Origin of the sequence: Streptomyces sp. NPDC056628 (assembly GCF_042792555.1) — a bacterium.
GTDB lineage: Bacteria > Actinomycetota > Actinomycetes > Streptomycetales > Streptomycetaceae > Streptomyces.
Map to the genome: position 1 here is coordinate 1 of NZ_JBHTWG010000026.1, position 56663 is coordinate 56663.

A 56663-nucleotide genomic window follows, 5' to 3' on the forward strand; every position below is an offset into this window, starting at 1 on the left:
CCCGACGTGATCTTCCTGGCGGAGGCGTTCACGCGGCCGGCGATGATGCACACGCTGGCCCAGATCGGCTTCCAGCAGTCGTACACCTACTTCACCTGGCGTACCGGCAAGCAGGAGCTGACGGAGTACCTGACCGAGCTGTCGGGGGAGGCGGCCGCCTACATGCGGCCCAACTTCTTCGTCAACACCCCCGACATCCTGCACGCCTACCTCCAGCACGGGCACCGGCCCGCCTTCGAGGTCCGCGCCGTGCTCGCCGCGACCCTCTCCCCCACCTGGGGCGTCTACAGCGGCTACGAACTGTGCGAGAACACCCCCCTGCGCGAGGGCAGCGAGGAGTACCTCCACAGCGAGAAGTACCAGCTGCGCCGGCGGGACTGGGAGACCGCCGAACGCGAGGGCCGCACCATCACCCCCCTCATCACCCGGCTCAACACCGTCCGGAGGGAGAATCCGGCCCTGCGGCAGCTGCGTGACCTGCACTTCCACGACACGGACAAGGATGCGGTGATCGCCTACTCGAAGCGCAGCGGTTCGAACACTGTTCTGGTGGTCGCCAACCTCGACCCTCACCACACCCAGGAGGCCACGGTCTCGTTGGACATGCCGCAACTCGGCCTGGAGTGGCACGAGTCGGTGCCGGTGCGCGACGAGCTCACCGGCGAGACCTATCACTGGGGCAGAGCGAACTATGTGCGCCTCCTGCCCGGCGGCGCGCATGTGCTCGTCGTCGGCCAGGAGCCCGGGGGGCGTCCCCGGGACGCGCGCGGCCAGGTTTTGCGACCGTCCACCCCGCAGATCGGAGGGTCACCCGCCATATGATCGTCAACGAGCCCGTCCCGGACACCTTCGAGGACACCCCCGCCAACGACCGTGATCCCGACTGGTTCAAACGCGCCGTCTTCTACGAGGTCCTGGTCCGCTCCTTCCAGGACAGCAACGGCGACGGCGTGGGCGACCTCAAGGGCCTGACCGCAAAGCTCGACTACCTGCAATGGCTGGGCGTGGACTGCCTGTGGCTGCCGCCCTTCTTCAAATCCCCCCTGCGCGACGGCGGTTACGACGTCTCCGACTACACCTCCGTCCTCCCCGAGTTCGGCGACCTCGCGGACTTCGTGGAGTTCGTGGACGCCGCCCACCAGCGCGGCATGCGGGTCATCATCGACTTCGTCATGAACCACACCAGCGACCAGCACCCGTGGTTCCAGGAGTCCCGCAAGGACCCCGAAGGCCCCTACGGCGACTACTACATGTGGGCCGACGACGACAAGGCCTACCCCGACGCCCGCATCATCTTCGTCGACACCGAGGCGTCCAACTGGACCTTCGACCCCGTCCGCAAGCAGTACTTCTTCCACCGCTTCTTCTCCCACCAGCCCGACCTCAACTACGAGAACCCGGCCGTGCAGGAGGAGATCCTCTCCGCCCTGAAGTTCTGGCTCGACCTCGGCATCGACGGCTTCCGCCTCGACGCCGTCCCCTACCTCTACGCCGAGGAAGGCACGAACTGCGAGAACCTGCCCGCCACCCACGAGTTCCTCAAGCGGGTCCGCAAGGAGATCGACGCGCAGTACCCCGACACCGTCCTGCTGGCCGAGGCGAACCAGTGGCCCGAGGACGTGGTCGACTACTTCGGGGACTACGCCTCCGGCGGCGACGAGTGCCACATGGCGTTCCACTTCCCCGTCATGCCCCGCATCTTCATGGCCGTACGCCGCGAGTCCCGCTACCCCGTCTCCGAGATCCTGGCGAAGACCCCGGCGATCCCCTCGGGCTGCCAGTGGGGAATCTTCCTGCGCAACCACGACGAGCTCACCCTCGAAATGGTCACCGACGAGGAACGCGACTACATGTGGGCCGAGTACGCCAAGGACCCCCGCATGCGCGCCAACATCGGCATCCGGCGCAGGCTGGCACCCCTGCTGGACAACGACCGGAACCAGATCGAGCTGTTCACCGCGCTGCTGCTGTCCCTGCCGGGCTCGCCGATCCTCTACTACGGCGACGAGATCGGCATGGGCGACAACATCTGGCTCGGCGACCGCGACGCCGTACGCACACCGATGCAGTGGACGCCGGACCGCAATGCCGGTTTCTCGTCGAGCGACCCGGGACGGCTGTTCCTGCCGACGATCATGGACCCGGTCTACGGCTACCAGGTCACCAACGTCGAGGCGTCGATGTCCTCGCCGTCCTCGCTGCTGCACTGGACCCGGCGCATGATCGAGATCCGCAAGCAGAACCCCGCCTTCGGACTCGGCTCCTACACCGAGCTCCAGTCGTCGAACCCGGCGGTGATCGCGTTCCTGCGCGAGTACGAGGACGACCTCGTGCTCTGCGTGAACAACTTCTCGCGGTTCGCGCAGCCCACGGAACTGGACCTCAGCCCGTTCACCGGGCGCCATCCGGTCGAGCTGTTCGGCGGGGTGCGATTCCCGGCCATCGGTGATCTGCCGTACTTGCTGACGCTCGGGGGCCACGGCTTCTACTGGTTCCGGCTGCGCAAGGACGCCGCCTGAGACCCGGGCGGGGCGGTTTCCACCGCCCCGCCCGGGGCACGCAGAAGTATCACCCCGACCGTCCGGGGAAAGGACGCGACGTCATGTCGGAAGCCGTCACCCGTAGCACCCTCGTCACCCCGCCCGGCCTCCTCGCGTCACTGGACCCCCTGCTCAGAGACTGGCTGCCACGGCAGCGCTGGTTCGCCGGCAAGGGACGTCCGGTCACGGGCTTCTCGCTGGTCGCGGCGACGGAACTGCTGCCGCCCGGAGGCAAGCGCGGCCTGTACCACCTGCTGGTGCGCGCCCATCAGCCGCTCACACCGGCGCGGGGCGCGCCGGAGCAGCCGGCCGACTGCTACCAGTTGCTCGTCGGGGACCGTGAGGCGCTGCCGCCCCGGCTGGCGCCCGCGCTGATCGGGCATGTCACCGAGGGCCCCCTCGCGGGGCGCACCGTGTACGACGCGCTGTACGACCCCCGGCCCTGCGAACTCCTGCTGGAGGCTCTGCGCAGCGGGGCACGCATCGGCGCCCTCCGCTTCGAACGGGACCCGGGCGCCGAGATCCGGTCGGCGCTGGTGCCCCGCCTGGTCACCTCGGAGCAGTCCAACTCGTCCGTCGTATACGGCGATACGTTCATCCTGAAGCTGCTGCGCCGGGTGGTGCCCGGCGTCAACCCCGACCTGGAGCTGCCGCTGGCGCTGGCCCGCGAGGGCTGCGACCGGGTGCCCGCGCCGACGGCGTGGATGCGGGCGGAGCTGTCGGGTGAGCCGTATGTGCTGGGTGTGCTCCAGCCGTTCGTGCAGGGCGCGGGGGACGGCTGGGACCTGGCGCTGCGCGGGCTCGCCAAGGGCGAGGACTTCACCTCCGCGGCCCGGGCCCTCGGGCGCGCGACCGCCGAGGTGCACATGGCGCTGGCCCGTGCCCTGCCGACCGTCACGCTCGGGCACATCCAGGTGCGGCAGCAGGTCGAGGGCATGGCCGGACGGCTCGACGCGGCCGCCCAGGCGGTGCCCGCGCTGCGGCCGTACGCCCCCGCCCTGCGCTCGGCCTTCGACGCGCTGGCCGATCTCGCCGCCGAGGGATGCACCTGGACGGCCCAGCGCGTCCACGGCGATCTGCACCTCGGGCAGTGCCTGCGCTCGCCCGCCGGGCGGTGGTGGCTGATCGACTTCGAGGGCGAGCCGTCGAAGCCGCTCGCCGAGCGGCGGATGCCGCAGCCTCCGGTGCGGGACGTGGCCGGTATGCTGCGCTCCTTCGACTACGCCGCCCACTCCGCCGAGCACCCCGCACCGGGCTGGGCGGACGCCTGCCGGGCCGCCTACTGCTCCGGGTACGCCGAGGCCGGTGGCGCCGACCCGCGGACCGATCCGGTGCTGCTGCGGGCGTACGAGACCGACAAGGCGATCTACGAGGTCGTCTACGAGGCGCGGCACCGGCCCGACTGGCTGCCGGTGCCGCTGGCGGCGATACGCCGCCTCGCCGCCGACGCCCCGCCCGCACCTCCCTCCACCCCCGTGTCCCCCCCTTCGCCGAGGAGGCCCCGCCCGTGACCCCCCGCACCACTCCCTCCAGCGATCCGGACCCGCAGACACCGGCCGGGACGACGGCCGAGCCCACGCCGGCCGTGAAGAAGGCGACGGCGAAGAAGGCCGAACCGGCCGGGAAGACCAAGCCCGCGAAGGCCCTCGAGAAGGCCGTGGCGTCGATGCGGAGGGGGGTGGCGAAGAAGGTCACACCTACGGCGGCGGCGAAGAAGACGGCCGCGAAGAAGGCCCCGGTGACGGCTGCCGCCAAGAAGGCGGCTCCCGAGGAGGCCGCCGTGGAGAAAGATCCGGCGAAGAAGGCTCCGCCGAAGAAGCCCGCGGCCAAGAGGACCGCCGCCAAGAAGGCTCCGGCCGAGAAGGCCGTGACGAAGAAGGCCGTGGCGAAGCAGGCGGTTGGCAAGAGGGCCGCGGCCGACGCTTCGGTCCCGGGGAAGGCCCCGGTCGAGGAGGCCGTGGCGAAGAAGGCCGTCTCCAAGAAGGCCGCGGCCAAGAAGACGGCCGCGACCGCCAAGACCGTCGCCAAGAAGACCACCGCGAAGAAGACCGTGGCCCGGCAGGCCACCGCCAGGACGCCTGCCAAGGCCGCCGCGGGCAAGGGGGCCGCCGCGGTCGCGCCGGCCGGGGGCGCGGACGCGAAGAAGGCCGGGGGCCGGAAGATCCCCGCCCAGCAGGCCCCCCGGAAGAAGATCCCGGCCCAGCAGGCGTCCGGGGGCACCGCCGGACCCGGTACCCCCGCCGAGCAGCCGGCTCCCGTCACAGCCGCCGGCTCCGCCGCCCTCGACGCCGCCGACCGCGACCGGCTGCTCTCCGGCACGCACCACGACCCGCACTCCGTGCTCGGGGCGCATCCCGTCCCCGGCGGTGTCGCCTTCCGCGCCTTCCGGCCGTTCGCCCTGTCGGTGACGGTCGTCGCCGGTGCCGTGCGGGCCGAACTCCACGACGACGGGGACGGGTTCTTCACGGGGCTGCTGCCGCTGCGGGACGCACCGCAGGACTACCGGCTCCTCGTGGCGTACGAGGGGACGGTGCAGGAGACCGAGGACGCCTACCGCTTCCTGCCCGCGCTCGGCGAGCTCGACCTGCATCTGATCGGTGAGGGCCGGCACGAGGAGCTGTGGCGGGCGCTCGGCGCCCAGCCGATGACCCACCAGGGTGTGACCGGCACCCGCTTCACCGTGTGGGCGCCGAACGCGCGCGGCGTCTCCCTCGCCGGCACCTTCAACTACTGGGACGGCACCGGCTTCCCCCTGCGCTCGCTCGGCGGCACCGGCGTGTGGGAGCTGTTCGTGCCCGGCATCGGCGAGGGCGAGCTGTACAAGTTCGAGATCACCCGGCCGGACGGTTCGAAGACGCTGCGCGCGGACCCGATGGCCCGCCGGACGGAGGCTCCGCCGAACACCTCCTCCATCGTGCACGCCTCGGGGTACGAGTGGGGTGACGCGGACTGGCTGGAGCGGCGCGGCACCCCGGCCCCGCACGAGGCGCCGTTCTCCGTGTACGAGGTCCACCTGGCGTCCTGGCGGCCGGGGCTGACGTACCGGCAGCTCGCCGAGCAGCTGCCCGCCTACGTCAAGGACCTCGGGTTCACGCACGTGGAGCTGATGCCGGTGGCCGAGCACCCGTTCGGGGGCTCGTGGGGCTATCAGGTCACCGGGTTCTACGCGCCGACGGCCCGGCTCGGCACCCCCGACGACTTCAAATACCTCGTGGACCGGTTGCACCAGGCCGGCATCGGGGTGCTGATGGACTGGGTGCCGGCGCACTTCCCGCGCGACGACTGGGCGCTGGCCGAGTTCGACGGGCGCCCCCTGTACGAGCACGAGGACCCGCTGCGCTCCGCGCACCCCGACTGGGGGACGCTGGAGTTCGACTTCGGGCGGCGCGAGGTGCGCAACTTCCTGGTCGCCAACGCGGTGTACTGGTGCGAGGAGTTCCACATCGACGGGCTGCGGGTGGACGCCGTCGCCTCGATGCTCTACCTGGACTACTCGCGCGAGCCGGGCCAGTGGGTGCCGAACGAGCACGGCGGCCGGGAGAACCTGGACGCGGTGGCGTTCCTGCAGGAGATGAACGCGACCGTGTACCGGCGCAACCCGGGGGTCGTCACCATCGCGGAGGAGTCGACCGCCTGGGACGGGGTGACCCGTCCGACGCACGTGACCGGGCCGGGCGGCTTCGGCGGGCTGGGCTTCGGGCTGAAGTGGAACATGGGCTGGATGCACGACTCGCTGGAGTACATGGCGAAGGAGCCGGTCCACCGCAGGCACCACCACGACGAGATGACCTTCTCGATGGTGTACGCCTACAGCGAGAACTACGTCCTGCCCATCTCGCACGACGAGGTGGTCCACGGCAAGCGGTCCCTGGTGTCGAAGATGCCCGGCGACTGGTGGCGGCAGCGGGCCAACCTGCGGGCCTACCTGGGCTTCATGTGGGCGCACCCCGGCAAGCAACTGCTCTTCATGGGCCAGGAGTTCGCGCAGGGCGCGGAGTGGTCGGAGGCGCACGGCCCGGACTGGTGGCTGCTGGACCCGGCGTACGGGGCGGAGGCGGACCACCGGGGCGTGCGCGACCTGGTGCGCGACCTGAACACGGTCTACCGCCACACGCCGGCGCTCTGGCAGCGGGACACCGACCCGTCCGGCTTCCGGTGGGTGGTGGGGGACGCGGCCGACGACAACGTCTTCGCGTTCCTGCGGTACGACGCCGAGGGCGTGCCACTGCTGGCGGTGTCGAACATGGCGCCGGTCGTCCGCGACGACTACCGGCTGGGCGTCCCGGACGACGTTCCGGCCTGGCACGAGGCGGTGAACACGGACGCGGCCCGCTACGGCGGCGGCGACGTCACCAACCCCGACCCCGTCAAGCCGGAGCCGCAGAGCTGGCACGGATGCCCGGCGAGCATCCGGCTGACGCTGCCACCGCTGGCCACGGTGTGGCTGCGCCCGGCTTAGGTCCCGCGGCTCCGCCCCGGATCCCGCTCCTCGGACGCCGGAGGGGCTGACTTCTCAGCCCTTCCGGCGTTGTTCAGTTCGTGGCCAGCGCCTTCGGCAGGCGGCCCGTGTGCAGGACGCCGAGCCGCTGCGTCGCCCGGGTCAGCGCCACGTACAGGTCGCTGGTGCCGTACAGCCCCGGCTCGACCACCAGCACCGAGTCGAACTCCAGCCCCTTGGCCTGGCGCGGGTCGAGCAGGACGACCGTGCGGGTGAGGTCGGGCTGCCCGCCCGCCGTCACGCCGTCCAGCCGGGCCGCGAGCCTGCGGTGCAGATGGCGGGGCGCGATGACCGCGAGGCGTCCCTCGGCCGGCGTGAGCTTCTCGACGGCCTTCGCCACCGCGCCGGGCAGATCGTCGGTGGCCCGGACCCAGGGACGCACACCCGTGGACCGTACGGAACTCGGCGGTTCGAAGTCCGGGTCCTCCGCCCTGACGACGGCCGCCGCCAGCTCCATGATCTCGGCGGGCGTGCGGTAGTTGACGCCCAGCCGGGTGTGCTCCCAGCGGTCCTCGACGTACGGCTGGAGGATCTTCGCCCAGGAACCGACGCCGGCCGGCTCCGCGGTCTGCGCCGGGTCGCCGACCAGGGTCATCGACCGCGTGGGGACACGTCGCATGAGCAGCCGCCAGGCCATCGGGGACAGCTCCTGCGCCTCGTCGACGATGATGTGCCCGAACGCCCAGGTGCGGTCGGCCGCCGCGCGCTCGGCGGCGCTGCGGTGGTCGTCCTCCTCCTGACGCTCGGCGAACCGCTCGGCGTCGATGATGTCGTGCGCGGAGAGGACCTCGCTGTCCTGCTCGTCCTTGTCCTCGAACTCGTAGGTCCGGGACGCGTACGACACGTCCAGCACGCCCTGCGCGTAGGCGATCTGCGTCTCGCGCTCGCGTTCGGCCCGGGCCCGGGCGAGACGGTCGTCCTCGCCGAGCAGTTCGGCGGCCTCGTCGAGCAGCGGTACGTCCGACACGGTCCACGCCCGGGTCACGGGCCGCCGGATCGCGGCCGCGTCCTCGTCGGGGAGGTAGCCGACGGGGTCGGCGAGGAAGTCGGCGACCAGGCGCTGCGGGGTGAGTCGCGGCCAGAGCTGGTCGATGGCCGCCCACACCTCGGGGTTCTCGGCGATCTCGTCGCGGATCTGGGTGATGTCGCTGGGGTCGAGGAGGCTGGTGCCGTCGAAGGGGTCGGTGCCGACCCGCTCGGCGTACAGCTCGGTGAGGGTGTTGAGGATGTGCCCCTCGAAGTGCTCGCGGGCCGCGTTGTGCGGCAGCCGGGCGGCGCGGGTCTTCTCCCGGGCCACGTTCACGAGTCCGTCGTCGAGCATCAGGACCTCGCGGTCGTGCTCGATGGCGATGACCGGATCGGGCAGCGCCTGCCAGTCCCGGACGACCTCGGCGAGGACGTCCGCCATGTCGGCGCGGCCCTTCACGGCCGCCGCCTCGCGGGTGTCGGCCGCGGTCGCCTTCACGCCGGGGAACAGTTCGCCGACGGTGGCCAGCAGCACCCCGGTCTCGCCGAGGGAGGGCAGGACCTCGCCGATGTAGCCGAGGAAGGCGGGGTTGGGGCCGACGATCAGGACGGCGCGCTTGGCGAGCAGCTCGCGGTGCTCGTAGAGCAGGTAGGCGGCGCGGTGCAGGGCGACGGCGGTCTTGCCGGTGCCGGGGCCGCCCTCGACGACGAGGACGCCGCGGTGCGGTGCCCGGATGATCTCGTCCTGCTCGGCCTGGATGGTCTGCACGATGTCGTGCATGCGGCCGGTGCGGGCGGCGTCGAGCGCGGCGAGCAGGACGGCGTCGCCGGTGGGGTCCTCGTGGCCGGTGCGCTCGCGGTCGCCGAGGTCGAGGATCTCGTCGTGCAGGGCGGTGACGGTACGCCCCTCGGTGGTGATGTGCCGCCTGCGCCGCAGCCCCATCGGGGTGTGGCCGGTGGCCAGGTAGAAGGGGCGGGCGACGTCGGCCCGCCAGTCGATGAGGATCGGGGTGTGCTCGGCGTCGTCGGCGCGCAGCCCGATCCGGCCGATGTGGTGGGCCGCGCCCGAGGAGAGGTCGATCCGGCCGAAGCACAGGGAGCCGTCCACCGCGTTCAGCGCGGCGAGCAGCCCGGAGCGTTCGGCGACGAGGATGTCCCGCTCCAGGCGGGCCTGCAGGGGCTTGTCGCCCTGGGCGAGCGCGTCCGAGACTCCGGCCTCGGTGTCGCCGCGCAGGGCGTCGACGCGTGCGTACAGGCCGTCGATGAATTCCTGCTCGCGTCGCAATTCACCGTCTTGGAATTCGGTGTTTGACAATTCCGCTCCCGCCCGGATATACTGTGCTCACTGAACTTCTCCGCGCCTTCGCTATTCGAAGTCGCGAACCATTGAATATACGCAAAGAAATCCCCCGGGCGCAATTGCCCCGGGGGATTTCTGCTGTGCGTGGCGCGGTGGGCGCGGTGCTCAGAGCACGTCGGCCAGCTCCTGCAGGAGCCGCCGCTTGGCCCGTGCCCCGACCATCGCCTTCACCGGCTCGCCGTCGCGGAACACGATGAAGGTCGGCATGGACAGCACCTTGTAGGCGTTGGTCGTCAGCGGATTGGTGTCCACGTCGAGCTGGACCACCTTCAGCCGCTCCCCCTCCTGCGCGGCCAGCGCGCCGAGCACCGGTCCCATCTGCCGGCACGGCGGGCACCAGTCGGCGGTGAACTCCACCAGCACCGGCAGCCGCGCCCCGATCACCTCCGCCTCGAAGTCCGCGTCCGTCACCTCGGTCACGCCCGCTGTTTCGGTCACAGGTCCCGCCCTCCCAGTTCGCACAACGGTGGCTCGCTCTCGGCCAGCGCCAGCCGCAGCCCGATCTTGGCGCGTACGGCCCGCAATTCACCGATCAGCGCGTCCAGCTCGTCCAGCTTGCGCCGGTACACCGCGAGCGAGGCCGGACAGGTGTCGCCCTCCGGATGCCCGGCCCGCAGGCACTCCACGAACGGCCGGGTCTCCTCCAGGTCGAACCCGAAGTCCTGCAGCGTCCTGATCTGCCGGAGCAACCGGAGATCGCCCTCGTCGTACACCCGGTGCCCGTTGACGCCGCGCCGAGCGGGCAGCAGCCCGCGCGACTCGTAGTAGCGCAGGGTGCGCGTCGTGGTCCCGGCCCGTGCGGCCAGCTCGCCGATTCGCATGGGGTCGAACGTAGTCCTTGACGCCGACGTCAGGGCAAGGGCCGCACACGGCCGGACGCCCGGCCCCGGTTCAGGCGGGGCCGGGCGTCCGGTGCGAAGGGGCCGGTCAGGGCGGTCAGGCCTTCGCGAGCTCCTTCTCGCCGTCCTGTCCCGGCGCCGCGGCCGGCACGGGCTCGCCCTCGTGGCCGTGGTCGTCGAGCAGGGTCTTCTCGTCGAAGGGGATCTCGCCGGCGAGGACCTGGTCGACCCGCTCGCGGTCGATCTCCTTCGTCCAGGTGCCGATGAGCACCGTGGCGACGGCGTTGCCCGCGAAGTTCGTCAGGGCGCGGGCCTCGCTCATGAAGCGGTCGATGCCGACGATCAGGCCGATGCCGTCCACCAGGGCCGGCTTGTGCGACTGCAGACCGCCCGCCAGGGTGGCGAGGCCGGCGCCGGTGACACCGGCGGCGCCCTTGGAGGCGACCAGCAGGAAGAGCAGCAGCGGGATCTGCTCGCCGATCGACATCGGGGTGCCCATGGCGTCGGCGATGAACAGGGACGCCATGGTCATGTAGATCATGGTGCCGTCGAGGTTGAAGGAGTAGCCGGTCGGGACGGTGATGCCGACGACGGGCTTGCTGATGCCGAGGTGCTCCATCTTCGCGATGAGGCGAGGCAGGGCCGACTCCGAGGACGACGTCGACAGGATCAGCAGGAACTCGCGGCCCAGGTACTTGCAGAGCGTGAAGATGTTGAGGCCGGCGACGATCCGCAGCAGCGCGCCGAGCACGAGGAAGACGAACAGGAAGCAGGTGACGTAGAAGCCGAGCATCAGCACGGCGAGGCTCTTGAGCGCGTCCACTCCGGCGGAGCCGGTGACGGCGGCGATGGCACCGAAGGCACCGATCGGCGCGGCCCACATCACCATGGCGAGGATGCGGAAGACGAGCCGCTGGATGTGCTGCACCCCGCGCAGGACCGGCTCCCCGGCCGAGCCCATGGCCTGCAGGGCGAAACCGGCGAGCAGCGCGATCAGGAGGGTCTGCAGGACCGACTCGGAGGTGAAGGCGGAGACCATCGTGGTGGGGATGATGCCGAGCAGGAACTCGGTGGTGTCCTTGGCCTCGGCGTCCACCTGCGCATGGCCGACGTCCTTGACCGCGTCGGTGACCGCGAGACCGGAGCCGGGCTCCAGGATGTTGCCGACGACGAGCCCGATGGCGAGGGCGATCAGCGACATCACCAGGAAGTAGCCCAGCGCGATACCGCCGACCGCGCCGACCTTGGCGGCCTTCCGCACGGAGCCGATGCCCAGCACGATCGTGCAGAAGATGATCGGCGAGATCATCATCTTGATCAGCGCGACGAAGCCGGTCCCGATGGGCTTCAGCTCCACGGCGAAGTCGGGCGCGGCCAGGCCCACGGCGATGCCGAGGGCCACCGCGATGATCACCGCGATGTAGAGGTAGTGCGTGCGGTCCCGCTTGGTGACGGGTGCGGCAGGTGCCGTATCGGGGGAACTGGCGGCGGCCACGGCTGCCCTCCTTGACGTCTTCGTCGGTTGTCACCGGCGTGCGGCTCACGTCCGGGGTGGGGGTTCGCTGGTGGACAAGCGCGCCCCTGGGGACGGGGGTCGTGTGCAGCGATGCGGTGACTATCTCCCGGTGTGTGAGGGCGGTCACCCTTCCGTTCATTTAGTTCACCGGGAAACGTGCGGGCAGACTGGCGGCATGCGTATCCCCGTCCCGAGCCCGCGCAGCCTGGCAGGGCAGCTCTTCGCCATGCAGGCCGTGCTGATCGCGGTGCTGTTCTCCGGGTACGCGGTCTTCACCTACCTCAGCGACCGCGGCCAGGCCGAGGACGCCGCGGGCCGGCAGGCCGCGGCGGTGGCGCAGTCCATCGCCGGCGCCCCGTCCACGCGGGACGCCATCCGCACCGACGACCCGACGGCCGCGCTCCAGCCGTACGCGCTGCGCGTGCAGCGGGACGCCGAGGTCGACTTCGTCACGATCATGGATCCGCGCGGGATCCGCTGGACCCACCCCGACGAGCGGCAGATAGGCCAGCACTTCCGCGGGCACACCGAGCGCGCGCTGCGCGGGGAGCCGTTCACGGAGACCTACACCGGCACCCTCGGCCCGTCGGTGCGGGCGGTGGTGCCGATCTACGACGGCGGCACCGGCCGGGAGCACATCGTGGGCCTGGTCAGCGCGGGCATCCGGGTGGAGGAGATCAGCAAGCGGGTGCAGGAGCAGCTGACCGCCCTGATCGGCGGGGCGGCGGGCGCGCTGACGCTGGGCGCGGTCGGCACCTACGTGATCAACGCCCGGCTGCGCCGGCACACCCACGGGATGAACGCGGCCGAGCTCAGCCGGATGCACGACTACCACCAGGCCGCCCTGCACGCCGTGCGGGAGGGGCTGCTGATGCTGGACGGGCAGTTCCGGGTGGCGCTGATCAACGACGGGGGCCGGGAGCTGCTCGGGGTGGGCGACGTGGTGGGCCGGTCCGTGGCGGAGCTGGGGCTGCCGGCGCCGCTGACGGGGACGCTGCTCGCGACCGAGCCCCGGGTGGACGAGGTGCACCTGACCGCGGAGCGAGTGCTGGTGGTGAACACCTCCCCGGTGTCCGGCGGCGAGCGGCGCGGCACGGTGGTGACGCTGCGCGACGTGACCGAGCTGCAGTCGCTGATGGGCGAGCTGGACTCGGAGCGGGGCTTCACGCAGGCGCTGCGCTCGCAGGCGCACGAGGCGGCGAACCGGCTGCACACGGTGGTGTCGCTGATCGAGCTCGGGCGGGCCGAGGATGCGGTGGAGTTCGCCACCGCCGAGCTGGAGCTGGCGCAGGCGCTGACGGACCAGGTGGTCGCGGCGGTGAGCGAGCCGGTGCTGGCGGCGCTGCTGCTGGGCAAGACCGCGCAGGCCAACGAGCGGGGCGTGGAACTCGTCGTGTCGGAGGACAGCCGGCTCGACGACGGGCTGCTGAGCGAGGCGCTGCCCGCCCGGGACCTGGTGACGGTGCTGGGCAATCTGATCGACAACGCCGTGGACGCGGCACAGGGAAGTGTGGGTGCGCGGGTGACGGTGACGGCGTACGCCGAGGACGGCGAGCTGGTGCTGCGGGTGACGGACACCGGCACCGGGGTGGACCCCGCCCACGCCGAGGCGGTGTTCCGGCGCGGGTTCTCCACCAAGCCGGCCGGTCCGGGCGGCCGGGGCCTGGGCCTCGCGCTGGTCCGGCAGGTCGTGACCCGGCACCAGGGAGAGCTGGCGGTGACCCGGGCCGAGGGCGGCGGGGCGGCCTTCGAGGCGCGGCTGCGCCTGGCGGACGGCGACGCCGGGGACCCGGGCGCCCGGGCTGGAGCCGTGCCCGCGCAGGGCTCCCCCGCCGGGGACGCCGTGGCCGTGAGAGGTGACGTATGACCGCGGGCGCCGCGCAGGCGATCCGGGTGCTGGTGGTGGAGGACGACCCGGTCGCGGCGGACGCGCACGTGATGTACGTCGGCCGGGTGCCGGGATTCGTGGCGGTCGGCAAGGCGCACACCGGTGCGGAGGCGCGCTGGGCGCTGGAGCGCACACCGGTGGATCTGCTGCTGCTCGATCTGCACCTGCCGGATGTGCACGGGCTGCAGCTGGCCCGGTCGCTGCGGACCGCCGGGCATCACGCGGACGTGATCGCGGTCACGTCCGCCCGGGATCTGGCGGTGGTGCGCGAAGGCGTGTCGCTGGGCGTCGTGCAGTACGTGCTGAAGCCGTTCACCTTCGCCACGCTGCGGGACCGGCTGGTGCGGTACGCGGAGTTCCACGCGGCCGTGGGCGAGGCGAGCGGCCAGGACGAGGTGGACCGGGCGCTCGCGGCGCTGCGGGCACCGGGCCCCGCCGCACTGCCGAAGGGCCTGAGCGGTCCGACGCTGGAGCGGGTGACCGGTGCGGTGCGGGACGCGGACGGGGGGCTGACGGCGGCCGGGGTCGCCGAGGCCGTCGGGATCTCCCGGATCACGGCCCGCCGCTATCTGGAGCACCTGGTGGACGCGGGGCGGGCCGAACGCAGGCCGGTGTACGGGCAGGTGGGGCGACCGGAGCTGGTGTACCGGTGGGTTCCGGGGCCCGGGGCGGGCCGCTAGGTCGGGTCCGTGAAGCCGCCTCGTCCGCCCGTGGGGCGGGCCCGGCGGCGTCCGGCACGACCTCCTCAACCGCTTTCCCCCGCACATGCATTGACCTGACTAGACCACTCCTCTTAGGTTCACCGGGCAGCCGTCCAGCGCCACAACGTCGTGCGCCCGCAGGAGGTCATGCCCGTGCGCCCCACCGCCGCCCTCCCCCCGCTCCTCGCCACCGCCCTCGCCGCCGCCACGCTCACCGCGTGCGGCGGCGGTTCCGGCAGCGACCCGGACACCGTGAAGGTCTCGTTCAAGCAGTCCACGGACAACTCCGTGAAGGTGATGGACACCTATCTCGCGGACATCAAGAAGCAGTTCGAGAAGGCGAACCCCGGCAAGAAGGTGGAGTTCGTCCCCATCAAGGCCCCGGACTCGGAGTACTACACCAAGCTCCAGCAGATGCTCCGCTCCCCCAAGACCGCTCCCGACCTGGTCTACGAGGACACCTTCCTCATCAACTCGGACATCACCAGCGGGTATTTGAAGCCGCTCGACCCCTATCTCGCCAAGTGGCGGGACTGGGACCAGTTCATCGACACCGCGAAGGCCGCCGCCAAGGGCGAGGACGGCAAGACGTACGGCGTCCCGGACGGCACCGACACCCGGGGCCTGTGGTTCGACAAGGGCGTCTTCGCCAAGGCGGGCCTCCCCTCCGACTGGCAGCCGAGGACCTGGGACGACGTCCTCGACGCGGCCCGCACGATCAAGAAGAAGGTCCCCGGCGTCACCCCCCTCAACGTCTACACCGGCAAGCCCGCCGGCGAGGCCGCCACCATGCAGGGCTTCGAGATGCTGCTGTACGGCACGAACGACGGCGCCTCGGACCCGCTCTACGACAAGGCGTCCAAGAAGTGGATCACCGGCGGCAAGGGTTTCCGTGACGCCCTGGCGTTCGTGGAGACCGTCTACAAGGAGAAGCTGGGACCGGACGTCTCGGACGCCCTGGACCCCAACTTCGGCACCCGGGTGCGCGGTGAGCTGCTTCCCGAGGGCAAGCTCGGCATCGACCTCGACGGCTCCTGGCTGCCGCAGGACTGGCTGGAGGGCAGCGGGCACGAGTGGCCCGAGTGGTCCGAGAAGCTGGGCCTCGCCCCCATGCCCACCCAGAACGGGCAGGCGCCCGGCAAGGTGAGCATGTCCGGCGGCTGGACGTGGGCGATCCCCGCCAAGGCGGGCAACCCCGATCTCGCCTTCGAGTTCGTGAAGACGATGCAGACCAAGGCGAACGCGCAGAAGTGGTACATCGCCAACTCCGGCATCGCGGTCCGCAAGGACGTCGCCGCCGACCCCGCGTACGTCGACGCCCAGCCCGGCATCGAGTTCTTCACCGACCTGGTGGCCTCGACCCACTACCGGCCCGCCTACCCGGCGTACCCGAAGGTCTCCACCGCGATCCAGGAGGCGATGGAGGGCGTGACGACGGGTGACGTGTCGGTGGAGGACGCGGCGAAGGCGTACGACGAGGAGCTGAAGTCGGCGACGGACGGCCAGGTGATCGAGAAGTGAGCCACCGCTCATGAAGACCGCCACCGACCCCGGCCTCGCGAAGGGGCCGGGTCCGGCCGCCGTGCCGCCCCGCCCGGGTACCCGGCCGCGTCGCGTCCCGCTGCTGCGGGTCCTGCCGCTGGCCCCGGCGGTCGTCCTGCTGCTGCTGTTCCTGGCCGGTCCGATCGCGTACTGCGCCTACATCGCGTTCACCGACCTCCAGCTCACCGGACAGGCCGAGGACTCGTTCGTCGGCTTCGAGAACTTCACCACCGCCTTCGGCGACGACGCGTTCCTGAACGCCGTCTGGCTCACCCTGGTCTTCACGGTGATCTCGGCCCTGGTCGGCCAGAACACCCTGGGGCTGGCACTGGCGATGCTGATGCGGCGCGCCTCGAAGCCGGTGCGCACGCTGGTCGGCGGGATCGTCATCACGGCGTGGGTGCTGCCGGAGGTCGTCGCCGGATTCCTGCTGTACGCCTTCTTCCGCCGCGAGGGCACCCTGAACGCCGTACTGGACTGGCTGCGTCTGCCCACCCAGAACTGGCTGTTCACCCTCCCGATCCTCGCGGTGTCCTTCGCGAACGTCTGGCGGGGCACGGCCTTCTCGATGCTGGTGTACTCGGCGGCCCTCAACGAGATCCCGAAGGAGATCACCGAGGCCGCCGAGGTCGACGGGGCCGGCGGCCGGCGCCGGCTGTGGCACATCACGCTGCCGATGATCCGGCGCTCCATCGGCACCAACCTGATGCTCATCACCCTGCAGACGCTGTCCGTGTTCGGGCTGATCTGGGTGATGACCCGGGGCGGTCCGGGCGGCCGCAGCCAGACGCTGCCGCTGTTCATGTACGAGGAGGCGTTCCAGAAGAGCATGATCGGCTACGGCACCGCGGTCGCCCTGCTGCTGCTCGTGGTGGGCTCGCTGTTCTCGGTGGTCTATCTGCGTCTGCTGCGGACGGAGGTCTGAGCCATGCCGCGCACGCTCTCGTCCCGCAGGGCCTCGCACCGGCTGGCCGCCGACGCCGGACTGCTCGTGGTGGCCGCCGCGTTCGTGCTCCCGCTGGCCTGGGTGGTGCTGTCCGCCCTGGACCCGCACGCCGATCTGCGGGTGAAGCTCCCGGACGGACTGACCCTGGACAACTTCGACGCCGTCATGACCCCGGACATCACCTTCACCCCGCTGCTGAACAGCCTGCTGCTGTGCGGCGGCGGGACGCTGCTGACGGTGGCGTGCGCGGCGCTGGCCGCCTATCCGCTGTCGCGGTTCCGGTCCCGTTTCAACCGGCCGTTCCTGCTGACGGTCCTGTTCGCGACGAGCCTGCCGATCACCGCGATCATGGTGCCGGTGTACGCGCTGTTCGTGCAGGTGAACCTGATCGACACCGTGGAAGGCACGATCTTCTTCTTCGCCGCGTCCCAACTGCCGTTCGCCATCTGGCTGATGAAGAACTTCATGGACGGGGTGCCGAAGGAGCTGGAGGAGGCGGCCTGGACGGACGGGGCGTCGTCGCTGCAGTCGCTGGTGCGGATCGTGCTGCCGCTGATGGGGCCGGGCGTGGCGGTGGTGACCGTGTTCTCCTTCGTGATGATGTGGGGGAACTTCTTCGTCCCGTTCATGCTGCTGCTCACCCCCGACCAGATGCCGGCGGCGGTGAGCATCAACGAGTTCTTCGGCAACCGGGGCACGGTGGTCTACGGGCAGCTGGCGGCGTTCTCGATCCTCTACTCGACCCCGGTGATCCTGCTGTACGTGCTGGTGGCGCGCCGGCTGGGCGGCGGGTTCGCGCTGGGCGGGGCAGTCAAGGGGTAGCGGGCGGGGCGGGCGTCGGATTCGAGCCGCCTCCCCGGGTGCCGCGGGCGGTCCACCGTACGGCGGCGGGCCGCACTCCTCTTCGAGTTCCGGGTGTGCGCGCGACCGCGACGGGGGTGTGCCGTCGCCGGGCCCGACCCCGCACACGGGAGCGAATATGCCGCCTGAGCTTGCCGTTCCCTCGGCCCCAGCACCCGGAGGGCGGTGCGGGGCCCGGCCGCACGGCGTCTCACCGCGGGCGGCACCGCCACCCTCCAGAGACCGAACCCGCCGGTAGCCGTATCTTCATACGATCCGTGATCCTGGCCGAACAGACCGTAGTCACCGCATTCCGGCCGTCCTACGGTGTGGGCCGTGCGCCGACCGCCAGCTCAGCCGAACCAGCCGCCCCGCCGTTCCAGCCTCCGCAATCCGCCCACCCCGCCGTTCGACGCCCCGGCCGCCCGCCGTCTGAGAGCCGGCCTCAACATGGGGCCCGAGCACGTCGCCTACGGCATCCGGGTCTCCTACGGCCTCCCCCATGTCACCGGGGACCTCGTCCTCGCCTGGGAACGCGAACTCGTCGCGCCGGACAACGGCGAACTCACCGCCCTCGCGGGCGTGCTGTGGTGCTCGCCGGGCGAACTGCTCGGCAGACCCCGGACGTTGCGCGAGCACCGCGTCGCCCGGGGTCTCGCGCCCGAGGACGTGGCCCGTGCCGTCGGGCACGACCTGCACGCCTATCTGCGGATGGAGGACCACGACGACTGGCACGGCACCGACCGCCAGTCCGCCGCGCTCGCCGAGGTGCTCGGGCTGTCGCTCCCGGACTTCATCACCGTCACGGGCCGCGACGCGCGCCTGGCCGACCTGCTGCGCAGCGCGGTGACGACGCGCTGGCAGGCGTACGTCCGCCCGGTGGCCGCGATGGCACCGCTGGACCGGCGGCTGATCCAGCACGCCCTGCGGGAGCTGCACCAGGAGTACCAGGGGCAGATGACCGCCACCCTCAGCTGGGGCGCGGCCAGCGGTGACCACAGCGCGGCGGGCCGTGCGTTCCTGGACGGGATCGTGGAGCGCTTCTGGACGGCGGTGCGGGGCGGTACGCCCTGACGCCGGGTCGCGCCGCGCCCTAGAAGACCGACTCCGCCTCGTCCATGCGGTCCTTGGGGACCGTCTTCAGCTCGGTGACGGCCTCCGCGAGCGGGACCATCACGATGTCCGTGCCGCGCAGGGCCGTCATCCTGCCGAACTCGCCGCGGTGCGCGGCCTCGACGGCGTGCCAGCCGAAACGGGTGGCGAGGACGCGGTCGTACGCGGTGGGCACGCCGCCGCGCTGGACGTGGCCGAGGATGACCGGCTTGGCCTCCTTGCCGAGGCGGCGCTCCAGCTCGAAGGCGAGGGCGGTGCCGATGCCCTGGAAACGCTCGTGGCCGTACTGGTCGATCTCCCCCTTGCCGTAGTCCATGCTGCCGTCGGCGGGGTGGGCGCCCTCGGCGACGCAGATCACCGCGAACTTCTTGCCGCGGGCGAAGCGCTCCTCGACCATCTTGACGAGGTCGGCGGGGTCGAACGGGCGCTCCGGGAGGCAGATGCCGTGCGCGCCGGCCGCCATGCCGGACTCCAGGGCGATCCAGCCCGCGTGCCGCCCCATGACCTCGACGACCATGACGCGCTGGTGCGACTCGGCGGTGGTCTTCAGGCGGTCCATGGCCTCGGTGGCGACGCCGACGGCGGTGTCGAAGCCGAAGGTGCGGTCCGTCGAGGAGATGTCGTTGTCGATCGTCTTGGGCACACCGACCACCGGCAGGCCCGCGTCCGACAGCATCCGGGCGGCCGTCAGGGTGCCCTCGCCGCCGATCGGGATGAGCGCGTCGATGCCGAAGTCACGGGCGATGTCCGGGGCGTTCTCGCAGGCCTCGCGCAGCCGGGTGCGCTCCAGCCGGGACGAGCCGAGGATGGTGCCGCCGCGGGCCAGGATGCCGCTGACGGCCTCCAGGTCGAGGGTGCGGTAGTGGCCGTCGAGCAGACCCGCGAAGCCGTCCTCGAAGCCGATCACCTCGTCGCCGTAGTGGGTCACGGCCCGGTGCACGACCGACCGGATCACGGCGTTCAGGCCGGGGCAGTCGCCGCCTGCGGTGAGAACTCCGATGCGCATCGTGCTGTGTCTCCTGCTCGCTGTCGTGATGCCGGTGAGCCGATCCGATTGTTTCATGTCCCCGAGAGGCCTGTCGCTTGCGTCCGTTCCGTCACGTTTCCGCCCCGTTCCGGGCCGCGCCGAGGCCTCCCGCGCCCCGCGCGTACCCCCCGCCGCGCCCCTCATCCTGGCGGGCGCCTTAACGAGCGCCAAGGGTAGTGTCAAGAGGGTTTCACTGCCTCACCGGGTGATGTCGCGGCCCGCTGTGGGACCCGGGGACGGGCGACGGACGAGACGGCGACAGAGGAAACGGAGATCACGCGTGACGCGCAGCGTGTACGTGACCGGCATCGACCGCGGCGACGGCCGGCAGGTCGTCGAGCTGGGGGTGATGGAGCTCCTGACCCGCCAGGTCGACCGGGTCGGAGTGTTCCGGCCGCTGGTCCACCACTCCCCCGACCGCATGTTCGAACTGCTGCGCGCCCGGTACCGCCTCTCCCAGGACCCGGCGACGGTCTACGGCATGGACTACCACGAGGCGTCCGCCCTGCAGGCCGAGCGCGGCACCGACGAGCTGGTGTCCACGCTCGTCGACCGCTTCCACGCGGTCACCCGCGACTACGACGTCGTCCTGGTGCTCGGCACCGACTTCGCCGACACCCAGCTCCCGGACGAGCTGTCCCTCAACGCCCGGCTCGCCAACGAGTTCGGCGCCTCCGTCCTCCCGGTCGTCGGCGGGCGCGGGCAGACCGCCGAGTCGGTGCTCGCCGAGACGCGCAACGCCTACCGGGCATACGAGAATCTGGGCTGCGACGTGCTGGCCATGGTGGCCAACCGGGTGGCCCGCGAGGACCGGGACGAGATCGCCGAGCGGCTGGCCTCCCGGCTGCCCGTACCCTGCTACGTCCTGCCCGACGAACCCGCCCTGTCCGCGCCGACTGTGGCGCAGATCGTCCAGGCGCTGGACGCGAAGGTCCTGCTCGGCGACGACTCGGGACTCGCGCGCGACGCCCTGGACTTCGTGTTCGGCGGCGCGATGCTGCCGAACTTCCTGACCGCCCTGACGCCGGGCTGCCTGGTCGTCACGCCGGGAGACCGCGCCGACCTGGTCGTCGGCTCGCTGGCCGCGCACAGCGCGGGCACCCCGCCGATCGCCGGGGTGCTGCTCACCCTCGACGAGCGGCCGGGCGACGAGATCCTCACCCTGGCCGCGCGCCTCGCCCCCGGCACCCCGGTGCTGTCCGTGCCCGGCTACAGCTTCTCGACCGCCGAGCGGTTGTCGTCGCTGGAGGGCAAGTTGAGCGCGGCCACCCCGCGCAAGGCGGAGACCGCGCTCGGCCTGTTCGAGCGGTACGTCGACACCGGGGAGCTGGTGGGGCGGGTCTCGGCCCCGGACTCCGACCGCGTGACGCCGATGATGTTCGAGCACAAGCTGCTGGAGCAGGCCCGCTCGGACATCCGGCGCATCGTGCTGCCGGAGGGCACCGAGCCGCGCGTCCTGCAGGCCGCCGAGGTGCTGCTGCGGCGCCACGTCTGCGACCTCACCCTCCTCGGGCCGGCCGACCGCATCCGCAAGACGGCCGCCGACCTCGGCATCGACCTCGGCGACACCCAGCTGATCGACCCGGAGACCAGCGAGCTGCGCGACTCCTTCGCGGAGAAGTACGCCCGGCTCCGCGCCCACAAGGGGGTCACCGTCGAGCTGGCGTACGACGTGGTGAGCGACGTCAACTACTTCGGGACGCTGATGGTGCAGGAGGGGCTCGCCGACGGCATGGTGTCGGGGTCGGTGCACTCCACGGCCGCGACCATCCGGCCCGCCTTCGAGATCATCAAGACGCAGCCGGACGCCGGCATCGTCTCCTCGGTGTTCTTCATGTGCCTCGCCGACAGGGTGCTCGTCTACGGCGACTGCGCGGTGAACCCTGACCCGGACGCCGAGCAGCTGGCCGACATCGCCGTCCAGTCGGCGGCCACGGCCGCGCGGTTCGGGGTCGAGCCGCGGATCGCGATGCTGTCGTACTCCACGGGCACCTCGGGCTCGGGCGCCGACGTCGACAAGGTGCGCGCGGCGACCGAGCTGGTGCGCTCGCGCCGCCCCGACCTGCGGATCGAGGGCCCCATCCAGTACGACGCCGCGGTGGAGCCGTCGGTCGCCGCGACCAAGCTCCCGGAGTCCGACGTGGCCGGGCAGGCGACGGTGCTGATCTTCCCGGACCTCAACACGGGAAACAACACCTACAAGGCCGTGCAGCGCTCGGCCGGAGCCATCGCCGTCGGCCCGGTCCTGCAGGGCCTGCGCAAGCCGGTCAACGACCTGTCCCGGGGCGCCCTCGTCTCGGACATCGTCAACACCGTCGCCATCACGGCGATCCAGTCCCAGTCCCCCGCCCCGTCCTCCGAGCGGAAGGCCGCCGCCCCGTGACCGCCACCCGCGTCCTCGTCCTCAACTCCGGCTCGTCGTCGCTGAAGTACCAGCTGCTCGACATGCGCGAGCGCGCCCGGCTCGCCACGGGGCTCGTCGAGCGCATCGGCGAGCGGACCTCCCGGCTGAAGCACACCCCGCTCACGGGCGGCGGCGAGAGCCGTGAGCGCGGCGGCCCGATCGCCGACCACGACGCGGCCCTGAAAGCGGTGGCGGCCGAGCTCGCCCAGGACGGCCTAGGGCTCGACTCGCCGGAGCTGGCCGCGATCGGCCACCGGGTGGTGCACGGCGGCAAGCGATTCACCGATCCGACGGTCGTGGACGAGGCCGTGCTCGCCGAGATCGAGCGGCTCATCCCGGTGGCGCCCCTGCACAACCCGGCCAACCTCACCGGTATCCGCACGGCGCGCTCGCTGCGCCCCGACCTGCCGCAGGTCGCCGTCTTCGACACGGCCTTCCACGCCACGATGCCGGAGTCCGCCGCCCGCTACGCCATCGACGTCGAGACCGCGGACCGGCACCGCGTCCGCCGCTACGGCTTCCACGGCACCTCGCACGCGTACGTCTCGCGGGCCACCGCCGAGCTGCTGGGCAAGGCCCCCGAAGAGGTGAACGTCATCGTGCTGCACCTCGGCAACGGCGCCTCGGCGTCCGCGGTGCGGGGCGGCAGGTGCGTGGACACCTCCATGGGGCTGACGCCCTTGGAGGGACTCGTGATGGGTACGCGATCGGGTGACATCGATCCCGCCGTCATCTTCCATTTGGCGCGGGTCGCCGAAATGTCCATTGCGGAAATCGACGACCTGCTCAACAAGAAGAGCGGATTGGTCGGGCTCTGCGGCGACAACGACATGCGGGAGATCCGGCGCCGGATCGACGAGGGGGACGAGCGCGCGCAATTGGCCTTCGACGTCTACATTCACCGGTTGAAGAAGTACATAGGCGCCTATTGCGCGGTCCTCGGCCGGGTCGACGCCGTCGTGTTCACCGCCGGGGTCGGGGAGAACGCGGCACCGGTCCGCGAGGCCGCCATGGCGGGCCTGGAGCAGCTGGGCCTCGCCGTGGACCCGGAGCTGAACGCCGCGCGCGGGGGCGGGGCACGCCTGATCTCACCGGTGGGCGCGCGGGTCGCGGTCGCGGTGGTGCCGACCGACGAGGAACTGGAGATCGCGACGCAGACCTACGCTCTGGTCGTCGGGGGCGGCGACTGAGTGACGGCAACGGAGGTAAACGGCCCGGTAACACGGCTGAGCAAAGCGCAGCTCATTTGTATTTTCCACCAGACGGAATATTCCGCGGCGAAACAAACCGATAGGATCGTCCCATGCGCCGTTCGAAAATCGTTTGCACTCTCGGCCCCGCGGTCGACTCCCATGAACAGCTCGTGTCGCTGATCCAAGTCGGCATGAACGTGGCCCGCTTCAACTTCAGCCACGGCACCCACGAGGACCACCAGGGGCGGTACGAGCGCCTGCGGGCCGCCGCCGAGGAGACCGGCCGCGCCATCGGCGTGCTGGCCGACCTCCAGGGGCCGAAGATCCGTCTGGGGACCTTCGCCGAGGGCCCGGTCGAGCTGGAGCGCGGCGACGAGTTCATCATCACCACCGAGGACGTCCCGGGCAACAAGTCCATCTGCGGGACGACCTACAAGGGCCTGCCCGGTGACGTCGGCAAGGGCGACCAGATCCTCATCAACGACGGCAACGTCGAGCTGAGGGTCGTCGAGGTCGAGGGCCCGCGGGTGCGGACCATCGTCATCGAGGGCGGCGTCGTCTCCGACCACAAGGGCATCAACCTCCCGGGCGCGGCGGTGAACGTGCCGGCGCTGTCCGAGAAGGACGTCGAGGACCTGCGCTTCGCACTGCGCATGGGCTGCGACATGGTCGCCCTGTCCTTCGTGCGGGACGCCGACGACGTGCAGGACGTGCACAAGGTCATGGACGAGGTCGGCCGCCGCGTCCCGGTCATCGCCAAGGTGGAGAAGCCGCAGGCGGTCGCCAACATGGAGGACGTCGTGATGGCGTTCGACGGCGTGATGGTCGCGCGCGGCGACCTGGCCGTCGAGTACCCGCTCGAGAAGGTCCCGATCGTGCAGAAGCGCCTCATCGAGCTCTGCCGGCGCAACGCCAAGCCGGTGATCGTGGCGACCCAGATGATGGAGTCGATGATCACCAACTCCCGTCCGACCCGCGCCGAGGCCTCCGACGTGGCCAACGCGATCCTGGACGGCGCCGACGCGGTCATGCTGTCGGCGGAGTCCTCGGTCGGCGCCTACCCGATCGAGACGGTCCGGACGATGTCGAAGATCGTCACAGCGGCCGAGCAGGAACTGCTCTCGAAGGGCCTCCAGCCGCTGGTGCCGGGCAAGAAGCCCCGCACCCAGGGCGGTTCGGTCGCCCGCGCGGCCTGCGAGATCGCCGACTTCCTCGGCGGCAGGGGCCTGGTCGCCTTCACCCAGTCCGGCGACACCGCCCGCCGCCTGAGCCGCTACCGGGCGGCGCAGCAGATCATCGCGTTCACGACGGACGAGTCCACGCGCAACCAGATGACCCTCAGCTGGGGTGTCGAGCCGCACGTCGTGCCGTTCGTGAACAGCACCGACGAGATGGTCGACCTGGTCGACCAGGAGATCGTCAAGCTGGGCCTGTTCCACGAGGGCGACATCGTGGTCATCACGGCCGGCTCCCCGCCCGGGGTGCCGGGGACGACGAACATGGTGCGGGTGCACCACCTGGGCGGTCCCGTCCGGGACTGACCCCTGGACGTCTTGGAGGGCGCCCCTCGCCTTGCGGCGGGGGGCGCCCTCAGTGTTCCACGCGCTGCCAGAGCGTGTCGGTGACCAGGTGCTCCCGGAGTCCGGGAGGGTCGGCGGACTCGGCCACCGCGTCCGGTGAGGGCGAAGGGCGGGCAGGGGCGACGTCGCCCCGGACACGGCTGTGGCCCGGTCCTCGGGTGAGGACCGGGCCACAGCCGGTGTGCGGCTCCCGAACGGGCTCGTGTCGGCGTCAGGACGACGCCCGGCTCAGTCGGTCGTGAAGTTGTGCAGTCCCGGCACGTGCAGGGTGCCGCCGAACTGGGCGGCCTGCGTGACCTTGACCTTGGTGAAGTAGATCAGCGGGATGTTCAGCGGCGGCGGGTTGTCCGGGTCGAAGGTGACCGGGATCAGGCCGAGCAGGTTGCCGGAGATGCTCTCCGTGTACATCACCGTCTTGCCACCGCGGATGGTCGACGTCGAGCCCTTGGCCGCCTGCACGTGGTAGGTCTTGCCGGACTGCTTGTCGTTCACCGTCTGGTGCAGGTCACCGATGTCGGTGCCGTCGGATATGACGTACTTGAGCACCTTCTTCTTCTTGCCGCCGGCCGTCCTCACCTCGACGACGCCCTGGTAGTCGGCGCCCTTCAGCAGCAGCGAGCTGGCGTTCAGGTACCACGGGTCGTCCGGCACCGGGACGGTGTTGTCGACACCGCCCTCGTCGTCGGTGGCGACCGGGCAGCCGTCCGGGTCGGCGTCGGCGCTCTCGGACGGGCTCGGCGTGGCGGTGGCCTCGTCGGCCGTCTCCCGCACCGCGTCGGAGGGGTCCTTCGCCGCGTCGGACGCCTTGTCGCCGGCGTCCTCGCCGGTCTCCTTGACCGTGTCGGTGACCTTGTCGGTGGTCTCCTTCACGGGGTCGGACGCCGCGGAGGACTCCTTCGCGGCGGGCTCCTCGGTGCCGGACGACGCCTCCTCGGGGGCGCTCGCCGAGGGCGACGGGGTGGGGCTCGCGCTCTCGTCGGCCTTCGCACCGCCCGTGAGGATGCCCTCGACGGCGTCGCCGATGTCCTCCAGCAGGTTGCCGCCGCCCTCGGACGGCGAGGGGGACGGCGTGGCCGCCTGGCCGGACGGGGACTCGCTCGTCCTGCTCGGGGACGGCTCCGGCGCGGGCTCGGCATCGTCGGAACCTGAATCCGACGAGGACGAACCGCCCGCGGACTGCGAGGAGTCCGAGGAGCCGGAGGAGTCCGAGGGGTCGCCGGAGTCCGATGCCGAGGGGGCCGGCTCGGCCGTCTCCTCCTCGTCGGCCGACGCGCTGGCGCTCGGGGACGGGGACGCCGAGGCGTCGTCCTCCAGTGCGGCCACGCAGTCCTTGTACTCGTCGGCCGTCAGGCTGTTGGCCGTGGGCTTGGTGTCGCTGTCGGCCTGCGCGAGCGTGGGCGTGAAGCCCATGCCCATCAGGACCGCCGTCGGCATCGCCGCCAGGGCTATCGCCTTGCCCGCCGGCATGTGGAATCTGGTGAACAGCGGCTTCTTGGGCGCCGCGTGACGCGGCCCGGTTCTCACACGGGACGTGTCCACCTCAGTCCCGTGGGTCACCTCGTCAGCCGGCACTGTGCCTCCCGTTCGCCCCGTTCGCCGGGCTCGTTCCTGACAGATCGTTCGGCTCGCCCACCACGGGCTTGAGGATGGCGGTGTCGGAGTCGGCGGCACCCTCGGGTGCGTCGCCCTCGCCCGTCGCGTCCGTCTTCGCCGGAGTTGCGTCGGCGTCCCCGCCGGGCACCCACGCAACGGCCATCGCCCCGCCCACGAGGGCGAAGAGGAAGCCGATGAGGAAGCCGCCGAGGTTGGACAGCGGGATGGACACCAGTGCCAGCAGGATCGCCGCGATGCCCGCGAAGGTGCGGACATGCTTCTGGAACCAGAGCGTGAAGCCGAGGACCACGAGCAGCACACCGATGATCAGGGAGCTGGAGCCCCCCGCGGTCTGCATCGCCAGCGTCAGGTGGCCGATCTGGAGGTTCGCGTAAGGGAAGTAGGCGATGGGCAGTCCGCCGAGCATGACGAACAGACCGGCCCAGAAGGGCCGCTCACCGCGCCAGGCGCGGAAGTTGCGCCGAAATACCCGGAGGTAGTGCTCGTCATGGCCGGGCGCGGCAGGAGTCTCGGCGCTCATCGAAAACAGCTCCCTGGTACGGCATTGCTGTGGTGGTGGTGCGATGGTGATGCGGTGATGTGTCGCGGCCCTGTGGCCACTTGTGAAGAAGGCGGGCGGAGAGTGGACGGGCGGGGGCGCCATCGGCTCCCCCGCCCGTCAGAGAGTGCTTAGTAGCACTCCTTGACACCCGTCGACAGCGACATCTTCAGACCACTGAGCTTGAAGGTTCCGGCGGTGGTCGCCCACGCCGTCTGCTTCACGTTGCTCAGCGTGGCCTTGTCGGCCTGCTGGGCGAAGCCGAAGGGGTTGGCCTGCTCGCCGCCACCCTTCATGCCCGGGCCCTTGCTGGCGTCCTTGGCGGCAACACCGATGTCGATGTTCTCGAAGGTCGCGTCGGCCTCGAGGTCGGCGACGTCGATGTAGAGGTTCTTGGCCTCGACCGGCTTGCTCGGGTCCTCGCCCGCCCGCAGGATCAGGCTGACGTTCCCGAGGATCGGGATGTCGGGCGTGACCACGGACTGACACATGTTGCTGATCGTCGCGGACTTGAAACCCGAGACGGCGACGGGGTGAACCGTCTTCTTGCCGGAGAGCGTGTAGCCCTCGTCAAGGGCGCCGTACTGCGAGAAGCCCGAACCGACGAGCTTGTCGGTCGTCACCTTGAACGACTGACCGGAAACGCTGAACGACGCGGCCAGAGCGCCCTGCGCGAGGGCGACACCTATCGCTGCCGTGGCGGCGACGCTGGGCACCATCACCACAGCGAACCGCTTCCATCTGGTCCCGCCACGCACCTGGGACTCCATATTTCCTCCTTCTCGGACGTACATCTCCTGGCCCTGACTGGCACTGTCGGATCGACGGCTCAGCCGGGCAGGGATGGGAGAAGTGCTACGTCCTCGGGAAGGAGAGCGCCCGCGCTCGGTGGCGCGAGAACCGCGCCCGAATCACCGGCGATCACCCCCGAGCGACAACCACTGGTCGCGCCTGACACGCATCACGCACAACCTTGCTGGACAGGCTTCGCCTGACGGACGAAGACCCCCCTGCCCAAGAGCCGGCGCCACTGCCGCCGGCTCTGCTCGGTGGGGACCCAGGAACTCCCACGACCCGACTGGCTGGCGGGCGAAGGGAACAGGACCGAGCGTGGCCGATCGTGGTGCATTCTCGCCGCCCGCACAAGGGGCTTCGTTACTCGGTAGTAACGGCGGGATAACCGAACAACGACCCGCCGGTCTCGGTCAGCGACACAGGGTGGTCCTGGACGACCGGAAAAATCCACGAATGGGCAGACGAAAGCCGACAGAACGACGCCTGCGACTTACCCGCAGTAACGGCGGCCGCGATTACCAAGTTTTGGTAAAACGCGGCCGCCTTGATGCTCTGTCGGCCATTCCCTTCACTGCCGCACCACGGGGCGGGGACCGGAACCGGTTCCTCGCCCCGCTCGCGGCCCCCCTCAGAACAACGCGCGCGCCAGCGCCCTGCGGGCCGCCGCCACCCGCGGGTCGTCGGCGCCCACGACCTCGAACAGCTCCAGCAGCCGCAGCCGAACGGCGTCCCGGTCGTCGCCCGCCGTGCGCCCCACCGCCTCGATGAGCCGGCCGAAGGCGTCCTCGACGTGCCCGCCCACCAGGTCCAGGTCGGCGGCGGCGATCTGCGCCTGCACGTCGGCGGGCTTGTCCGCGGCGTCCTTGCGCACCTGCTGCGGGTCGAGGCCCTGCACCCGCTGGAGCAACTCGGCCTGGGCGAGCCCGAGCTTGGCCTCGCTGTTCGCCGGGTCCTCGGCCAGCACGCTCTTGTAGGCCTGGACGGCACCGGTCAGATCGCCCGCGTCCAGGGCCTGCACGGCGGCCTCCAGCAGGGCGTCGTACGGGCCGGCGGCCGGCCCGGAGGCGGCCTGGGCGCCGCCGGGCTCGGCGTCCGGGTCGACGGTGAGACCGGTGAGCCCGAAGCGCTCCTCGGCCACCGCGACGAGCTGGTCCAGCGTCTGACGGATCTGCGCCTCGCCGGCCGCGCCCTGGAAGAGGGGCAGCGCCTGGCCGGCGACGACCGCGAAGACAGCAGGGATGCCCTGCACGCCGAACTGCTGCATCAGCATCTGGTTGGCGTCGACATCGATCTTGGCGAGGAGGAAACGGCCGTTGTACTCGACGGCGAGCCGCTCCAGCAGCGGGCTGAGCTGCTTGCACGGCTCGCACCACTCGGCCCAGAAGTCGATGACGACCGGCACCTCGGCGGAGCGCTGGAGGACGTCGCGCTCGAAGCCCGCCTCGTCCACGTCGATGACGAGGTCGGCGGGTGACACGGCTCCCGGCCCGCCCTGCCGGGCGGCCTCGGCTCGCGCCTGCTCCGCCTTCGCCTTGGCCTCCTGGGCCGCCTTCACCGCGGCGAGGTCGACGACCCCGCTCATGGACATGTTCCGTGGCTGCATGCGTCTATCCTCCCCCGTTCTGCGCGCGCTGTGAAAAGCGGCAGGAAAACCGGCCTGGACCGGTGTGGTTCGACGCCGGGTCCCCACCCGCGTCAGCGTGGTCAAGCGTGGTCATCGCTTTCGCTACGAGTCGTAGCGTAATGGCAACGGGGGCCTCCGGAACACCCCCCGCCCGTGATCTCCCTCACCAGGCGCACGACATCCGCACGGATAGGGTCGAACCATGCAGAGCCAGCCCGTTCCCGCCCGCCCGGGACGCCCGCGCAGCGCCGCCGCGGACGCCGCGATCCTGGCGGCCACCCGGGAGGCACTGGTCGAGCTGGGCTGGTCGAAACTCACCCTGGGGGACGTGGCCACCCGGGCCGGGGTCGCGAAGACGACGCTCTACCGCCGCTGGGCCGGCAAACACGAACTCGTGGTGGACGCGGTCGCCGAGCTCTTCGACGCGCTGCGTCTGCCCGACCGGGGCAGCCTGGCCGCCGACATCGAGGGCGTCGTGCTCCAGTTCGCGGCGATCCTGGCCCGGCCGGAGGCGAAGAGCGGTCTGATGGCGGTCGTGGCGGAGTCCACCCGGGACGAGGCGCTGCGCGACCGTATCCGCACCTCGATCGTCGACCGGCAGAAGCGGCTGGTGCTGGAGGGCCGGGCGCGCGCCCAGGGCCGGGGGGAGCTGCCGCCGCAGTCCGACCCGGCGGAGTCGGACCGTACGGCCGACCTGATCTTCGACATGGTGGCGGGAGCCGTGGTGCACCGGACGCTGGTCAGCGGGCATCCGGCGGACGAGGAGTGGGTGCGCGGCTTCACCCAGGTGCTGCTGCTGGGACTGGCGGGAGCGGCCGCGACCGGTGACTGAGGGGCGGGGAGGACGGGCCGGCCGCCCTCCCCGCGGGGCTCAGAAGCCCGCCGGCTCGGTGTAGACGCCCCACTCGTCGCGCAGGGCGTCGCAGATCTCGCCCAGGGTCGCCTCGGCGCGTACGGCGTCCAGCATCGGCTCGATCATGTTGGCGCCGCTGCGGGCGGCGTCCAGCATCGCGTCCAGCGCGGTGCGCACGGCGGCGTCGTCGCGGGCGGCCTTGCGGCCGGCCAGCACCCGCACCTGCTCGCGCTCCACCTCGTGGCTGACCCGCAGGATCTCCAGGTCGCCGGTGACCGAGCCGGTGTGGACGTTGACGCCGACGACCTTCTTGTCGCCCTTCTCCAGGGAGCGCTGGTACTGGAAGGCGGACTCGGCGATCTCGCCGGTGAACCAGCCGTCCTCGATGCCGCGCAGGATGCCGGAGGTGATCGGCCCGATGGGGTGCTTGCCGTCCGGGTGGGCCCGCAGGCCCCGCTCCTTGATCTGCTCGAAGATCTTCTCGGCGTCGGCCTCGATCCGGTCGGTGAGCTGTTCGACGTACCAGGAGCCGCCCAGCGGGTCGGCGACGTTGCCGACGCCGGTCTCCTCCATGAGGACCTGCTGGGTGCGCAGCGCGATCTCCGCGGCCTGCTCGGAGGGCAGGGCGAGGGTCTCGTCGAGGGCGTTGGTGTGCAGCGAGTTGGTCCCGCCGAGCACGGCGGCGAGCGCCTCCACGGCGGTGCGCACCACGTTGTTGTACGGCTGCTGCGCGGTCAGCGAGACACCGGCGGTCTGGGTGTGGAAGCGCAGCCACTGGGCCTTGTCGGTCCGGGCGCCGTACACGTCCCGCATCCAGCGCGCCCAGATCCGGCGGGCGGCCCGGAACTTGGCGATCTCCTCGAAGAAGTCGACGTGCGCGTCGAAGAAGAAGGACAGGCCCGGGGCGAAGAGGTCCACGTCCAGGCCGCGGCTGAGGCCCAGCTCGACGTACCCGAAGCCGTCGGCGAGGGTGTACGCCAGCTCCTGCGCGGCCGTCGCCCCGGCCTCGCGGATGTGGTAGCCGGAGACGGACAGCGGCTTGTAGGCGGGGATGCCGGCCGCGCAGTGCTCCATCAGGTCGCCGATGAGGCGCAGGTGCGGCTCGGGCTGGAAGAGCCACTCCTTCTGCGCGATGTACTCCTTGAAGATGTCGGTCTGGAGGGTGCCGTTGAGCACGGCCGGGTCGACGCCCTGGCGCTCGGCGGCCACCAGGTACATGCAGAAGACGGGCACGGCGGGCCCGCTGATGGTCATCGACGTGGTGACGTCGCCGAGGGGGATGTCCTTGAACAGGACCTCCATGTCGGCGGCCGAGTCGATGGCGACGCCGCAGTGCCCGACCTCACCGAGGGAGCGCGGGTCGTCGGAGTCGCGGCCCATGAGCGTCGGCATGTCGAAGGCGACGGAGAGGCCGCCTCCGCCGTTGCCGAGGATCATCTTGTAGCGCTCGTTGGTCTGCTCGGCGTTGCCGAACCCGGCGAACTGCCGGATGGTCCACGTCCGCCCTCGGTAGCCCGTCGGGTACAGCCCGCGGGTGAAGGGGTACTCCCCGGGCCAGCCGATCCGCTCGAAGCCCTCGTACCTGTCTCCCGGCCGGGGCCCGTACACCGGCTCCACGGGGTCCCCGGAGAGCGTGGTGAAGTCTGCGTCGCGCTTGCGCGCGGCGTCGTACCGGGCCTGCCAGCGTCGGCGGCCCTCCTCGATGGCGTCAGCGTCCATACCCACGAATTTACTAGGACGTCCAAGTAAATGTCGATGGGAGAACCGCCGCACCCGGGGCGCGGCGGTCGTATCAGGCCTTGGCGACGGCCGGTTCCACCCCGCTGACCAGCGGTTCCACCGCGCGCGTGACCTTGCGCTCGACGAAGAAGGCGGCGAGGGGGATCGTGCCGGAGAGGAGCACCCAGAGCAGCTTGCCGAACGGCCACTTCGCCTTGGACCCGAGATCGAACGCGAAGATCAGGTAGACGATGTAGAGGAAGCCGTGGACCTGGGAGACGGCGAAGGTGACGTCCTCGCCCATGTCGAAGCCGTACTTGAACACCATGCAGGTGCACAGCACGAGCAGCATGACGGCGGTGACGTAGGCCATCACCCGGTAGCGGGTCAGGACGCTCTTCTTCATGGGAAAGAGCGTAACCATCCGTTCCGGGAGATCTCGGCCGGGGTCAGCTCTCCTCGAAGTCGTGTGCCGCGACCCGCAGCGGGCGCAGCATCGCGAAGATCTCCGCGCACTCCTCGGCGTCGTACGCGCCGAGACCGAAGTCCATCGCCATCAGGTCGCGGGTCGCCGCCTCGACGACCTGGCGGCCCTTGTCGGTGATGGAGGCGAGGGTGCCGCGCCCGTCGTTGGGGTTGGGGCGCTTGGCCACCAGGCCGGACCTGACCAGCCGGTCGACGGTGTTCGTCACCGAGGTGGGGTGCACCATCAGCCGCTCGCCGATCTTGGACATCGGCAGTTCGCCGGCCTTGGAGAAGTTCAGCAGGACCAGGGCCTCGTAGCGGGCGAACGTCAGCCCGTAGGGCTTGACCACCGCGTCGACCTCGGCGAGCAGGATCTGCTGGGCCCGCATGATCGAGGTGATGGCGGCCATGGACGGCACGCTTCCCCAGCGCTGCTTCCAGAGTTCGTCGGCGCGGGCGATGGGGTCGAAGGGAAGACTGAGCGGCTTCGGCACGCGCACGACCTTACCGGCCGGTCACATGCTGGTCAGCCCTGTCTCGCTCTTCGGTCGCACTCCCCGGCGCCCGCGCCGGCCGCTCACGCGGACGTGGTCTCCCTGACCTCGAAGACCGCCGTCCAGCGGTCGTCGTGCAGACAGGCGTTCATCGGCTCGACCAGGGCCCGGTGCGCGGAGCCGGTCCGCCAGCGCCGGACCGCCTCGAAGCTCTCCCACTCGCTGGTGAGCAGCCACTGGGCGGGGTCGTCCAGGGAGCGGCACAGCTGTTCCCCGAGATGTCCGGGGACGGCCGTCGAGCCCCGGCGGACCTCGTCGTACGACGTGACGAAGTCCGCCTCCATCCCCTCGCGCACGCGCAGCAGCCGCACCACGCGCACGCGCCCCGGGGCACCGCCCGTCATGACGGGTCGAGGACGACGGGGAGTTCGGCCAGACCGCGGAAGGCGGGGAACGGCACGGTCATCCAGCGCGCGTCCTCGGGCTTCTGAGCGAGGGCCATCCCGGGGTGCCGTGCGAAGAGCGTGCCCAGCGCGATCTGCATCTCCAGCCGGGCGAGCGGGGCGCCGACGCAGTAGTGCGGGCCGTAGCCGAAGGCGAGGTGCGTGGCCTGGACGTTCGGGCGCCGGACGTCCATCTCGTCGGGGGCGGTGAACATCTCCGGGTCGCGGTTGGCGCCGGTGATCGAGATCTGGACCAGGGCGCCCTTGGGGATGAGGGTGTCCCGGATGACCACGTCCTCCTTGGCGTAGCGGAACGTGGAGTTCTCCACGGAGGTCTCGAACCGGAAGACCTCCTCGATGGCCGCGGCCAGCGAGCTCGCGTCCCGCAGCGCCAGCTCCTTCTGCTCCGGCCGGCTGAGCAGGTGGTAGACCGCGTTCCCGATCTGGTACGCCGTCGACTTGTGCCCGGCGAAGAGCAGCACCCAGGCCGTGGAGACGAGTTCGCCGTCGGTGAGGGCGCCCTCCTGGTCCTGGGCGGTGACGAGGGCGCTGAGCAGGCCGCTGTCCGGCTCCCTGCGCTTGCGCGCGCACAGGTCCACGAGATAGTCGCGCAGATTTCCCTCGGCGATCTCCAGTTTCGCCCGCGCCTCCGGGCCGAATCCGGTCTGCGCGACGGTGGCGGACCATTCCTGAGCCTGTTTCCGCTCGTTCTGCGGAACGCCGAGGAGTTCACAGATGACGTGCAGCGGAAGGGGGAAACAGAATTCCGGGAGGAGATTCACCGTCTCGGTCGTCGGGCACGCGTCGAGCAGGTCGTCGGTGATCTGCTGGACCCGCGCCCGCAGGGATTCCACGCGCTTCGGGGTGAAGGTGCTGCCGACGATGCGCCGCAGCCGGGTGTGCTTCGGCGGGTCGGAGAAGAGCATGTTGTCGTCGAGGGCGATCGACGAGTCGCCGAAGATGCGGTGGTAGGCGTCGATGGCGCCGTACATGTCCTTGCTCAGCCGGGGGTCGGCGAGGGCGGCGCGGGCGTCGTCATAACGCGTGATGAGGTACGTCTCCACGCCGTGCGGCGGGGACAGGGGGCAGACCGGCGCCGACTCCCTGAGGGCGGCGTACACGGGGTGCGGGTCGGCGCGGAACTCCCGGCTGCACGACGACGCCGCGGCCGCCGCCTCCTGTGCCGACAGTGCCTCGGATTCCTCGGATGCGAACGCTTGCGTCATGACTGATTCCCCGGGGTTGGCGTGAATGTCCGTGGTCGAAGCCACAGTTCCCCGGGGCGCGGGACGCCGCAAACAGCGCTGCGCCATATGGGTTCGCTCGATGGAGCACGTGTGGCTCGCAGGCCGTCCTGGTAAACATCGACGACGTGAGCGGACACGAAGCGGAATCTGTACCAGTTCTCGTCGTCGGCGGTTCCCTGGTGGGTCTTTCCACTTCGGTCTTCCTGGGACGCCTCGGAATTCAGCACCTCGTCGTGGAACGGCATGCCGGGACGTCCACGCACCCGCGGGGCCGTGGCAACAACGTGCGCACGATGGAGATCTACCGGACCGCCGGCGTGGAACAGCGGATCCGCGAGGCGGCGCGCGTGCTGTCCGGCAACGACGGGATCCTCCAGGTGGACACCCTCACCGGGTCCCGGCGCCGCTGGATCATCGGGGACATCTCCGGCGGCATGGACATCTCCCGGGTGAGCTCGTCGGACTGGTGCCTGTGCAGCCAGAACGACCTGGAGCCCGTTCTGCTGGAGTACGCGCGGGAGTTGGGCGCCGACATCCGCTTCGGCTCCGAGGTGCTCTCCTTCACCCAGGACGGGGACGGCGTACGGGCCGAGATCCTGGACCGGGCGTCCGGCACGACCCGGGTGGTGCACGCCGACTACCTGGTGGCGGCCGACGGCCCGCGCAGTCCGGTGCGCACCCGCCTGCGGATCGGCCAGTCCGGGCCGGGCGAGCTGTTCCACAACGTCAGCGTCACCTTCCGCAGCCGGAAGCTGAAGGACCACGTCGGCGAGAAACGTTTCGTCGTCTGCTACGTCACCACCCCCGACGGTGAGGGCGCCCTGCTCCCGGTCGACAACCAGGAACGCTGGGTCATCCACGTCCCCTGGTATCCGGCACGGGGCGAGACCCTCGAGGACTTCACCGACGAGCGGCTCGCCGCGCACATCCGCGCCGCGGTCGGCGTCACGGACATCGACGTCGAGATCACCGGCCGGGCGCCCTGGCACGCCTCGAAACGGGTCGCGGACGCCTACGGCCAGGGACGTGTCTTCCTCGCCGGCGACTCCGCCCACGAGATGCCGCCCACCGGGGCGTTCGGCTCCAACACCGGGATCCAGGACGCCCACAACCTCGCCTGGAAGCTGGCGGCCGTGCTGCGCGGCTGGGCGGGGCCGGCGCTGCTGGACACCTACGAGCTCGAACGGCGCCCGGTGGCCCTGGCCACCGGCACCCGCGCCTGCGTCCAGGCCGCCGACGAGCAGCACCCCGGCTTCAGCCCCGCCGCGGGACGCAACGACGACCCGTCGGACCTGATGACCGTCGCCCTGTGCTACCGCTACGCCTCCCGGGCCGTCGTGGACGCCCCCGCGCAGCGCCCGGTCGTGCCCGACACCTTCGAGCTCGGCGGTGAACCGGGAAGCCGCGCGCCCCACCTGTGGGTCACCCGCGACGGCGCCCGGATCTCCAGCCTGGACCTGTACGAGCGCTCCTTCGTGCTGCTCGCCGGGTCGGGCGGGCAGAAGTGGCGGACCGCCGTGGAGAAGGCGTCGGCGAACCTGGGCGTGCCCGTCGAGGCACACCTCGTGGGCACCGGACCCGACCACGACCTGGCCCCGGAGGTGGGCGTCGACTGGGCCGAACTGCACGGCACGGCCGAGGACGGCGCGGTGCTGGTGCGGCCCGACGGCTTCGTCGCCTGGCGGGCCGACGCGCCGATGCCGGACGCCGACCGGGTGCTGACGAACGTGCTGCAGAGCATCCTCTGCCGCGACTGATCCGCGCTTGCCTGCGCTGTACCAACCCAACGAGGACCGAGGACGGTGCCATGCCCCCTCTCGCCGGACGTATCGACGTCCACCACCACTTCACCGCCCCGGCCTGGCTGGACTGGGCGGAGCGACGCGGCGTCGTCGACCGGGAGAGACTGCCCTGGTGGACCCGCTGGGACCGCGACGCGGCCCTGGAGATCATGGACAAGACGGGCATCGGCACCGCGGTGATGACCGTGGCCATGCTCGGCCGGTTCCAGGAGCGTGCCGAGCGGCAGGAGAGCGCCCGGGTCGCGCTGCGGGCGGCGGCCGACGTCGTCGAGGCCGACCCGAAGCGCTTCGCCTTCTTCACCCCGGTCTTCCTGGACGACCTGGAGCTGTCCTCCTGGAGCGTGCGGCACGGCCTCGACGAGCTCGGGGCGGTCGGGGTGAGCACCCGGACCAGCATGGGCGGGGTCTTCCTCGGCGACCCGGCGCACGACCGGCTGCTGCGGGAGCTGGACGAGCGCTCCGCGGTCGTCAGCACGCACCCCATGGAGGTGCCGGCCGGCAAGGACGGCAACGGTGGGCTGCCCGGGATGCCGCCCTTCGTGTGCGACTTCCTGATGGACACGACCCGCGCGGCCGTGAACCTCATCCGCAACGGCACGCTGGACCGCTACCCGAACCTGAGCTTCATCCTGCCGCACGGCGGCGGCTTCCTCCCCTACATGGCCACCCGGCTGGAGCTGTTCGGCGGTTCCGTGGAGCCGGGCATCGAGCCGGAGCGGGTCCGTGACTACCTGCACCGCTTCTACTTCGACACGGCCGGGCCGATGTCGCCGTCGGCGACGCCGACGCTGATGGCCACCGTCGACCCGGACCGCATCCTCTTCGGCACCGACTGGCCGCCCACGCCCGCCCACGTCATCGCCGACCGGGTGACCCCGGCCCTGGACAGCGACCCGTTCCTGTCCGGGGAGCAGCTCCAGCGCATCAACCGGGACAACGCGCTGCGCCTGATGCCGGCGCTCGACCGGTCGTAGCCGGTCGTAGCCGGACCACGGCGGAGGTGAAAGGCCGCCGCCCGCACTCGGGGGGTGCGGGCGGCGGCCTTCGTCGTGGGGGCCGTCAGTCCTTGCGCCACTGGTAGAAGCAGCGGGCCATGGCGTCCTTAGGGCTCCGCCAGGTCTGCGGGTCGTAGGGGCTGACGAACGCCTCGAGCCGGCGGCTGATGTCGACGAACTCGGGGTGCCCGGTCACCTTCGCGATGGCGGGGGCCGGGTCCTGCTCGGCCTCGATGAAATGCATGTAGACGTCGCCGAACTGGAACAGCGAGCGCTGGGTGACGCCCACGAGATGGGGCAGTTCACCGCGGTCGGAGTCGGCGAAGACACCGGCGATGTCCTTGGCCGCGCCCGGCTCCATGCGGGCGACGATCAGCGCGTGGTGCATGCCGCCTCCACACGGTCGCGGATGAGGGCCATCTGGATGGGCGAGTTGCGGTTGATGATCTCCGTCATCCCGGCGTCGTCCACGGGGGCGTCGGGCTTCATCGCGAAGTCCTGCGTCCAGTGCATCCGGGTGCCGTCCGGGGTCTCCTCGTACTCCCACACGATGTTCATGTAGGCGAAGGGACCGGTCTCGATCCGGCGGGCGCGCACGACGAGCTTCTCGCGGTCGGCGACGCGCTCGGAGACCCAGCTCCAGACCTTGCCGTTCTCGTCGGGGTGCATGGTGAGGCGGAACCTCACCGTGTCGCCCTCGCGGGACAGCACCTCGCAGGAGGCGTACTCGCTGAACAGCTCGGGCCAGCGCTCCAGGTCGTTCGTCATGTTCCAGACGAGGTCGACGGGAGCGGCGATCATGATCTCGTTCTCGGTGTGCCCGGCCATGTCAGGCTCCCGTCGCGAGCGAGCCGTTGACCAGGTCGAGGAAGGCGCGCGGGCTCTTGCAGCGCTCGGCGTCGGTGGGCAGCGCCCGGCCGTGGCGGTTCTCCAGCTCGCCCACGATGCCGAGCAGGCCGAGCGAGTCCAGCCCGAACTCGGCGAACGGGGTGTCCGCCCTGCGCTCCAGCTCGTGCGCGTCGACGGTCACACCGGCGGCCTGCTTCATGAGTGTCGCCAGTTCCTTGAAGGTCACCTGGGTCACTTGCGTGGTCATAGACGTTCTCCTTGTCGTTCTAGACGGCGGACGCGTCGCCCCGGCGCAGGACGAGCGCCGCGTTGGAGCCCATGAGTCCCCGGCTGAGGACGAGGGCGGTGCGCAGGTCGGCCGGGCGGGCCGAGGACGTCACGAGGTCGATGTCGTGGCAGATGTCGAAGACGCCCGGCGTCGGCGGGATCAGCCCGTGCTCCATGGCCTGCACCGCGGCCACGACGTCGAGCATGGGGGCGCCGCAGTAGGAGCGCCCGATGCCGGTCTTGGGGGCGGTGACCGGCACGCGGGTGCCGTGTGTGCCGAGGGCGTCGGCGAGGGCGAGCGCCTCGGCCCGGTCGGCCTCCGGGACGCCCAGCGCGTCGGCGAAGACCACGTCGATCTCCTCCGGTGCGCAGCCGGCCTCGTCGAGGGCGCCGCGGATGGCCTGCGCGAGCCCCTCCCGGGAGCGGTCCCAGCGCGAGGCGCCGGTGAAGGTCGCGGCGTGCCCGGCGACGGTGGCCCGTATGTCCGCGTCCCGGCGCCGCGCGCGGTCCAGGTTCTCCACGACCAGCACGGCACCGCCCTCGGCGGGCACGAATCCGCAGGCCGCCGGGGTGAACGGGCGGTAGGCGCGGGTGGGGTCGGCCTCGGTGCTGAGCTCGGGGTAACCGAGCTGGCAGACGCCCGAGTAGGGGGCGAGGGGTGCCTCGGCCGCCCCGACCACGACGACGTCCGTGCCGCGGTGCACGGCCCGGGCGGCGTGCGCGACGGCGTCGAGGCCGCCCGCCTCGTCGCCGGCCACCACCGAGCAGGGGCCCTTGAAGCCCTTGCGGATGGATATCTGGCCGGTGCTGGCCGCGTAGAACCAGGCGATGGACTGGTAGGGCCCGACGAACCGGGAGCCCTTGCCCCACAGTTTCTGCAGTTCGCGCTGGCCGAACTCGCCGCCGCCGGACCCGGCGGCGGTGACGACGCCGACGGAGTACGGCGTCTCGGCCCAGGCGGCCTGGCTCAGGCCGGCGTCCTGGAGGGCGGCGTCGGCGGCCGCGAGCGCGAAGTGGGTGAACTTGTCGGTCTGGACGAGGAAGGTCTCCTCGATCAGCGCGGAGGCGTCGAAGCCGCGGACCTCGCCGGCGACGCGGAGCGGCAGGTGTTCGCAGCCCTCCCGGGTGACCCGGTCGAGGACGCTGGTGCCGTCCTTGACGTTCTTCCAGTACGTGTCCGCGTGCAGCCCGTTGGGCGCCACCACTCCGATGCCCGTGACGGCCGTGTGCCGGGCGGTTCGACCGCTCATCGTCGTCTCCTCCCTTGGGGGCCCGTCAGGAGCACCGCGGACTGGAACCCGCCGAAGCCGCTGCCCACGGACAGGACGTTGTCCAGCCGGCGGGGGCGTGCGGTGCGCGGGACGTAGTCCAGGTCGCACTCGGGGTCCGGGGTCTCGTAGTTGGCCGTCGGCGGCACCACCTGGCGGGCCAGCGCGAGGACGCAGGCGACGACCTCGATCGCGCCGATCGCGCCGAGCGAGTGGCCCACCATGGACTTGATGGAGCTCATGGGGGTGTCGTAGGCGTGCGAGCCCAGCGACTTCTTGACGGCGGCGGTCTCGTGCCGGTCGTTCTGGCGGGTGCCGGAGCCGTGCGCGTTGACGTAGTCGATCTCCGTGGGGTTCACCCGCGCGTGGTCGAGCGCCTCGTCGATGGCCCGGGCCATCTCCAGGCCCTCACTGGTCAGACCGGTCATGTGGTAGGCGTTGCCGAAGGTGGCGTAGCCGCCTATCTCGCAGTAGACGTGCGCTCCGCGGGCCCGGGCGTGCTCCAGTTCCTCCAGGACGAGGACGGCGGCGCCCTCGCCCATGACGAAGCCGTCGCGGTGGGCGTCGAAGGGCCGTGAGGCGTGGGCCGGGTCGTCGTTGTTCGGCGAGGTGGCCTTGATGGCGTCGAAGCAGGCCATGGTGATCGGGGAGATCGGGGAGTCCGAGGCCCCGGCGAGGCAGATGTCGGCGCGGCCCTCCTCGATGGTGTGGAAGGCGTAGCCGACGGCGTCGAGGCCGGAGGTGCAGCCGGTGGACACGGTCTGCACGGGCCCCTGGGCGCCGAAGCGTTCGGCGACGTCGGCGGCGAGCGTGCTGGGCGAGAACGCCCGGTGCAGCTCGGGTCCGGCGGCCCGGTGGTCGACGTCCCAGCGCTCGCCGTGCGCGCTGACCAGCACGTAGTCGTGCTCCAGTCGGGTGGTGCCGCCGACCGCGCTGCCGAGGGACACGGCCACGCGCCAGGGGTTCTCGGCGGCGAGGTCGACCCCGCTGTCGGTCACGGCCTCGTGGGCGGCGACCAGGGCGAACTGGATGTAGCGGTCGGCGCGTTCGCCGATGGCGGGGTCGAGACCGTGCTGGACGGGGTCGAAGTCGCACTCGGCGGCTATCCGGGAGCGCAGCCCTTCAGGGTCGAAGAGGGTGATCCCGCGGGTCGCCGTACGGCCGCTGGACAGCAGGTCCCAGAAGGCGGGGACGCCTATGCCGCCGGGGGCGACCACGCCTATGCCGGTCACCGCCACACGCCGGGTCATGACAACACCCCGGGCCTGGTGGGGCTCGCTCCCTCTTCCTGGACGAGCGGGTAGGGCTTGATGTCGTCGCTGATCTCCGGGGCCTCGGTGTCGACGTGACCGAGGCTCGGCTTGGGGGCCAGCGGGCCGAGGTGGAAGACCATCCGGGCCTCCTCGTCACCGACGTTGCGGAAGCGGTGCCGCATGTCGATGGGAATCATGAGGCTCTGGTCGGCCCGGAGGGAAAACGTTTCTCCGTCCAGGTCCACCTCCAGCCGGCCCTCCACGACGTACACGAACTCCTCCGAGTACGGGTGGTAGTGCTCACTGATGCGTTCGCCGGGCCGCATGATGGCCAGGCCCATGAAACCGCTCGTGGCGCCCACCGTGACGGGGGTGAGCAGGGTCCGCAGGTCGCCGCCGCGCTTGCGGTTCGGCTCGATCTCGTTGAGGTCCACGACGCGCGGGCGCATCTTGTCCATGGTCTGTCTCCAGGTCGTTCGGTGAGGTGTCGGTCCCCGCGCCGTCAGGACTGCGCGGCCCTGCGGTCGGTGATCAGCGTCATGCCGGCGTGGGCGAGGAGGCGGGTGGCCCCGCGCTCGCCCGGGAGCGGTCCCGGCAGGCCGAGCGCCTCGCCGTCGAGCAGGCGGGCGAGGACGGCGGCCTTGCGCGGGCCTTGGAGGCCGAGCGTCCTGACCGGGTCGGTCTCGGGGTCGCCCCGGAGGTCGATCAGGCGGACGACGATGTCCTCGCGCTGGAAGACGGTGCTGCGGTGGACGGGGGACGCCGGGTCGGCGGCGGCCGCCTCGTCCTGACGTGCCAGCAGTTCGGCGAGCGCCAGTCCGCAGCCCGGGCGGGCCGGGTGGTAGAGGGCGTGCCGGGTGATGCCGTCGGGTTCCGGGCCGCCGCGCCCCACGTGGTGGACGGGCGGCATCGCGGCGCGGATGAAGAAGGTGCGGGCCGACTCGGGGTCGGCGAGGTCCCGGTGCTGCTCCAGGTGCGGGTTGAGCGCCTCTTCCACGGCCCGGATCTCGGGCTGGCGGGAGACGTGGCGCAGCGCCTTGGTCAGATCGCCCTCCACCTCGACGGTGCGCACGACGCGGTTGCCGTGCATGAAGAGGGTGGTGCGGCGCAGCCGCGTGGTGTCGTCGACGCGGGCCTCCGGCGGGGTGTAACCGGCGAGGATCTCCGCGACCTTGGACTCGGAACCGGGCTTGACGGTGAAGGTGAGGGCGTGTCGGATCACGCCGTCGCCCGTCCGCGGGGCCGTCTGGAGCCCACCGGTGGGACGGTGCCGTCCGCCGGTCTCGCGGACGACGCCGAAGCGCGTCGAGCGGAGCTCACGGACGCAGTTCTGCAGCGGCCGGACCGTCTCGATGTGGTCCTCGCTGTTGACCCAGGCGAGGTAGGGCGGAGCCGTGGCCCACTCACTGGTGATGATCCACTGGGAGGGGTTCTCCACGGACTGGCAGAGCTGGTCACCGAGGTGACCCGGTATCGACGCGACGCGGTCGCGCATCTGCTCGTAGGCGTCCAGGAACTCCTGCTGCGCGCCTTCCTTGAGGTCGACGAACAGGAGGACGCGCATCCTGGAGCCGTCGAACGCCGACTGCGACGTATAGGGCGAAGTGGCCATCCGGCGGACCCTTCCTTCGCGGGAGCAAGCGGCGGCCGTACCCTCGTCCACCAGCGCGAACGCGGGTCCCGGCCCTGAGCCTTCATCGTGGGTCAGCGCCTTGGGGACCGCGAGCCGCGCGGGCCATCTGAGGGATCCGCCCACGCCCGGGAACGCCGCGAGGCGCCCCCGTGGCCGAGGGCGCCTCGAAGTCCCCCTGCCGGCAGGGGGGTTGTGCGATGCCGGAGCTCACCGGCCGCCGGTCACCCGGCCAGGTGCCGCTCCACGGTCGCCACCTTGGAGGTGAGCCCGTCGGTCACGCCGGGCCGGATGTCCGCCTTCAGCACGAGCGACACGCGGGGCGCCCGCGCCTCGACGGCCGCGACGGCGCGCTTGACGACGTCCATGACCTCGTCCCAGCTCTCGCCCTCGACGGAGGTGAACATCGCGTCGGTGCGGTGGGGCAGACCCGACTCGCGGACGACCCGGACGGCGTCGGCGACGTACTCCCCCACGTCCTCGCCGACACCGAGCGGGGTCACGGAGAACGCGACGATCATGCTTGCACGATCCCTTCCCGACGGGCGCGGGACGCGATCACCGCGTCCTCGGCCTCCCGCTTGAGCCGGCGGTCGGCGAAGAACCCGCCGGTCGGCAGGACGGCCAGCACGAGGTAGAGGGCGGCGGTGCCCAGCGGCCACCTGGCGCGGTTCCAGGCGTCCGCCCAGAAGACCAGGTACAGGACCACCAGCACTCCGTGGACCGCGCCCATCACGGGCACCGCGTTGAAGTCCGTGGTCCGCTTCAGCACCGAGCAGACGAGCAGGATCAGGAACGACACCGCCTCGGGGGTCGAGACGAGACGAAGGCGGCGCAGCGCGCCGGCGGTCTTGAGGTCCACGGGTCACCTTCGGGTGGAGTCGGCGGGAGAGACGGCGAGCGGCCCGGCTCAGCTTGTGAACGCAAGCACAAACGCCTCGGCCATTGTGGCAAACCCTGGAGGCTCCCGGGGCGCGGGGGTCGGCGGCGCCCGCGCACACGTGCGGCCCAGGGTCCCGTCAGGGGTGAAGTCCGTCGCAGGTATCTGTCCGCCGGGGGCGCCTGCGGTTACCTTCGCTGCGTGGCGATGTTCCGACTTCAGGGCAGCAAGGTGCTCGCCGTCGACATGACCGGGGACGCCGTGAGGGCGAAGAACGGCTCGATGGTCGCGTACGACGGGCAGATGGCCTTCAAGAAGATGAGCGGCGGTGGTGAGGGCATCCGGGGCATGGTGACCCGGCGCCTCACCGGTGAGCAGATGACGGTGATGGAGGTGAAGGGGCACGGGACGTGCTGGTTCGCGGACCGGGCCTCCGAGATCAACCTGGTCGGCCTCCAGGGCGACACGCTGTACGTCGAGTCGAGCAACCTGCTCGCGACGGACGCGGCGCTGCGGACCGGCACGTCCTTCACGGGCCTGCGCGGCGCCTCCCAGGGCAACGGGCTGTTCACGACCACGGTCGAGGGGCACGGGCAGGCGGCGATCATGTCGGACGGCCCGGCCGTGGTGCTGCGGGTCAGCGCGCAGTACCCGCTGACCGTCGACCCGGGGGCCTATGTGGCGCACCAGGGGAACCTGCGGCAGTCCTTCCAGTCGGGTGTGACGTTCCGCACGCTCCTGGGCGAGGGCGGCGGGGAGGCCTTCCAGATCCGCTTCGAGGGGGACGGGCTGGTGTACGTGCAGCCGAGTGAGCGCAACACGATCGCGGGGGACGTCTGAGATGGCCTTCCGCGAGATCAACTCCAAGATGATCGAGGCGACCGTCGTCCCGGGGCAGCGGCTGTTCAGTCAGCGCGGCGCGATGCTCGCCTACAAGGGCGACGTGTCCTTCACCCCGAACATGGCCGGCGGCCAGGGCGGGATCATGTCGATGATCGGGCGCCGGATGGCGAACGAGGACACTCCGCTGATGACCGTCGAGGGCAGCGGCACGGTGCTGTTCGGGCACGGCGGCCACCACATCCAGGTGATCCACCTCGCCGGGGACACCCTGTGCGTCGAGGCCGATCGGCTGCTCGCCTTCGAGGGCACCCTCCAGCAGGGCACGCTGTTCCTCGGCTCGCAGGGCGGGGTGATGGGCATGGTGCGCGGGCAGATCAGCGGGCAGGGCCTGTTCACCACGACCCTCAAGGGGCACGGGTCGGTGGCGGTCATGGCGCACGGCGGGGTCTTCGAGGTCCCGATCACCCCGCAGCGCCCGGTCCACGTCGACCCGCAGGCGTACGTCGCCCACCACGGCGACGTGCGCAACAAGCTGTCGACGGCGCTGGGCTGGCGGGACATGGTGGGCCGGGGCTCCGGCGAGGCGTTCCAGCTGGAGCTCAGCGGCAGTGGTGCGGTGTACGTGCAGGCGTCGGAGGAGAAGCTGTGAGCCACTACCCGGGCGCGGGTCCCACCGTGTACGACCCCATGACGCTGCCCAGCGACGACAACGTCGACTCGTACACCTTCTGCGTGGAGCTCAAGGGGAGCCAGTGGTTCCTGCAGAAGGGCAAGATGATCGCCTACTACGGCTCGATGGAGTTCAACGGCATCGGGCACGGGCGTCTGGACCGCCTTGTCCGTACGTCCTTTCATTCGCCACTGCACGCGAGCGACTGGGTCGTGGCGGAGGGCTCGGGCAAGATGCTGCTGGCCGACCGGGCTTTCGACGTCAATTCCTACGACCTCGACGACGGCAACCTGACCATTCGCTCGGGCAACCTGCTCGCTTTTCAGCCAAGTCTTGCCCTCAAGCAATCGATCGTGCCGGGTTTTCTCACACTGCTCGGAACCGGAAAGTTCGTGGCCGCATCTAACGGGCCGGTGGTGTTCATGGAACCCCCGATCCGGGTGGACCCCCAGGCGCTCGTCGGCTGGGCCGACTGCCCGTCGCCGTGCCACCACTACGACCATGGCTACATGACCGGCGTAATGGGCGGTCTACGTGCACTGACGGGCCTCGGAGGGGCCTCCGGGGAGGAGCATCAGTTCGAGTTCGCCGGCGCCGGCACGGTACTGCTCCAATCGAGCGAGACCCTCATGGCCGAGCAGGCCACGGGGGTGCTGCCACCGGACGCCGGAGTCCCCGGTTCCGGCGGGGCGCACACAGGCCCTTCACAAGCGGGTGGGACACCGCGCCTTCCCGGACAGCTGGGAGACCTCCAGCGTCGCTTCGGGCTGTGAGCGGTAGTCTGCGGAGTGTGACATCGAACGTGTGCGCACACGGGTGACCGTCACACCACACCCCTCACTAGTTCGCCTTTCAACATTTTAGGTAGACTTCATTCATGGAGACCGAGACGGCCACCCCCTGGCTGACCAATGCGGAGCAGTGCGCCTGGCGCACCCACCTGGAGGTCAACAGGCTGTTGACGTACCAGCTCGAGAAGGACCTCCAGCCGTTCGGCCTGACAATGAACGACTACGAGATCCTGGTGAACCTGTCCGAGGCGGAGGACGTACGGATGCGGATGAGTGACCTCGCGTCGGCCACCCTCCAGTCCAAGAGCCGGCTCTCCCACCAGATCACCCGGATGGAGAACGCGGACCTGGTCCGGCGCGAGAACTGCGAATCCGACCGGCGCGGGCTCTACGCGGTCCTCACCGAGCACGGCATGGAGACGATGAAGAAGGTCGCGCCGCATCACGTGGCGTCCGTGCGCCGGCACTTCATCGACCTGCTCTCCCCCGAGGCGCTGACCGAACTCGACAAGGCCCTCAAGCCGGTCGCCGAGCACCTGCGCAGCCAGCGCGGGCGCCCCTGACCCGGACGGCGCCTACCGATCCCGCGGCAGGCGGAGCTCGAACAGAGCTCCGCCCGCGGGCGCCCGGCCCACGGTCAGCGTGCCCCCGTGCCGTACGGCGACGTCACGGGCGATGGCCAGGCCGAGCCCGGCCCCGCCGTCGTCCCGGCTGCGCGCCTCGTCCAGCCGGACGAACCGTTCGAAGATCCGCTCCCGGTCGGCCTCCGGCACCCCGTCCCCGTCGTCGGCGACGGACACGACCGCCCACTCCCCCCGCGCCCGCACGCTCACGGTGACCTCCGAACGGGAGTGCCGCCGCGCGTTGTCCAGCAGGTTGGTGAGCACCCGCCCCACCTGCGCCCGTGACCCGGCCACCGGCACGGCGTCCGCCGTCACCGTCACCCCGGCCCGCCCCTCGGCGTGCTCGCGGGCCACCGCGCCCAGGTCGAAGCGCGTGTCCCCCGGCCGCTCCCCCGCGTCCAGCCGGGCGAGCAGCAACAGGTCGGCGGCGAGCGTCTGCAGCCGTACGGTGTCCGCCACCGCTCCGTCCAGGTCGAGCAGGCCCGGGTGCGCGGCGCCCACCTCCAGCTGGGTGCGCAGCGAGGCGATGGGGCTGCGCAGCTCGTGCGAGGCGTCGGCGACGAACCGGCGCTGACGCTCCACGGAGCTCTCCAGCGCGGCCAGCGTCTCATTGGTCGTCAGGGCCAGCCGGGCCACCTCGTCGTGGGTGGCCGGGACCGGTACGCGGCGGGCCAGGTCCTCGCTGGCGGTGATGGCCGCCATCTCCCGCCGGATGCCCTCGACCGGGCTCAGGGCGCGCCGGGTGACCAGCCAGGTGGCGCCGGCGACGACCGCGAGCAGCAGCGGGAAGCCGATCAGCATGGCGGAGGTCGCGGTGCCGACGGCGCTGCGCTCCGCGGCGAGCGGGGCCCCGGCGTACACGGTGAACTTCCCCCGGTCCTCGAACTCGACCTCGACGGACGCGAAACGGTAGTCCGCGGTGGTGCCGTCGATGGTCGCCGTGCCGGTGCTGTGGTCGGTGCCGGAGTCGACCTCGCCGCTCCGGGGCGCGCGGTCGTCGTCCCGGCCGCCGGAGCCCTTCGCGTCGTCCGAGTCGTCCTCGGCGTCCCCGCCCTCCCGTCCGTCCGTGTCCTCCCGGGGCCGTACGGTGTCGACACCGGTGCCGGTGACCCGCTCCAGGTCCTCGCTCGCCGCGACCAGCCTGCCGCGTTCGTCGACGATCTGGACGGGCCGGTCGTCCTCGTCGAGGCCGGTCAGCCTGTCGTAGGGCCGGCCGTCGGACAGTTCGACGGCGACGGCCCGCGCCGCGCTCGCCGCCTCGGCCTGCGCCTGCCCGGTCAGGTCGGAGCGCAGCGACAGCAGGACGGCCGTCCCGGCGGCAAGCAGGGCCACCGCGACCACGAGTGTGGCGGCGAGCGTCGCCCGGGACCGGACGGAACCGAACAGACGGCGCGTCACGGCGTCGTCTCCCGCCGCTCGAGCCGGTACCCGGCGCCCCGGACGGTCCGGATGAGCTCCGGCCGCAGCTTGCGCCGCAGCGCGCTGACATAGACCTCGACGATGTTCGGGTCGCCGTCGTAGGCGAAGTCCCAGACGTGGTCCAGGATCTCCGGCTTGGACACCACCTCGCCGGGCCGCGTCACGAGGGTCTCCAGCACCGAGAACTCCCGCGTGGTCAGCGGCACCTCGTCGGCGCCGAGGAAGACCCGGCGGGCGGCCGTGTCGACCCTGAGGTCGCCGAGGACGTGGACGGGCGAGGCGCCCGCGCCCTGGCGGCCGCGCCGCAGCAGCGCCTTCACCCGGGCGACCAGGACGACGTAGGAGAACGGTTTGGTGAGGTAGTCGTCGGCGCCGGTGTCCAGTCCCTCGGCCTCGTCGTACTCCCCGTCCTTCGCGGTGAGCATGAGGATGGGCACCTCGTGGCCAGCGGCGCGCAGGGCGGCGCAGACGCGGTAGCCGTTCATGCCGGGCAGCATGATGTCGAGGATCACGAGGTCGTACGTCCCCTCGCCGGCCAGGTGCAGCCCCTCGAGGCCGTCGTGGACGACGTCCACGGCGTGGCCCTCGGCGGTCAGGCCCCTGGCGAGGGACCGGGCCAGGCGTCTTTCGTCCTCCACGATCAGCAGGCGCATGCGTACAGCCTGGCAAAACCCACCTGAAGACGTCTTCAGGGTCCTTCAGCTTCCTCTCAGCATCGGCCGGGCACATTGGGTCACGTCGAAAGGCACGAGCCGGAATGTTCGGCAGGAAACGGGAGGAACCCCATGAAGCGCAACCTCGTCCTCGCCACCGTCGCCGCCGCGGCCCTGATCGGCGGCGGCACGGTCGCGGCCTACGCGGGCAGCGGTGACGACGGCGCGTCGCCGCGGCAGTCGGACGTCCGGGTCACCGACGACCGCGACGACACGCCGAAGGACGACGACGGCCGGGACGACGACCGTGACCGGGACGACCGCGACGAGGCCCGCTCACAGGCCGGCCGCACCGGCGTCACCGCCGCCGAGGCGATCGCGGCGGCGCTGGAGCGGACGCCGGGCACGGCCGTCTCCGCCGAGCTGGACGACGACGGCTCACGCGTCTGGGAGGTCACCGTCGTCAAGGGCGACGGCACCGAGCACGACGTGCGGGTGTCCGCGGGCGACGGCAAGGTCCTCGGCGACCGGCGCGACGACGATGACGACCGCGAGGGCCGCGCGGACCTCGCCGCGCTGAAGGGTGCGGACGTCGACGCCCGTGAGGCCGCCGAGGCGGCGGCCGCCAAGGGCACCGTCGTCGAGATCGACCTGGACGACGACGGTCCGGCCGCCTGGAAGGCCGAGACCACGAAGGGCGAGTGGACCGTCGACCCGAAGAGCGGCGCGGTGACCCCGCACCACGACGACGCGGGCCAGGACGACGACCACGAGGACCGCGACGACGACTGACGTCAGGGCGTCGTCGTCACACGATCCCCGTCCCCCACGGGTCGAGGGGCGTCACCCCGCCGGGTGGCGCCCCTCACCGCTGTCGCCGCCACGAGCAGCGTCGCCGCGCCGGTCGCCGCCAGACACCCGCCCGTGGGGAGCAGCCCGGCCAGCACCCCGGCGGCCGCCGTGCCGGCCGTACTCCCCGCGTTGACCGCCGTGTTGACCCAGGCGCCCGCCCGCACCCGGGCCCCGGACGGCGCCGCCTCGTCCGCGAGGAGGTAGGCCGTGGTGAGGGCGGGCGACACGAAGAACCCGGCGGCCGCCATGACCGCCGTGAGCGTGCCGAGGCCGGTCGCCAGGCCCGCGAGGAGCACGGCGAGGCCGAGCCCGGCCGTCAGCAGCGGCAGCCGTACGCCCGCCGGCGTGCGCCAGGACACCGCCCCGTTGAGCAGTCCGCCGACGGCGCTCCCGGCGGACAGGGCGGCCAGCGGCCAGGCGGCGCCCCCGCCGCCCGGGCCGTGGTCCTCGGCGAACGCGACGACGAGCAGGTCGGCGGCGCCCAGCGCGAGCCCGACGCCCAGCGCGGCGATCACGGGCCGCCGGATCGCCCTCAGGACCCGGCCGCGGGCACCGTCGTGCGCCGTCGCCCCCGCGCGCCCGGGCCGTACCGACCGCACCACGGGAGACCTCACGAAGCCGGCCGCACCGGCCGCGATCAGCACCGCTCCGGCCACGATGCCCACGGCCGGCGGGGCGACGGCCACGACGAGGCCGACCAGCAACGGGCCCGAGACGAACAGCAGTTCCTCGGCGACGGCGTCCAGGCTGTAGGCGCGCCGCAGCAGGTCCGGGTCGGCGGCGATCCTGCCCCACACGGCCCGCATGGCCGGGCCGAGCGGCGGGGTGCAGGCGCCCGCGGCGGCGGCCACGGCGCCCAGGACCAGCGGCGAGGCGGCGCCCGGCCGCCAGACGACGGCCGCCAGCAGCGCGAGCAGCCCGGTGTAGGCGGCGGTCATCGGCACGAGCGCCCGGCGCGGCCCGAGCCGGTCGACCAGGGCGGCCCGGGCGGGCGACAGGAAGACGCTGGTCCCGGAGAACAGCGCCATCACGGCGCCCGCCACCGTGTAGGACCCGCGGGCCCGGGTGACGGCGAGCATCACGGACAGGGGCACGATCCCGTACGACAGCCGGCCCAGCAGGGCGGCGGCGAAGGTGGTGCGGGCATGGGGCAGGCGCAGCACGTGCGCGTAGGAGGCAGGCATGACGAGTCCTCGCGGTGGCGTGGGAGAAGGGGGCACCGAGGAGCCACGGGAGCCCGGGGGCTCGGACCGCGGCCCGGTGCGCGCCTACGCCAAGGAGAGGAACATGCGGATCAAGGTAGCAGCGCCCGCGCGGGGGCGGACAGCCCTCAGGTGCGGGTCAGGCCCGCCACGAGTTCGTCGGCCGCGCGGTACGGGTCGAGCTCGCCGGCGGTGATCCGCTCCGCGAGGGCGCCGAGACGGCGGTCGCCGTGCAGGTCGGCGATGCGTTCGCGCAGCGCGGTGACGGCGATGGTCTCGACCTCGCGGGCGGCGCGGGCGCGCCGGCGCTCGGACAGGACGCCCCGCTCCTCCATCCAGGCCCGGTGCTTCTCCAGGGCCTCCACGACCTCGTCGACGCCCTCGGCGCGGGCGGCGACCGTCTTGACGATGGGCGGGCGCCAGTCGCCGGGGCCGCGGGACTCGCCGAGGCCGAGCATGTGATTGAGCTCGCGGGCGGTGGCGTCGGCGCCGTCGCGGTCCGCCTTGTTGACGACGTAGACGTCGCCGATCTCCAGGATGCCCGCCTTCGCGGCCTGGATGCCGTCGCCCATGCCGGGGGCGAGGAGCACGACGGAGGTGTCGGCCTGGGAGGCGATCTCCACCTCCGACTGGCCCACGCCGACGGTCTCCACCAGGATCACGTCGCAGCCGGCCGCGTCCAGGACGCGGATGGCCTGCGGGGCGGCCCACGCGAGGCCACCCAGATGGCCCCGGGTCGCCATGGACCGGATGTAGACGCCGGGGTCGGAGGCGTGGTCCGACATCCGGACCCGGTCGCCGAGCAGGGCGCCTCCGGAGAAGGGCGAGGACGGGTCGACGGCCAGGACGCCGACCCGCTTCCCCTGCTTGCGGTAGGCCGTCACGAGCGCGGACGTGGACGTCGACTTGCCCACGCCCGGCGAGCCGGTCAGGCCGACGACGTAGGCGTTGCCCGTGAGCGGCGCCAGCGCCGCCATGACCTCCCGCAGCTGCGGGGACGCCCCCTCCACGAGGGAGATCAGCCGGGCCACGGCCCGCGGCCGGCCTTCCCTGGCCTGGGCCACCAGGGTGGAGACGTCCTGCATCACAGCTCCGTTCACAGATCGTTCGCTACTGCGTCCTCCGGAAAGGACTTCAGGCCTTCGGTACCCGCACGATCAGCGCGTCACCCTGACCGCCGCCACCGCACAGCGCGGCCGCGCCGACGCCGCCGCCCCGCCGCTTGAGCTCCAGGGCCAGGTGCAGCACGAGACGGGCGCCCGACATGCCGATCGGGTGGCCCAGGGCGATGGCTCCACCGTTGACGTTCACCTTTTCCGATGACACGCCGAGGTCCTTCATTGACTGCACCGCGACGGCGGCGAAGGCCTCGTTGATCTCGATGAGGTCGAGGTCGGAGACCTCCAGGCCCTCCTTCTTCAGGGCGTGCCGGATGGCGTTCGACGGCTGCGACTGCAGCGAGTTGTCGGGGCCCGCGACATTGCCGTGCGCGCCGATCTCGGCGATCCAGTCCAGCCCGAGCTCCTGGGCCTTGGCCTTGCTCATGACGACGACCGCGGCGGCGCCGTCGGAGATCTGGGAGCTGGAGCCGGCCGTGATCGTGCCGTCCTTGGCGAACGCCGGGCGCAGCTTGCCCAGCGACTCGGCGGTGGTGTCGCCCCGGATGCCCTCGTCCTTGCTGAACAGGACCGGGTCGCCCTTGCGCTGCGGGATCTCGACCGGGGTGATCTCGGCCTCGAAGAGCCCGTTCTTCTGGGCGGCGGCGGCGCGCTGGTGGGACAGGGCGGCGATCTCGTCCTGCTCGGGGCGCGCGATGCCGAGGCGGGTGTTGTGCTTCTCCGTGGACTCGCCCATGGCGACGTTCTCGAAGGAGTCGGTCAGGCCGTCGTGCGCCATCGCGTCGAGCACCTGCACGGAGCCGTACTTGTAGCCCTCACGGGACTTCGGCAGCAGGTGGGGCGCGTTGGTCATGGACTCCTGACCGCCGGCGACGATCACGTCGAACTCGCCGGCGCGGATCAGCTGGTCCGCCAGGGCGATGGCGTCGAGACCGGACAGGCACACCTTGTTGATGGTGAGCGCCGGGACGTTCATGGGGATGCCGGCCTTGACCGCGGCCTGGCGCGCCGGGATCTGCCCTGCCCCGGCCTGGAGCACCTGGCCCATGATCACGTACTGGACCTGGTCGCCACCGATCCCCGCACGGTCGAGGGCGGCCTTGATCGCGAAGCCGCCGAGGTCGGCTCCGGAGAACGACTTCAGCGAGCCCAGAAGCCGTCCCATCGGGGTGCGGGCACCCGCGACGATGACGGACGTCGTGCCGTTTGCAGTAGACATGAGGTGAGATCCCCTTCCAGCCTGCACAGCCGAGGAGTGAACGAGGGTTTACTTCGAATGTACTGAGTGGCACTCCGTGCCGTCACCCGGCCGTCGGTGTGATCGCGCGCACGTTGCGTAACCACCCCGTGCGCGCTCCACTGAATCCATGCTGACGCGAATCGACCACATCGGAATCGCCTGCTTCGATCTCGACAAGACCGTCGAGTTCTACCGGGCCACCTACGGCTTCGAGGTCTTCCACTCCGAGGTCAACGAGGAGCAGGGCGTCCGCGAGGCCATGCTCAAGATCAACGACACCTCCGACGGCGGTGCCTCCTACCTGCAGCTTCTCGAGCCGACCCGCCCGGACTCCACCGTGGCGAAGTGGCTCGACAAGAACGGCGAGGGCGTCCACCACATCGCCTTCGGCACCGCGGACGTGGACGGCGACGCCGCCGCGATCAAGGACAAGGGCGTGCGCGTCCTGTACGAAGAGCCGCGGCGCGGCTCCATGGGGTCACGCATCACGTTCCTCCACCCGAAGGATTGTCACGGTGTTCTGACAGAACTGGTCACTTCGGCGCCTGTTGAGTCACCTGAGCACTGACCCTCGTACATAGGGGCCGGTAGGGTTGGGGGCGGTCGCTCTCTGAACCGAGGTGACCGCATGCCGGGGTCCGGGTTTCGGGGGGCGAGCGTCGGGGCAGCAGCCCATGCTCCGCCGTTGATCTGACACCATTCCCCGGGGGCACCGTCCGTCGGACGGACGGGGCTCGTATGGCCAGGGATGCGACCAGGGGACGGATGGGACCGCGCAGTGCGGGGCTACGAACGCCAGGAGCGAGAGCCGGCGGCTGACGTCGACCACCTCTCTCGGTTCGAGGCCGAGATGGATCGGCTGAAGACCGAGCGGGAGAAGGCGATCCAGCACGCCGAGGACCTCGGCTACCAGGTCGAGGTGCTGCGCGCCAAGCTGCACGAGGCGCGCCGCACCATCATGTCCCGGCCCGCCTTCGACGGCGGTGACATCGGCTACCAGGCCGAGCAGCTGCTGCGCAATGCCCAGGTGCAGGCCGACCAGCTGCGCCAGGAGGCCGAGCGCGAGCTGAGCCAGGCCAGAGCGCAGACGCAGCGCATCCTCCAGGAGCACGCCGAGCAGGCCGCCCGGCTCCAGGCCGAGCTGCACCAGGAGGCGGTCACCCGCCGCCAGCAGCTGGACCAGGAGCTGGCGGAGCGCCGGCAGACCGTCGAGTCGCACGTCAACGAGAACGTGGCGTGGGCGGAGCAGCTGCGCGCCCGCACCGAGCAGCAGGCCCGGCGCCTGCTGGACGAGTCGCGCGCCGAGGCCGAGCAGGCCCTGTCGGGCGCGCGCGCCGAGGCCGAGCGGCTGGCCGGCGAGGCGCGCCGCCGTCTGACGGACGCCGCCGAGGAGGCCCGCACCGAGGCGGATCAGATCCTGCGCCGGGCGCGCACCGACGCCGAGCGGCTGCTGAACGCCGCCTCCACGCAGGCCCAGGAGGCCACCGACCACGCCGAGCAGCTGCGCAGCTCCACGGTGAACGAGTCGGACGCGGCCCGCCGCCAGGCCTCCGAGCTCAGCCGGGCCGCCGAGCAGCGCATGGCCGAGGCCGAGGAGGCGCTGCGCAAGGCGCAGTCCGAGGCCGAGAAGCTGGTCACCGAGGCCAAGACGGCCGCCGAGAAGACGCTGGCCGGGGCCGAGTCGGCCAACGAGCAGCGCATGCGCACGGCCAAGGAGCAGGTCGCCCGGCTGGTCGAGGAGGCCACCAAGGAGGCCGAGAACACCAAGGCCGACGCCGAGCAGGTCGTCGCCGACGCCCGCGCCGAGGCCGAGAAGGTCCTCGCCGAGGCCGCCGAGAAGGCGCGCACGCTCACCGCCGAGGAGAGCGCGACCCAGCTGTCCAAGGCCGCCAAGACCGCCGAGGACGTGCTCAACAAGGCGCAGCAGGAGGCGCAGAGCACCACCAAGGCCGCCGTCGAGGAGGCCGAGCGCATCCGGCGGCAGGCCGAGGCCGAGGCGGACCGGCTGCGCGCGGAGGCGCACGACATCGCCGAGCAGCTCAAGGGCGCGGCGAAGGACGACACCAAGGAGTACCGGGCCAAGACGGTCGAGCTCCAGGAGGAGGCCCGCCGGCTGCGCGGCGAGGCCGAGCAGCTGCGCTCGGAGGCCGTCGCCGAGGGCGAGAAGATCCGCGCGGAGGCCCGCAAGGAGGCCGTCCAGCAGATCGAGGAGGCGGCCAAGACCGCCGAGGAACTGCTGGCGAAGGCCAAGCAGGACGCGGACGAGCTGCGCCAGAAGGCCACGACGGACAGCGAGAAGGTCCGCACCGAGGCCATCGAGCGGGCGACCACGCTGCGCCGGCAGGCCGAGGAGACGCTGCAGCGCACCCGGCAGGAGGCCGAGCGGCACCGCGAGGAGGTCGTCGAGCAGGCCGAGGGCATCAAGGCCGACGCCGAACGGGCCGCCCAGGAGCTGCGCGAGGAGACCGAGCGCGGGGTCGAGGCGCGCCGCGCGGAGGCCGCCGAGGAGCTGACGCGGCTTCACACCGAGGCGGACCAGCGGCTCGCGGCGGCCGAGCAGGCCCTCACCGACGCCCGCGAGGAGGCCTCCCGTATCCGCCGGGAGGCCGCCGAGGAGACCGACCGGCTGCGCACCGAGGCCGCCGAGCGGATCCGTACGCTCCAGCAGCAGGCCGAGGAGGACGCCGACCGGCTGCGCACCGAGGCCGCGTCGGACGCGTCGGCGTCCCGCGCCGAGAGCGAGGCCGTCGCCGTACGCCTGCGGTCGGAGGCCGCGGCCGAGGCCGAGCGGCTGAAGTCGGAGGCCCAGGACACCGCCGACCGGGTGCGGGCCGAGGCCCAGGCCGCCGCCGAGCGGCTGGCCACGGAGGCGTCGGAGACGCTGGCCGCCGCCCAGGAGGAGGCCGGCCGGCGCCGGCGCGAGGCCGAGGAACTGCTCGGTTCGGCGCGCCAGGAGGCCGACCAGGAGCGTGAGCGGGCCCGCGAGCAGAGCGAGGAGCTGCTGGCCTCCGCCCGCAACCGGGTCGAGGAGGCGCAGGCCGAGGCGGAGCGGCTGGTCGCCGAGGCCGACCGGCGCGCCACCGAGATGGTGTCGGCGGCCGAGCAGCACGCCCAGCAGGTGCGCGACTCCGTGACCGGACTGCACGAGCAGGCCCAGGAGGAGATCGCCGGGCTGCGCAGCGCCGCCGAGCACGCGGCGGAGCGGACGCGCCGGGAGGCCGAGGAGGAGGCGGACCGGGTCCGTACGGACGCCTACGCCGAGCGGGAGCGGGCCGGCGAGGACGCCGGGCGGCTGCGGCGCGAGGCCAAGGAGGAGACGGAGGCCGCCAAGGCGCTGGCCGAGCGCACGGTCGGGGAGGCCATCGCCGAGGCGGACCGGCTGCGCACGGAGGCCGCCGAGCACGCCCAGCGGCTGCGCACCGAGGCGTCCGACAAGATCGCGGAGGCGGACCAGGCGGCGTCCCGGACCCGGGCGGACGCCCGCGAGGACGCCAACCGCATGCGCTCGGACGCGGCGACGCAGGCCGACACCCTCATCACCGAGGCCCGTTCCGAGGCGGAGC

The 56663-nt window shown here is 71.6% G+C and carries 50 protein-coding genes and 1 pseudogene (1 of these 51 running past the window's edge); 23 read left to right on the plus strand and 28 right to left on the minus strand.

The annotated features are described in order from the left end of the window. The 4 genes and pseudogenes from ACFRAC_RS26015 to glgB all read left to right on the plus strand — a co-directional run. Positions 1-822 (plus strand): annotated as a pseudogene (locus ACFRAC_RS26015) (alpha-1,4-glucan--maltose-1-phosphate maltosyltransferase); the annotation flags it as partial. After that, the gene (gene treS, locus ACFRAC_RS26020; RefSeq protein ID WP_382929666.1) at positions 819-2519 is read left to right on the plus strand and encodes a maltose alpha-D-glucosyltransferase; all 1701 of its coding nucleotides are present in this window, start codon (positions 819-821) and stop codon (positions 2517-2519) included. The pseudogene ACFRAC_RS26015 and the gene treS, both read left to right, overlap by 4 nt. A gap of 83 nt (positions 2520-2602) precedes the next feature. Further along, the gene (locus tag ACFRAC_RS26025) at positions 2603-4051 is read left to right on the plus strand and encodes a maltokinase (protein WP_382929675.1); all 1449 of its coding nucleotides are present in this window, start codon (positions 2603-2605) and stop codon (positions 4049-4051) included. Beyond that, positions 4048-6999: a 1,4-alpha-glucan branching enzyme gene (glgB, locus tag ACFRAC_RS26030; RefSeq protein ID WP_382929685.1), complete on the plus strand. Its 2952-nt coding sequence runs from the start codon at positions 4048-4050 to the stop codon at positions 6997-6999. Before ACFRAC_RS26025 ends, glgB begins: the two co-directional genes overlap by 4 nt. Positions 7000-7072: 73 nt before the next feature. Here the strand turns inward: glgB and ACFRAC_RS26035 are convergent, their stop codons facing one another. The 4 genes from ACFRAC_RS26035 to ACFRAC_RS26050 all read right to left on the minus strand — a co-directional run bounded on the left by ACFRAC_RS26035 (position 7073) and on the right by ACFRAC_RS26050 (position 11698). After that, complete coding sequence (locus ACFRAC_RS26035; protein ID WP_382929695.1) at positions 7073-9289, minus strand: HelD family protein; 2217 nt, start codon at positions 9287-9289, stop codon at positions 7073-7075. 180 nt (positions 9290-9469) lie between these two features. Then, the gene (locus tag ACFRAC_RS26040; RefSeq protein WP_382929702.1) at positions 9470-9802 is read right to left on the minus strand and encodes a thioredoxin family protein; all 333 of its coding nucleotides are present in this window, start codon (positions 9800-9802) and stop codon (positions 9470-9472) included. Beyond that, positions 9799-10185, minus strand: a complete 387-nt coding sequence (locus ACFRAC_RS26045; protein WP_382929707.1) for a MerR family transcriptional regulator — start codon at positions 10183-10185, stop codon at positions 9799-9801. Before ACFRAC_RS26045 ends, ACFRAC_RS26040 begins: the two co-directional genes overlap by 4 nt. Positions 10186-10300: 115 nt before the next feature. Continuing rightward, the gene (locus ACFRAC_RS26050) at positions 10301-11698 is read right to left on the minus strand and encodes a cation:dicarboxylate symporter family transporter (RefSeq protein ID WP_382929716.1); all 1398 of its coding nucleotides are present in this window, start codon (positions 11696-11698) and stop codon (positions 10301-10303) included. Between the two features lie 196 nt (positions 11699-11894). Here ACFRAC_RS26050 and ACFRAC_RS26055 point away from each other — a divergent pair, with 196 nt between their 5' ends. The 6 genes from ACFRAC_RS26055 (at position 11895) to ACFRAC_RS26080 (ending at position 18710) form a co-directional block, all read left to right on the plus strand. Then, entirely contained in the window at positions 11895-13586 is a 1692-nt protein-coding gene (locus ACFRAC_RS26055) for an ATP-binding protein (RefSeq protein ID WP_382929723.1), read from the plus strand. Beyond that, entirely contained in the window at positions 13583-14287 is a 705-nt protein-coding gene (locus ACFRAC_RS26060; RefSeq protein ID WP_382929730.1) for a response regulator, read from the plus strand. The genes ACFRAC_RS26055 and ACFRAC_RS26060 overlap by 4 nt, the downstream gene beginning before the upstream one ends. Before the next feature lie 168 nt (positions 14288-14455). Then, positions 14456-15829: an extracellular solute-binding protein gene (locus ACFRAC_RS26065; RefSeq protein WP_382929747.1), complete on the plus strand. Its 1374-nt coding sequence runs from the start codon at positions 14456-14458 to the stop codon at positions 15827-15829. 10 nt (positions 15830-15839) lie between these two features. Continuing rightward, complete coding sequence (locus ACFRAC_RS26070; protein WP_382929766.1) at positions 15840-16775, plus strand: carbohydrate ABC transporter permease; 936 nt, start codon at positions 15840-15842, stop codon at positions 16773-16775. Between the two features lie 3 nt (positions 16776-16778). Then, a complete protein-coding gene (locus ACFRAC_RS26075) occupies positions 16779-17618 on the plus strand; it encodes a carbohydrate ABC transporter permease (protein WP_382929783.1) in 840 nt (279 codons plus the stop codon). A 354-nt stretch (positions 17619-17972) separates the two neighbouring features. Next, on the plus strand, positions 17973-18710 hold the full coding sequence (locus ACFRAC_RS26080; protein WP_382929793.1) for an XRE family transcriptional regulator: 738 nt from the start codon (positions 17973-17975) through the stop codon (positions 18708-18710). Between the two features lie 19 nt (positions 18711-18729). Here the strand turns inward: ACFRAC_RS26080 and ACFRAC_RS26085 are convergent, their stop codons facing one another. Then, a complete protein-coding gene (locus tag ACFRAC_RS26085) occupies positions 18730-19755 on the minus strand; it encodes an ATP-dependent 6-phosphofructokinase (protein ID WP_382929803.1) in 1026 nt (341 codons plus the stop codon). Between the two features lie 301 nt (positions 19756-20056). Between ACFRAC_RS26085 and pta the strand changes: the two genes are divergently transcribed. The 3 genes from pta (at position 20057) to pyk (ending at position 24914) form a co-directional block, all read left to right on the plus strand. Then, complete coding sequence (pta, locus tag ACFRAC_RS26090; protein ID WP_382929808.1) at positions 20057-22159, plus strand: phosphate acetyltransferase; 2103 nt, start codon at positions 20057-20059, stop codon at positions 22157-22159. Then, positions 22156-23370 carry an acetate kinase gene (locus ACFRAC_RS26095; RefSeq protein WP_382929818.1) on the plus strand — a complete coding sequence of 405 codons (1215 nt, stop codon included), beginning with the start codon at positions 22156-22158 and terminating at the stop codon, positions 23368-23370. Before pta ends, ACFRAC_RS26095 begins: the two co-directional genes overlap by 4 nt. A 113-nt stretch (positions 23371-23483) precedes the next feature. Continuing rightward, on the plus strand, positions 23484-24914 hold the full coding sequence (gene pyk, locus ACFRAC_RS26100) for a pyruvate kinase (RefSeq protein WP_382929825.1): 1431 nt from the start codon (positions 23484-23486) through the stop codon (positions 24912-24914). 267 nt (positions 24915-25181) lie between these two features. On the opposite strand, the gene ACFRAC_RS26105 is transcribed toward pyk, so the two are convergent. From ACFRAC_RS26105 to ACFRAC_RS26120, 4 genes are all read right to left on the minus strand, one after another. Continuing rightward, complete coding sequence (locus ACFRAC_RS26105) at positions 25182-26525, minus strand: hypothetical protein (protein ID WP_382929831.1); 1344 nt, start codon at positions 26523-26525, stop codon at positions 25182-25184. Next, positions 26515-27087 carry a DUF6114 domain-containing protein gene (locus ACFRAC_RS26110; RefSeq protein WP_382929840.1) on the minus strand — a complete coding sequence of 191 codons (573 nt, stop codon included), beginning with the start codon at positions 27085-27087 and terminating at the stop codon, positions 26515-26517. The genes ACFRAC_RS26105 and ACFRAC_RS26110 overlap by 11 nt, the downstream gene beginning before the upstream one ends. 149 nt (positions 27088-27236) lie before the next feature. Then, positions 27237-27875, minus strand: coding sequence for a DUF6230 family protein (locus ACFRAC_RS26115; protein WP_382929848.1), 639 nt, complete (start codon positions 27873-27875; stop codon positions 27237-27239). A gap of 653 nt (positions 27876-28528) precedes the next feature. Beyond that, the gene (locus ACFRAC_RS26120) at positions 28529-29503 is read right to left on the minus strand and encodes a tetratricopeptide repeat protein (protein WP_382929855.1); all 975 of its coding nucleotides are present in this window, start codon (positions 29501-29503) and stop codon (positions 28529-28531) included. Positions 29504-29726: 223 nt separating this feature from the next. On the opposite strand from ACFRAC_RS26120, the gene ACFRAC_RS26125 reads away from it, so the two are divergent. Continuing rightward, entirely contained in the window at positions 29727-30356 is a 630-nt protein-coding gene (locus ACFRAC_RS26125) for a TetR/AcrR family transcriptional regulator (protein WP_382929867.1), read from the plus strand. Positions 30357-30395: 39 nt separating this feature from the next. On the opposite strand, the gene ACFRAC_RS26130 is transcribed toward ACFRAC_RS26125, so the two are convergent. From ACFRAC_RS26130 to ACFRAC_RS26150, 5 genes are all read right to left on the minus strand, one after another. Beyond that, positions 30396-32096 carry a methylmalonyl-CoA mutase gene (locus ACFRAC_RS26130; protein ID WP_382929884.1) on the minus strand — a complete coding sequence of 567 codons (1701 nt, stop codon included), beginning with the start codon at positions 32094-32096 and terminating at the stop codon, positions 30396-30398. A 73-nt stretch (positions 32097-32169) separates the two neighbouring features. Beyond that, positions 32170-32502: a DUF3817 domain-containing protein gene (locus ACFRAC_RS26135; RefSeq protein WP_382929895.1), complete on the minus strand. Its 333-nt coding sequence runs from the start codon at positions 32500-32502 to the stop codon at positions 32170-32172. A 43-nt stretch (positions 32503-32545) separates the two neighbouring features. Further along, positions 32546-33055, minus strand: coding sequence for a MarR family winged helix-turn-helix transcriptional regulator (locus tag ACFRAC_RS26140; RefSeq protein WP_382929902.1), 510 nt, complete (start codon positions 33053-33055; stop codon positions 32546-32548). 83 nt (positions 33056-33138) lie between these two features. Further along, positions 33139-33459 (minus strand): antibiotic biosynthesis monooxygenase family protein, encoded by a 321-nt coding sequence (locus ACFRAC_RS26145; protein ID WP_382929922.1) that lies wholly within the window; start codon positions 33457-33459, stop codon positions 33139-33141. Next, entirely contained in the window at positions 33456-34724 is a 1269-nt protein-coding gene (locus tag ACFRAC_RS26150) for a cytochrome P450 (protein WP_382929940.1), read from the minus strand. Before ACFRAC_RS26150 ends, ACFRAC_RS26145 begins: the two co-directional genes overlap by 4 nt. Before the next feature lie 146 nt (positions 34725-34870). Between ACFRAC_RS26150 and ACFRAC_RS26155 the strand changes: the two genes are divergently transcribed. Both ACFRAC_RS26155 and ACFRAC_RS26160 read left to right on the plus strand, forming a co-directional pair. Then, positions 34871-36502 carry an FAD-dependent oxidoreductase gene (locus ACFRAC_RS26155; protein WP_382929947.1) on the plus strand — a complete coding sequence of 544 codons (1632 nt, stop codon included), beginning with the start codon at positions 34871-34873 and terminating at the stop codon, positions 36500-36502. 50 nt (positions 36503-36552) lie between these two features. Beyond that, positions 36553-37521, plus strand: a complete 969-nt coding sequence (locus tag ACFRAC_RS26160) for an amidohydrolase family protein (protein ID WP_382929960.1) — start codon at positions 36553-36555, stop codon at positions 37519-37521. Between the two features lie 85 nt (positions 37522-37606). Here ACFRAC_RS26160 and ACFRAC_RS26165 read toward each other — a convergent pair whose 3' ends face one another. The 9 genes from ACFRAC_RS26165 to ACFRAC_RS26205 all read right to left on the minus strand — a co-directional run bounded on the left by ACFRAC_RS26165 (position 37607) and on the right by ACFRAC_RS26205 (position 43671). Continuing rightward, positions 37607-37930: a TcmI family type II polyketide cyclase gene (locus ACFRAC_RS26165; RefSeq protein ID WP_382929969.1), complete on the minus strand. Its 324-nt coding sequence runs from the start codon at positions 37928-37930 to the stop codon at positions 37607-37609. Continuing rightward, entirely contained in the window at positions 37915-38370 is a 456-nt protein-coding gene (locus tag ACFRAC_RS26170; protein WP_382929980.1) for an SRPBCC family protein, read from the minus strand. The genes ACFRAC_RS26165 and ACFRAC_RS26170 overlap by 16 nt, the downstream gene beginning before the upstream one ends. A 1-nt stretch (position 38371) precedes the next feature. After that, entirely contained in the window at positions 38372-38638 is a 267-nt protein-coding gene (locus ACFRAC_RS26175) for an acyl carrier protein (protein WP_382929992.1), read from the minus strand. Between the two features lie 19 nt (positions 38639-38657). Then, complete coding sequence (locus ACFRAC_RS26180; protein WP_382930007.1) at positions 38658-39908, minus strand: beta-ketoacyl synthase N-terminal-like domain-containing protein; 1251 nt, start codon at positions 39906-39908, stop codon at positions 38658-38660. Continuing rightward, positions 39905-41176 (minus strand): beta-ketoacyl-[acyl-carrier-protein] synthase family protein, encoded by a 1272-nt coding sequence (locus ACFRAC_RS26185; protein WP_382930016.1) that lies wholly within the window; start codon positions 41174-41176, stop codon positions 39905-39907. The genes ACFRAC_RS26180 and ACFRAC_RS26185 overlap by 4 nt, the downstream gene beginning before the upstream one ends. Beyond that, positions 41173-41637 carry a cupin domain-containing protein gene (locus tag ACFRAC_RS26190; RefSeq protein WP_382930027.1) on the minus strand — a complete coding sequence of 155 codons (465 nt, stop codon included), beginning with the start codon at positions 41635-41637 and terminating at the stop codon, positions 41173-41175. The genes ACFRAC_RS26185 and ACFRAC_RS26190 overlap by 4 nt, the downstream gene beginning before the upstream one ends. Positions 41638-41681: 44 nt before the next feature. Further along, the gene (locus tag ACFRAC_RS26195) at positions 41682-42791 is read right to left on the minus strand and encodes a SchA/CurD-like domain-containing protein (RefSeq protein ID WP_382930033.1); all 1110 of its coding nucleotides are present in this window, start codon (positions 42789-42791) and stop codon (positions 41682-41684) included. 242 nt (positions 42792-43033) lie between these two features. Beyond that, the gene (locus ACFRAC_RS26200) at positions 43034-43330 is read right to left on the minus strand and encodes an MTH1187 family thiamine-binding protein (protein WP_361351148.1); all 297 of its coding nucleotides are present in this window, start codon (positions 43328-43330) and stop codon (positions 43034-43036) included. After that, complete coding sequence (locus ACFRAC_RS26205) at positions 43327-43671, minus strand: DUF3817 domain-containing protein (protein WP_382930046.1); 345 nt, start codon at positions 43669-43671, stop codon at positions 43327-43329. The genes ACFRAC_RS26200 and ACFRAC_RS26205 overlap by 4 nt, the downstream gene beginning before the upstream one ends. 225 nt (positions 43672-43896) lie before the next feature. Here ACFRAC_RS26205 and ACFRAC_RS26210 point away from each other — a divergent pair, with 225 nt between their 5' ends. The 4 genes from ACFRAC_RS26210 (at position 43897) to ACFRAC_RS26225 (ending at position 46556) form a co-directional block, all read left to right on the plus strand. Then, a complete protein-coding gene (locus ACFRAC_RS26210; protein WP_382930454.1) occupies positions 43897-44529 on the plus strand; it encodes an AIM24 family protein in 633 nt (210 codons plus the stop codon). A 1-nt stretch (position 44530) separates the two neighbouring features. Then, the gene (locus tag ACFRAC_RS26215) at positions 44531-45181 is read left to right on the plus strand and encodes an AIM24 family protein (protein ID WP_382930050.1); all 651 of its coding nucleotides are present in this window, start codon (positions 44531-44533) and stop codon (positions 45179-45181) included. After that, entirely contained in the window at positions 45178-45975 is a 798-nt protein-coding gene (locus tag ACFRAC_RS26220; RefSeq protein WP_382930060.1) for an AIM24 family protein, read from the plus strand. Before ACFRAC_RS26215 ends, ACFRAC_RS26220 begins: the two co-directional genes overlap by 4 nt. Before the next feature lie 104 nt (positions 45976-46079). Then, on the plus strand, positions 46080-46556 hold the full coding sequence (locus ACFRAC_RS26225; RefSeq protein ID WP_382930072.1) for a MarR family winged helix-turn-helix transcriptional regulator: 477 nt from the start codon (positions 46080-46082) through the stop codon (positions 46554-46556). A 12-nt stretch (positions 46557-46568) separates the two neighbouring features. On the opposite strand, the gene ACFRAC_RS26230 is transcribed toward ACFRAC_RS26225, so the two are convergent. Both ACFRAC_RS26230 and ACFRAC_RS26235 read right to left on the minus strand, forming a co-directional pair. Then, a complete protein-coding gene (locus tag ACFRAC_RS26230) occupies positions 46569-48014 on the minus strand; it encodes a sensor histidine kinase (protein WP_382930083.1) in 1446 nt (481 codons plus the stop codon). Next, the gene (locus tag ACFRAC_RS26235; protein WP_361351138.1) at positions 48011-48688 is read right to left on the minus strand and encodes a response regulator transcription factor; all 678 of its coding nucleotides are present in this window, start codon (positions 48686-48688) and stop codon (positions 48011-48013) included. Before ACFRAC_RS26235 ends, ACFRAC_RS26230 begins: the two co-directional genes overlap by 4 nt. A 132-nt stretch (positions 48689-48820) precedes the next feature. On the opposite strand from ACFRAC_RS26235, the gene ACFRAC_RS26240 reads away from it, so the two are divergent. Then, positions 48821-49480 (plus strand): PepSY domain-containing protein, encoded by a 660-nt coding sequence (locus tag ACFRAC_RS26240; protein ID WP_382930096.1) that lies wholly within the window; start codon positions 48821-48823, stop codon positions 49478-49480. A 2-nt stretch (positions 49481-49482) separates the two neighbouring features. Here ACFRAC_RS26240 and ACFRAC_RS26245 read toward each other — a convergent pair whose 3' ends face one another. The 3 genes from ACFRAC_RS26245 to ACFRAC_RS26255 all read right to left on the minus strand — a co-directional run bounded on the left by ACFRAC_RS26245 (position 49483) and on the right by ACFRAC_RS26255 (position 53079). Next, a complete protein-coding gene (locus tag ACFRAC_RS26245) occupies positions 49483-50724 on the minus strand; it encodes an MFS transporter (RefSeq protein WP_382930113.1) in 1242 nt (413 codons plus the stop codon). A 146-nt stretch (positions 50725-50870) separates the two neighbouring features. Next, positions 50871-51827 carry a methylmalonyl Co-A mutase-associated GTPase MeaB gene (gene meaB, locus ACFRAC_RS26250; RefSeq protein ID WP_361351220.1) on the minus strand — a complete coding sequence of 319 codons (957 nt, stop codon included), beginning with the start codon at positions 51825-51827 and terminating at the stop codon, positions 50871-50873. Positions 51828-51876: 49 nt separating this feature from the next. Next, a complete protein-coding gene (locus tag ACFRAC_RS26255) occupies positions 51877-53079 on the minus strand; it encodes an acetyl-CoA C-acetyltransferase (RefSeq protein ID WP_382930142.1) in 1203 nt (400 codons plus the stop codon). Between the two features lie 148 nt (positions 53080-53227). On the opposite strand from ACFRAC_RS26255, the gene mce reads away from it, so the two are divergent. Both mce and scy read left to right on the plus strand, forming a co-directional pair. Further along, positions 53228-53668 (plus strand): methylmalonyl-CoA epimerase, encoded by a 441-nt coding sequence (gene mce, locus ACFRAC_RS26260; protein WP_003997837.1) that lies wholly within the window; start codon positions 53228-53230, stop codon positions 53666-53668. A gap of 210 nt (positions 53669-53878) precedes the next feature. After that, positions 53879-56663: the 5' portion of a polarized growth protein Scy gene (gene scy / locus ACFRAC_RS26265; protein WP_382930162.1), read on the plus strand. It continues 1064 nt past the right edge of the window; the window shows 2785 of its 3849 coding nt (coding positions 1-2785); the start codon lies at positions 53879-53881; its stop codon lies beyond the right edge, outside the window.

Coding starts and splice junctions, on each gene's coding strand:
- treS (WP_382929666.1), top strand. CDS start 819: ATGATCGTCAACGAGCCCGTCCCGGACACCTTCGAGGACACCCCCGCC.
- ACFRAC_RS26025 (WP_382929675.1), top strand. CDS start 2,603: ATGTCGGAAGCCGTCACCCGTAGCACCCTCGTCACCCCGCCCGGCCTC.
- ACFRAC_RS26045 (WP_382929707.1), bottom strand. CDS start 10,185: ATGCGAATCGGCGAGCTGGCCGCACGGGCCGGGACCACGACGCGCACC.
- ACFRAC_RS26055 (WP_382929723.1), top strand. CDS start 11,895: ATGCGTATCCCCGTCCCGAGCCCGCGCAGCCTGGCAGGGCAGCTCTTC.
- ACFRAC_RS26060 (WP_382929730.1), top strand. CDS start 13,583: ATGACCGCGGGCGCCGCGCAGGCGATCCGGGTGCTGGTGGTGGAGGAC.
- ACFRAC_RS26065 (WP_382929747.1), top strand. CDS start 14,456: ATGCCCGTGCGCCCCACCGCCGCCCTCCCCCCGCTCCTCGCCACCGCC.
- ACFRAC_RS26070 (WP_382929766.1), top strand. CDS start 15,840: ATGAAGACCGCCACCGACCCCGGCCTCGCGAAGGGGCCGGGTCCGGCC.
- ACFRAC_RS26075 (WP_382929783.1), top strand. CDS start 16,779: ATGCCGCGCACGCTCTCGTCCCGCAGGGCCTCGCACCGGCTGGCCGCC.
- ACFRAC_RS26085 (WP_382929803.1), bottom strand. CDS start 19,755: ATGCGCATCGGAGTTCTCACCGCAGGCGGCGACTGCCCCGGCCTGAAC.
- pyk (WP_382929825.1), top strand. CDS start 23,484: ATGCGCCGTTCGAAAATCGTTTGCACTCTCGGCCCCGCGGTCGACTCC.
- ACFRAC_RS26110 (WP_382929840.1), bottom strand. CDS start 27,087: ATGAGCGCCGAGACTCCTGCCGCGCCCGGCCATGACGAGCACTACCTC.
- ACFRAC_RS26115 (WP_382929848.1), bottom strand. CDS start 27,875: ATGGAGTCCCAGGTGCGTGGCGGGACCAGATGGAAGCGGTTCGCTGTG.
- ACFRAC_RS26120 (WP_382929855.1), bottom strand. CDS start 29,503: ATGCAGCCACGGAACATGTCCATGAGCGGGGTCGTCGACCTCGCCGCG.
- ACFRAC_RS26125 (WP_382929867.1), top strand. CDS start 29,727: ATGCAGAGCCAGCCCGTTCCCGCCCGCCCGGGACGCCCGCGCAGCGCC.
- ACFRAC_RS26130 (WP_382929884.1), bottom strand. CDS start 32,096: ATGGACGCTGACGCCATCGAGGAGGGCCGCCGACGCTGGCAGGCCCGG.
- ACFRAC_RS26135 (WP_382929895.1), bottom strand. CDS start 32,502: ATGAAGAAGAGCGTCCTGACCCGCTACCGGGTGATGGCCTACGTCACC.
- ACFRAC_RS26145 (WP_382929922.1), bottom strand. CDS start 33,459: ATGACGGGCGGTGCCCCGGGGCGCGTGCGCGTGGTGCGGCTGCTGCGC.
- ACFRAC_RS26150 (WP_382929940.1), bottom strand. CDS start 34,724: ATGACGCAAGCGTTCGCATCCGAGGAATCCGAGGCACTGTCGGCACAG.
- ACFRAC_RS26160 (WP_382929960.1), top strand. CDS start 36,553: ATGCCCCCTCTCGCCGGACGTATCGACGTCCACCACCACTTCACCGCC.
- ACFRAC_RS26165 (WP_382929969.1), bottom strand. CDS start 37,930: ATGCACCACGCGCTGATCGTCGCCCGCATGGAGCCGGGCGCGGCCAAG.
- ACFRAC_RS26170 (WP_382929980.1), bottom strand. CDS start 38,370: ATGGCCGGGCACACCGAGAACGAGATCATGATCGCCGCTCCCGTCGAC.
- ACFRAC_RS26175 (WP_382929992.1), bottom strand. CDS start 38,638: ATGACCACGCAAGTGACCCAGGTGACCTTCAAGGAACTGGCGACACTC.
- ACFRAC_RS26180 (WP_382930007.1), bottom strand. CDS start 39,908: ATGAGCGGTCGAACCGCCCGGCACACGGCCGTCACGGGCATCGGAGTG.
- ACFRAC_RS26185 (WP_382930016.1), bottom strand. CDS start 41,176: ATGACCCGGCGTGTGGCGGTGACCGGCATAGGCGTGGTCGCCCCCGGC.
- ACFRAC_RS26190 (WP_382930027.1), bottom strand. CDS start 41,637: ATGGACAAGATGCGCCCGCGCGTCGTGGACCTCAACGAGATCGAGCCG.
- ACFRAC_RS26195 (WP_382930033.1), bottom strand. CDS start 42,791: ATGGCCACTTCGCCCTATACGTCGCAGTCGGCGTTCGACGGCTCCAGG.
- ACFRAC_RS26200 (WP_361351148.1), bottom strand. CDS start 43,330: ATGATCGTCGCGTTCTCCGTGACCCCGCTCGGTGTCGGCGAGGACGTG.
- ACFRAC_RS26210 (WP_382930454.1), top strand. CDS start 43,897: ATGTTCCGACTTCAGGGCAGCAAGGTGCTCGCCGTCGACATGACCGGG.
- ACFRAC_RS26215 (WP_382930050.1), top strand. CDS start 44,531: ATGGCCTTCCGCGAGATCAACTCCAAGATGATCGAGGCGACCGTCGTC.
- ACFRAC_RS26225 (WP_382930072.1), top strand. CDS start 46,080: ATGGAGACCGAGACGGCCACCCCCTGGCTGACCAATGCGGAGCAGTGC.
- ACFRAC_RS26235 (WP_361351138.1), bottom strand. CDS start 48,688: ATGCGCCTGCTGATCGTGGAGGACGAAAGACGCCTGGCCCGGTCCCTC.
- ACFRAC_RS26240 (WP_382930096.1), top strand. CDS start 48,821: ATGAAGCGCAACCTCGTCCTCGCCACCGTCGCCGCCGCGGCCCTGATC.
- ACFRAC_RS26245 (WP_382930113.1), bottom strand. CDS start 50,724: ATGCCTGCCTCCTACGCGCACGTGCTGCGCCTGCCCCATGCCCGCACC.
- meaB (WP_361351220.1), bottom strand. CDS start 51,827: ATGCAGGACGTCTCCACCCTGGTGGCCCAGGCCAGGGAAGGCCGGCCG.
- ACFRAC_RS26255 (WP_382930142.1), bottom strand. CDS start 53,079: ATGTCTACTGCAAACGGCACGACGTCCGTCATCGTCGCGGGTGCCCGC.
- mce (WP_003997837.1), top strand. CDS start 53,228: ATGCTGACGCGAATCGACCACATCGGAATCGCCTGCTTCGATCTCGAC.